Genomic DNA, 51653 nt, shown 5'->3' on the forward strand with positions numbered 1-51653 from the left:
ACGAGACCGCGCAGCAGATTGCGGGTCGCGAGGATGCTCATGAGCGCGTTCGTGCCGCTGCCGTCGAGATCCTCGAGCGCGCTCGCGAGCACGCTGTCGATCTTGCGCGCGTTGTTGAACACCGGTACGGCGAAGCCCGTCTCGAAGAACGCGTTGAAGTCGACCACCCAGTTCGAGCGCACCGGCAGGTGCGGTTCGTGGATGAACGCGAACACGTCCGACATCGGCTTGGTGCGCAGCTCGAAGTTCAGCCAGTAGTCGTCGCGGATCATGCTGTGGCCGAACCGGTACGCGGCGACGGAGAACTCCACCGGCATCTGGAACGCGCCGCCGATCGGAGCCGACACACCGGCGATCGCCGCGTCGACGGCCGCCTGGCCGCAGACGCGGGGCAGGAAGTCGTTGAGCACCGCCCACTGGTAGTGCAGCGTCGCCTGCCGCTTGGCCTCGACGAAGACGTCGCCGGGGAATCCGGACGCGACCAGGGAGTCGACGATCGCGTTGTGGAACCGCAGCATCGCGTGGTGCAGCTGCGACACGATGAGGTTCTCGTTGTTGCGCGGGTCGCCGATGATCGCTGTGAGGGCCGAGGTGCGGGGAACGTCGCAGTCGGTGTGCTCGACCATGCCGGCCGCGCCGGCAGCCCCGCCGGCACCGCCGACGCCGCTGGACAGGTTCGTGCCGATGAGCATGCGGAATGCGGAGGCCGGCTCGCCGGGCGCCGGTGCGGCGTACAGGAAGGCATCCACCGCCGGTCCTCGCCCGTACACGCTGTCGAGGTCGAGCATCGGCGAGCGCATGTTGTTGATGACGCCCGCGTCGACCAGCGTCGGCGAGTCGAGGGCCGACGACACGTCGAGGGTGATGTCGTGGTCGACGAACTGCCCGACGTAGGTGAAACCCGACGGGGTCGCGGAGTCGGACGCCGTCTCGCGTCCGCTGTTGGCCATCAGGTTGCCCAGCTGCGTCAGCAGATCCCGCGAGGTGTCGTCGAGGGGCAGCCGGCTGGCCTTGCGCACCCTGGTCTTGGTCAGGTAGCCGAACTTGTCGGCGGCGGAGGAGAACACCTCGTGCGCGGGGAAGTACCCGAGCGAGAACTTCGCGCCGTGGAACCTCCCGTGCTCGGGCCGCACCGCCTCCAGCGAGGAGCGGATGTCCACCGGCAGCCGCGGTGCCCGCCGCTCGCCGGGCGACCGCTCCCGGGTGCCGTTCACGCCGAGCTGTTCGCGGAGAAAGGGCTGGGCCGCGAAGGCGTCTTCGGGCGACTCGGCGCCCGGCTTGGTGTCAGTGCTCATGATTCCCTCCTTGGGACTTTGCCCATTGGGAGAGGAGCGCCTCGCGGACGGTGATACCGCGGCGACGTGAATCAGGACTCGAGCAGCCGGCGCAGGTGGGTCCCCACCGCGTGCGTCTCGATGAGGAACCCGTCGTGGCCGAAGTCGCTCGAGAGCACGACGGCGCGGTCTCCGTCGAGCGTGTTGCGGATGCCGCGGGCGATGCGGTGCTGCCCGTCGATCGGGAAGAGGCGGTCGCTGTCGATGCCGAGCACGAGCGCCGTCGCGGTGACGCGGGCGAGCGCGTCCTCGACACCGCCGCGGTCGCGCCCGACGTCGTGCGAGTTCATCGCCTCCACGAGCGTGATGTACGCGTTCGCGTCGAAGCGCCGCGTGAACTTGTTGCCGTGGAAGTCGAGGTACGACTCCACGGCGAACCGGCCGCCGCGCCCGAGCGGGCTGACGCCGGACTGCCACGACCGCTGGAACCGCTGGTTCAGCTCGGTGGGGGAGCGGTAGTTCAGCAGCGCCATCCGGCGGGCCAGCGCGAGGCCGCGCGTCGGCCCGTCCCCGTCGGCGGCGTCGTAGTACTCGCCGCTCTGGAACCGCGGGTCGATGCGGATGGCCTCCAGCTGCACCGAGTTCAGCGCGATCTGGTCGGCGGTGTTGACCGGCGGCGACGACAGGATCCCCACGCGCGCGACGCGCTCGGGCAGCGACACCGCCCACTCCAGGGCGTGCATGCCGCCCATCGATCCGCCGACGACGGCCGCCCAGACGTCGATCCCCAGCGCATCCGCGAGGCGCACCTGGGCCGCCACCTGGTCGCGGATCGTCAGGTACGGGAAGCGCGAGGCCCACTCGTAGCCGTCGGGACCGATGGATGCGGGACCCGTCGAGCCCTGGCATCCGCCCAGCATGTTCGGTGCGACGACGAACCAGCGATCGGTGTCTATCGGGCCGCCCGGGGCCACGATGTCGTCCCACCAGCCGGAGGTCGGGTGCCCCGCCCCGGCCGGCCCGCGGACGTGGCTGTCGCCGGTGAGCGCGTGGAGCACCAGTACGGCGTTGTCGCGGGTGGCGTTCAGCTCGCCCCACGTCTCGTACGCGAGCCGGTAGGCGGGCAGCTCGCGGCCGCCCTCGGTGCGGAACGCCCCGAAGGCGGCGAAGTGCCGGTCGCCCGGCGGGTCGCCGTCGCGCCAGGCGCCGGTGGCGGGCGGGCGCCCGCCCAGCAGGCGGGCGTCGGCCTCCGTCACGGGCGCGCTCGGCACCGTGTCCTCGGAGGTCTGCCAGTCCATCGGTCCATTCTCGCGTGCCGGGTCGCGGGCAGGCCGCGTGTTACGGGCGGGATGACGGATGCCCCGTCCCGGCGCCGCGCGCCGGGACGGGGCATCCGCGTCCCGAGGAGGGGGTCAGGCGCGAGCGGCCTCCGAGACGCGGCGTGCGGCCGCGAGAGCCTGCTCGAGGTCGGCCTTGAGGTCGTCGATGTTCTCGAGGCCCACCGAGAGGCGCACCAGGCCAGGGGTGACCCCGGCGGTGAGCTGCTGCTCGGGCGTGAGCTGCGAGTGCGTCGTCGAGGCCGGGTGGATGACGAGCGAGCGCACGTCGCCGATGTTGGCCAGGTGGCTGAACAGCGTCAGCGAGTTGACGAACTCGCGGCCGGCCTCGACGCCGCCCTTCAGCTCGAACGACAGCACCGCGCCGACGCCCTTCGGGGCGTACGTGTTCGCGGCGGCGTACCACGGCGAGGTGGGCAGGCCCGAGTAGTTCACCGACGCGACGTCGCCGTGGTTCTCGAGCCACTCCGCGATCTCCTGCGCGTTCTGCACGTGACGCTCGACGCGCAGCGACAGCGTCTCGATGCCCTGGATCAGCAGCCACGCGCTGTTCGGCGAGATGGCCGAGCCGAGGTCGCGGAGCAGCTGCACGCGCGCCTTGATGATGTAGGCCAGGCCGTCGCCGACCGCGGCGGTGTACGACGCGCCATGGTACGAGGGGTCCGGAACCGTGAGGCCGGGGAACTTCTCGACGTTCTTGGACCACGCGAAGGTGCCGCCGTCGACGATCACGCCGCCGATGGTCGTGCCGTGGCCGCCGAGGAACTTGGTGGCCGAGTGCACCACGATGTCGGCGCCGTGCTCGAACGGCTTGATGAGGTACGGCGTCGCGATCGTGTTGTCGACGATGAGCGGCACGCCGCTCTCGTGGGCGATGTCGGCGACGGTGCGGATGTCGAGCACGTTGATCTTCGGGTTGCCGATGGTCTCGGCGAAGAACAGCTTCGTGTTGGGGCGCACCGCGCGGCGCCACTCCTCGGCGTCGTCCTGGTTCTCGACGAACGTGGTCTCGATGCCGAGCTTGGCGAGGGTGTACTTGAAGAGGTTGTACGTGCCGCCGTAGATCGAGCTCGACGAGACGATGTGGTCGCCGGCCTCGGCGATGTTCAGCACCGCGAAGGTCGCCGCCGCCTGGCCGCTGGCGAGGAGCAGAGCGCCGGTGCCGCCCTCGAGCGCGGCGAGGCGCTCCTCGACGACCGCCTGCGTCGGGTTCTGGATGCGCGTGTAGATGTTGCCGAACTCGGCCAGCGCGAAGAGGTTCGCCGCGTGGTCGGCGTTGTCGAAGACGTACGACGTGGTCTGGTAGATCGGCGTCGCACGAGCCTTGGTCACCGGGTCGGGCTGGGCCCCCGAGTGGATCTGCTTGGTCTCGAAACGCCAGTTCTCGGGTGCGGACATGGCTTGCTCCTGCGGGTTCGGATGCCGGGAGCAGGCGCCCCCAGCCGGGTTCGACAGTACGGAGAACCGCGGTTGTCGACAACGCGGGGGAAATGTGACGTAACGCGCTCACCGCCCCCTCCTCCCCGGACCGCCCGCAAGTGAACGGGGCTGGGGACTGTGGGTAGCGTGGAGGTCATGGCGAACAGACGTGCTGTGGTGACCGGGGCGAGCTCGGGGATCGGGGAGGCGGCCGTCCGCGCGCTGCGCGCGACCGGCTGGGACGTGGTGGGGGTGGCGCGGCGGGCCGACCGCCTCGCGGCGCTCGAGGACGAGACGGGCGCCGTCGCGTTCGCCGCCGATCTGACGACGGATGCCGATGTCGAGGCGCTCGCGGCGTTCCTCGACGGCTCCGGCCCGGTGCACGCGCTGGTGCACGTCGCCGGGGGCGCCCGCGGCACGGACCGGGTCGAGGACGGGCGCGTCGAGGACTGGCAGTGGATGTTCGAGGCCAACGTGCTGTCCGCCCAGCGCCTCGTGGCGGCCCTGCTGCCGCAGCTGCGCCGGGCCGCGGCATCCGACGGTCACGCCGACACGCTCTTCGTGACCTCGACGGCCGCCCAGCACGCCTACGCAGGCGGCGCCGGCTACAACGCGGCGAAGGCGGCCGAGGCGATGCTCGCGCACGCGCTGCGCCTCGAGCTCAACGGAGAGCCGATCCGCGTGGTCGAGATCGCGCCGGGGATGGTGCACACGCCCGAGTTCACGCTCAACCGCCTGGGCGGTGACACCGTCGCCGCCGAGCGCGTGTACGAAGGCGTGCGCGAGCCCCTCACGGCAGACGACGTGGCCGACGTGATCGCGTACGCGCTCAACGCTCCCGGCCACGTGAATCTGGACTTGGTGACCATGCGCCCCGTCGCGCAGTCGGCACAGCACCTGCTCGCGCGCGGTCCGCTGCGTCCGCGCGGCGTGGACGCACCGTGACGCTCGACCGCGGCACGGTCGTCACCTACCCGGACGGGGCGACCGTCTTGCACGGAACGGTGGTGCACGTCGCCCCGGCCGGCGACGGGCGCACCGCCGTCATCCTCGACCGCACCGCGTTCCACCCGGTCGACACGGCATGGCCCGACCAGCCCGCAGACAGAGGCGTCCTCCGCATCGGCGGCGTCGAGCTCCCGGTCGTCGACGCGGTGGTGGGCGCCGCGCAGGGCGAGCAGCTCCTCCTCGGCGCCGACGTCCCCGTGCGCACCGGGACCGAGGGGTGGAGCTTCGTCGTCGCCCACGTCGTCGCCGGTGACGGGGTCGCCCCCGGCGCGAGCGTCGAGGTGGAGGCGGATGCCGCCTACCGCGCCGCCCTCTCGCGCGGCCACACCGCGTGCCACCTCGCCTCCCTGGCGCTGGACGCGGCGCTCGCGGACGCGTGGCGCAAGCCGGCACCGCTGGACGCGCTCGGTGCACCGGCCTTCGACGCACTGGCCATCCAGGAGTCGCGCATCCTCCCCGAGGGGTCCCGCGACGTCTACCGCATCGGCAAGTCGCTGCGTCGCAAGGGCTTCGACCCCGCGGCGCTGGAGGACCTCGGGTCGCTCGCCGCCCGGGTGGACGCCCTGCTGGCCGAGTGGGTCGCAGCCGACGGCGCCGTGCGCATCGTCCGCGACGGCGAGGCGCTCGCCGACCGGCGGACGTGGGTGTGTCAGCTCCCCGGCGCCGAGGTCCGCATCCCCTGCGGCGGGACGCACGTCGCCTCCCTCGCCGAGCTCGCCTCGGTGTCGGTCTCGTTCGCGACGACCGCGACAGACGGCGGACTCGAGCTCGTGATGACCACCGCGGCCGAGCGTGCCTGACATGGCGATGACCCTCCCCGAGCTCGCCGGCGCGGGGCTCATCGACGCCGGCTGGTCGGCGGCGCTCGAGCCGGTCGCCCCCGACATCGCGGCGCTCGGCGACCGCCTGCGGGCGGAGGTCGCCGCCGGACGCCCCTACCTGCCGTCCGGCGACCGCGTCCTGCGGGCCTTCCAGCGCCCGCTCGCCGACGTCAAGGTGCTCATCGTCGGGCAGGACCCGTACCCGACGCCGGGGCATCCGATCGGCCTCTCGTTCGCCGTGGACGCGCACGTGCGTCCGCTGCCCAGGAGCCTCGCCAACATCTACCAGGAGCTGGAGGCCGACCTCGGCATCCCCCGGGCGCCCCACGGCGACCTGTCGGCCTGGAGCGACCAGGGCGTCATGCTCCTCAACCGCGTCCTGACGGTCGCCCCGGGGGCACCGGCGTCGCACCGCGGCTGGGGGTGGGAGAAGGTGACCGAGCACGCCATCCGCACGCTCGTCGCCCGTGACAGGCCGCTCGTGGCGATCCTGTGGGGGAGGGATGCCGCGAACCTGCGGCCTCTGCTCGGGGACACACCCGTCATCGAATCGGCGCACCCGTCCCCGCTCTCTGCGAGCCGGGGCTTCTTCGGCTCCAGGCCGTTCTCGCGAGCGAACGAGCTGCTCGCGATCCAGGGTGCCGAGCCGGTGGACTGGCGGCTGCCCGCGTAGGCTCGTCCCGCTGCCCAGGGCCGGCCGCACACATCAGGAGGGCGCATGCTCGAGGAGGAATACGAGAAGGACCGCCGACGGCTGCCGCGCCATCTGCAGCGCCAGCCGGAGCCCGAGCTGCCCTTCACGTTCCGGATCCGTCCCGTGGAGGACCGGGACATCCCCGACATCCGCGAGATCTACAACTACTACGTCACCAACTCGGTGGTGACCTTCGATGAAGACACCTGGTCGGTCTCGAAGTGGCGCAAGAAACGCGACCACCTCCGCAGGCTCGGGCTGCCGTTCCTCGTCGCCGAGTCCCCGTCCGGTCAGATCCTGGGCTACGCGCTGGTCCAGCCGATGTCGAGCAAGTCCGCCTACCGCTTCTCGGTGGAGAACTCCATCTACCTCGGCCAGGCCGCGACCGGCAAGGGGCTCGGCCGCGCACTGCTTCACGCCCTCATCGAGGCCTGCGAAGAGGTCGGCATCCGCCAGATGGTCGCCGTGATCAGCGACAAGGGGGCCGAGGGCTCGGTCGCGCTGCACGAGAAGCTGGGGTTCGTCGAGGTCGGGCGCATGGGCCGGGTGGGCTTCAAGTTCGACCGCTGGCTGGGCACCATCTACCTGCAGAAGTCGCTCAATCCGAAGAAGGGGGCGGGCAAGAAGCCCGGCACCCCCAAGAAGGGATTGTTCGGGCGCTGATCCTCAGCGTCCGGGCAGCTCCGGTCCCGGCCGCTGCCTGCTCCAGTCGCGGACGGCGTCGATGAGCTCGCGCCACGCCCCGACGACCTGGTCGTCGAAGAGCTCTGCCTCGCGCGGGTCGGATCCCGCCCAGCTGGCGCGGATCAGCCACACGAAGCCGTCCGGCACGGGCGGTCGGCCGCGGTCCTCCGCCGACAGGACCGGGGGTTCCTCCGGGCCGCTCGTCGTCGCCGTCGGGGCCGTGTGCGCGCCCTCCTCCGGCGCCCAGGGCGGGGGGACGTCGTCCCACGGGCAGCGCTCGATGAGCGAGCGCCATTCCGGCGCCTCCGCGGCGGGAGGCTGCGCCGACCAGCGTCGCGTCATGCCGGCGATGCCGCCGGTGCGGGCCACGTCGACCTCGAGCGCGGGGTCGGGTGCGCCCCCGTCAGCATCGCGTGGTCGGGTCGTCTTGATCATCCGCGATCACCCCGACGCTCGTCCACCCGGCGCGGACGGCGTCGACCTCCTCCGAGTCCTCACCGTACTCCGTGCTCGCCGCCGTGACCGTGGCCCGTGCGAACGTCGTGAAGTCGGCGGTGGCGGGCACCGTGCCCGATGTGAGCGTGCGGTACCAGACGAGGCCGGCGCGGTCCCACGCCCGCCCGCCCAGGGCGGTGGCGGTGAGGTAGAAGGCGTGGTTGGGGATGCCGGAGTTGATGTGCACGCCGCCGTTGTCGTCTCGGGTCACGACGAAGTCGCGCATGTGGGCCGGCTGCGGGTCCTTGCCCAGCACGTCGTCGTCGTACGCCGTGCCGGGGGCGGCGAGCGATCGGAGCGCCGTTCCCTGCACGGCATCCGTGAAGATGCCTTCGCCGATCAGCCAGCTCGCGGTCTCGACGGTCTGGGCTTCGCGGTGCTGCTCGGCGAGCGCACCGAAGACGTCGGCGACGGATTCGTTGAGCGCGCCGGACTGGCCGCGGTAGAGCAGCCCGCCCTCGTCCTCGATGACGCCGTGGGCGAGCTCGTGGGCGATGACGCTCAGCGAGCCGGTGAACCCCGCGAAGATCTCGCCGTCGCCGTCGCCGAACACCATCCGCTCGCCGTTCCAGAAGGCGTTGTCGTAGTCGCGGCCGTAGTGCACGGTGGCCAGAAGCGAACCGCCCGCACCGTCGATGCCGTCGCGCCGGTACGCGTCCCACCAGAAGTCGAACGTCGCTCCGAGGCCGTCGAAGGCCTCGTCGACGGACGCGTCGCCGGTCGCCGGGTCGTCCTCGCCGCGCACCCGCACGCCCGGCAGCACCTCGCGCTCCTGCGCGTCGGAGATCTCGCGATCCGGCGCGGGCGTGGTCTCGGCGACCAGCGTTCCCGGCTCCTCGATCGACAGGCGCAGCCGGGAGCGGGCCGGCCGGTAGTCGCGCGGGGCGGCGAGGGTGGCGCGGGCGGCCTGCGCGGCCCTGGCCCAGCCCTCCTCCCGCACGGCGGCGATGCGGGCGAGGAGATAGGGCGGGACGATTCCGGGAGCCATGCTCCGAACCTAACGCCGCCCGCCGACGCCCAGCGTCAGGCCGGGCTCACATCCCGCCCGGGGGCGTCGATGACGGGGATCGAGGCCAGCAGCCGCCGGGTGTACGAGACCTGCGGCTGCAGCAGCACCTTCTCGGTCGGTCCCTCCTCGACGATGCGGCCGTCCTTCATCACGACCACCTCGTCGCACAGGTTCTGCACCACGCCGATGTCGTGCGACACCAGCAGCAGGGTGAGCCCGTCGCGGGCGCGCAGCTCGCCGAGCAGCTCGAGGATCTGCGCGCGCACCGTCACGTCCAGGGCCGACAGCGGCTCGTCGCCGACGAGCAGCCGCGGCCGGTGCACGATCGCCCGTGCCAGGGCGATGCGCTGCCGCTGGCCGCCCGAGAACTCGTGGGGGAAGCGGTCGGCCATCGCGGCATCCAGTCCCACGTCCTCCAGCACGTCGCGCACGCGCGCGCGCCGGTCCCCGTCGACGCCGAGCGCCCACAGCGGCTCGCCGACGATGCGGCCGACGCTCATCCGGGGGTCGAGAGAGGCGTAGGGGTCCTGGAAGACGATGCCGGTCTGCCGGCGCAGCCAGTGCAGCGATCGCGCCGAGGCGTTCGCGTCCACCGCCTGCCCGTCGAACTCGACGGTCCCCGCGGTGGGCGCGTCCAGCGCCAGCAGCAGGCGCACGAGGGTGGACTTGCCCGAGCCGGACTCGCCGATGACCCCCACGGCGGATCCCTCCCGCACGTCGATGTCGGCATCCTCCAGGCCCGTGGTGAAGGTGCGCGCGCCGAACAGCCGGCTCTTCGGCGCGGGGTAGCGGCGGGTCAGCCCGCGACCGCTGATCAGCACGTTCACGGCGCACCCCCCGGGCGCCACAGCGTGGCGGTCGCATCGCGCAGCAGCTCCTGGGTGACCACGGATGCCGGGGCGGAGAGCAGCTGAGCCACGGGCGCCGCCTCGACGACGCGCCCGCGCTCGAGCACGACGCCGTGCGTCGCGATCTGCGACAGCACGGCGAGGTCGTGCGTGATGAACACCAGCGACATGCCGTCGTCGCGCACGAGCCCCAGGAGCAGGTCGAGGATCTCGGCCTGGATCGTGACGTCCAGCGCGGTGGTCGGCTCGTCGGCGATCAGCAGCCGCGGCCGGCACGCGAGCGCCATCGCGATCGCGACACGCTGCCGCTGGCCCCCCGACAGCTGATGCGGGTACCGCGAGACGATGCGGCCGGGGTCGGGGAGCGCGACCCGGGAGGCCTCGGCGACGGCGCGGGCTGCGGCATCCCGCTTCGACAGGCCCTCGTGGATCCGCACCGACTCGGCGATCTGGCGTCCCACGGTGCGGATGGGGTTGAGCGCGGTACGGGGCTCCTGGAACACGATCCCGATCTCGTCGCCGCGGAGCTCGGCGAGCTCGGCGTCGTCGAGCCCGAGGATCTCGCGGCCGTTCCAGCGGATGCTGCCCGACGCGGTCGCGCCGTCGGGCAGGAGCCCGAGGATCGCGAGGGCCGTGAGCGACTTGCCCGATCCGGACTCGCCGATGAGTCCCACGCGCGCGCCGTCGGGGACGCCGAACGAGACGCCGTCCACCACGACGCGGCCGCCGATCTCGATGCTGAGGTCCTGCACGTCGAGGGTCACGACACGACCTCCGGGATGTGCAGGCGTGCGCGTCGGGTGGCGAAGGGGCTGCGGGACAGGGTCGGGTCGGTCGCCTCGCGCAGGCCGTCGCCGAGGAGGTTCAGCCCGAGCACGGTGAGGGTGATGGCAAGACCCGGCCACACCACCGACAGCGGATGCACCGTGATGAACTGCTGCAGCTCGGCCAGCAGCAGCCCCCACGAGGGCTCGGTGACCGGCGCACCGAAGCCCAGGTACGACAGCCCCGCCTCGGCGAGCACCGCCACCGCCATGCCCCACGACAGCTGCACGATGAACACCGGGGCGACGTTGGGCAGGAGGTGGCGCCACAGGTTCTGCGCGGGCGTCAGTCCGCTCGCGCGGCCGGCGAGCACGAAGTCGCTGTGCAGAACCCGCCGCAGCTCCGGCCGCGTCACGCGGGCGATGTTGACGCCGAAGCCGATGCCGACCGCCCAGATCACGACCCACAGCGACCCGCCCCAGACGGCGGAGATCATCATGGCGATGATGAGCACGGGGAACGCGATCAGGATGTCGACCAGGACGGCGACCGACTCGCGCACCCACCGGGCGGTGAGCGCACCGAGGGCCGCGAGCGCGATGCCGATGACGGTGGCCACCGCTCCCGCGCCCACGGCGACCAGCACGGTGGTGCGGGCGCCGGCCATGAGGAGGCTGAGGATGTCGCGCCCCGACCCGTCGGTCCCCAGGAGGTGCGGCCATCCGGGCGGCGCCCAGCGGCCGGAGATGTCGACCTGCTGGGGATCGAACGGCGTCCACACCTGCGCGACGACGGCGGTCGCCGCGACGACGCCGACCACGATGAGGCCGAACCGTCCGGTCGACAGCGCCCACAGCCGCCGCAGCCACGCCCAGCGCGACCGGCGGCGCCGGGGCGGGGCCTCGGGTGCGGCATCCGCGTCGGGAGCCCCTGCGCTCGTCGAGGGGATCATGCCGCCTCCCGCTGCCGCGGGTCGATGAAGCGGTGCACCAGGTCGACGGCGAAGCCGACGACGAGCACGAAGCCGGTGAGCGCCAGCAGCTCGCCCTGAACCATCGGAAGGTCGCGCGCGGCGACGTCGGAGACCAGCATGCGGCCGATGCCGGGGAGGGAGAACAGCTGCTCGATCACCACCGCGCCCACGATGATGCCCGCGACCTGCAGGCCGAGCACGGTGATCACCGACAGCCCCACGACGGGCAGTCCGTGGCGGATGAGCGCCTGGTCCCTGGTGAGGCCCTTCGCGGCGGCCGTGCGGACGAAGTCCTGACCGACGGCCTGGAGCGTCGCGCTGCGCACGAAGCGCAGCAGCATCGCGCCCTCGACGATGCCGATCGTCAGCGCGGGGAGGATCAGCGCGCGCAGCGCGGCGGCCGGGTCCTCCCACCCGGCCCGCGGGAAGCCCTGCGCCGGAAGCCAGCCGAGCCACACCGCGAAGACGACGACGAGCATCATCCCCGCCCACACCACGGGCACGGCGGCGAGCGCCTGGGCGCCGACGCTGAGCGCGGTGCCGTCGGCGCGGCCGCGGCGCATCGCCGAGAGCACGCCCAGCGGCACGCTGATCACGACGGCGATGAGGAGCGACAGCACCCCGAGCGGCACCGTCACCTCGGCCTTCTGCGCGAGCTGGTCCACGACGCTCGACCCGGTCAGGAGGGACGTGCCCAGGTCGCCCCGGAACAGGCCGCCGATCCAGTCCAGGTACTGCGCGGGCAGCGGCCTGTCCAGCCCGAGGCGCGCGCGGATGGCGCCCTGCTGCTCAGGCGTCGAGCCGACCCCGGCGATGACCGAGGCGACGTCGCCGGGGAGCACGCGGAGCGTCACGAAGATCAGCACGCTGGCGACGAGAAGCCCGAGCAGGAGCAGGGCGAATCGGGTCAGCGTGTAGCGGATCACCCGTTGCTCTTGCCGATCTCGGTGACGTTGAGGCGCTCGTTCACGTTGATCGAGGGCATACCGGTGATGTTAGTGCCGACCGCGATGACCGAGGCGCCGTTGTACAGCCAGTCCGCCGCGTGGTCCTCGGCCACGATCCGCGCGGCCTCCTGCAGCAGGTCGGCGGCCTCTGTCTCATCGGTCGCCGCGAGGGACCGGGCGTAGAGCTCCTGCACCTCGGGGTTGTCGTACGTGAAGTAGTAGTCCGGGTTCGCCCAGTTCTCGAAGTCGCGGGCCTCGGTGTGCAGCACGAAGCTCAGGTCGTAGTCCTGGTTCGTGTACACGTCGGTCAGCCACGTCGTGAAGTCCACCGACTCGACCTCGAGCGTGATGCCGACCTCGTCGAGATCCGACACGAGGATCTGCGGGATGGTCGTCGAGTAGAAGTTCGGGATGGTCAGCGTCAGCTCGAGGTCCTCGGCGCCGGCCTCCTCGAGGAGCGCCCGCGCCGCTTCGGGATCGAACGGCGCGACGTCCGACAGGTCCTCGTAGCCCGGGTCGAGCTCGGGGATCGGCCCGTACTGGGCCTGCCCCGACGCCAGCGCCTCGATGATCGCGTCGTGGTCGATGGCCTGACGGATCGCCTGCCGCACGCGCTCGTCCTCGAGGGGGCTGCCCGGCGCCTGGTTGAACGCGAGCGTCCCCTTGTCGGTCGACCGGCCGAGCACGAGGGCGAAGTCGCCGTTCGCCTCGATCTGCTCGCGGAGGTTCGCGTCGAAGCCCGTCAGGACGTCGACCTCGCCGGCGAGGGCCGCGTTGAGGGCCGCCTGGTTGTCGGGGATGTAGTCGAAGACGACCTCGGCGGCGCCGGACGGCTCGTCCCAGTAGGCCTCGTTGCGGACGAACGTGATGCTGTCGCCCTGCCGCCAGTCGTCGAGCACGAACGGCCCGGTGCCGTTCGCCTCGGTCTGGTAGTCGACGGTGTCGCCTTCCTTGAGGATGATCCCCGCGCGACCGGTGAGGTTCCACAGCAGGCTCGAGTCCGGGGCGTCGAGGGTGAGCGTGACCTCCTGGCCCTCCGCCTCGATCGCCGTGACGCCCGAGAGACGGCCGGAGTCCCGCCACTCCGCGGTGTCGCGACGGGTGGTCAGCGACCACACGACGTCCTGCGGGGTGAGCGGCTGGCCGTCGTGGAAGGTGACGCCCTCCCGCAGCGTGAAGGTGTAGGTGAGACCGTCGGGGGAGACGGTCCAGTCGCCGGCCAGAGCCGGGACGATGTCCTGCTCCGGGGTGCGCGCGACCAGGCCCTGGTAGATGTTGTCGACGAGGATCTGGTCCAGGGCCGAGCCCGCCGTCTGCCGGATGTCGAGGTTGCCGGGCTCCAGCACGAGGCGGATCGCCACCGAGGCGTCGGGATCGGGGTCGCCGATCACCGTCGGGGTCGGCTCGGCTCCGCTGCCGCTGCACGCGGTCAGGGCGAGGAGGCCGGCGGCGAGCAGGGAGGTCGCGGCAAGGGCGGTGCGACGGAGCATGGAGGTCCTTTCGGGGAGGGTCCCGCGTGCTGTGGGGCGGGCCGTTCTGTGGGGACGGCCCGGGGGCGGATATCAGCCTAGGGATATCGCGTCGGCGCGCGGCAACCGCTACTCGGAACGCAATACAAGTGATATCGCTTCCCGAACCGGCCGATTCCCGCGGGGTCCTGCCGCGCCTCGCGCCGATCACGCGTCCAGCGCGCGCCTGCGGAGGAGGGCGGCGAGGTCCGCCGGGATGTCCTCCTGCACGTTGTGCCCCGCGGGGACGGAGACGACGGATGCCGCCGGCAGCCGCCGCGCGAAGACCTCGGCGTCGGCGTCGGTGACGTAGCCGCGGTCGCCCCGGATGAGTGTCGTCGGGGCGAGCACCGCGGCGAGGTCCTCCCAGCCGGATTCGCCGAGCACCGACGCGACGGCATCCGTCCCGCCGGCAGGAGGCACCGCGGACGGCGCGTCGACGGGTCCGTCGCCCGCGTGCGCGGCGGACGCGGCGTTCGCCAGGTGCGCGAAATGGTGCTTCCACTCGACGCGTCCGTCCGGACGCACCCGCGAGTTGTGGAACACGCCGCGCTCCGCCTTGCGGCGGGTGCCGCCGCCCAGGCCGAAGGCGAGAGCCCGGTCGACCAGCTCGTCGCGCGAGGCCCAGTCGACCGGACCGGCGAAGAACTCCCGGATCTGCGTGGGGCCGGCGTTCGCGTCCACGCCGGGCGTGATGTCGATGACGACCAGCTCGCGCACCAGATCCGGACGGGATGCCGCGACCGCGGCGGCCGTCAGCCCGCCCAGCGACTGCCCGACGAGCACCTGCGGCTCGGCGGTCCACGCGTCCATCCCCGCCGCGACGTCGGCGGCCAGCACCCGCGCGAGGTACGCCGCATCGTCGCGCCAGGACGAGTCGCCGTGGCCGGGCAGATCGATCGCCAGCGCGGGCAGCCCGAGCGCGAGGATCGTGGTGTCCCAGGTGTGCGCGTTCAGGCCGGCGCCGTGGAGCAGGGTCACCACGGGCGGCGTGTCCGGCGCGTCGGCGGGGGCGTAGTGCAGCGCGCTCAGGCGGCGGCCGCTCTCGAGCGTCAGGGTGAGGCGCCGGCCGCTGGGGAGCGGGGAATCGATGCCGGCCTCCGCCGCCTGCTCGGGAAGGAACGAGAACTCGTCGATGGGGTCGCTCACCCGCTCATCATGCCGCACCGCACGGGCGCCGGTCCGCGTGGTGTGCACGGCTGGGTAGTCTGGCGTCATGACGGCTGAACACCGCGTGCACCTCTCGCGAGCGGCGCGACCCGCCTACCAGGCCCTCTCGGCCTTCTCGAAGAGCGTGGGCGGCATCGCGGCCGAGAACGGCGTCGACGACCGGCTCAAGGAGCTGGTGCAGATCCACGCCTCGCAGCTCAACGGCTGCGCCTACTGCGTCCGCGTGCACGTCGAGCGTGCGACGGCGGCCGGCGTGTCCGCCGACGAGATCGCACAGCTGCCCGTGTGGCGGGACTCGGGCGTGTTCTCCGAGCGCGAGCGCGCGGGGCTCGAGCTCGCCGAGGCCTTCGTGTTCATCCACGACGACGGGATCCCCGACGACGTCTACGACCGCGTCGGCGGCGTGCTCACCGAGAAGGAGTACGTGGCCCTCAGCTGGATCCTCGTCTCCATCAACGCGTTCAACCGCATCGCGATCGCCGGCCGGTACAGCGTGCCGCCGCGCGACGACCTCGCCGGCGAAGACAAGGACGCCGCCGCGGGCGCGGCGTGGTGACCGACGACCCGGACGCCGTGGAGCCGGTGACCCCGGCGGGCTCCGGTCGCCTGGAGTTCTCCGATCCGGTCGTCCCCGGCGCCGTGAACCTCCGCGATGTCGGCGGGCTGCGGGCGGGGGAGACGACGACGCGCTACGGCGTCCTGTTCCGCTCGGGCAATCTCGCGCGTCTGGGCGGCAAGGGCAGGCGCGCGCTGGCAGGGCTCGGGCTGCGCCGCATCATCGACCTGCGCGCCGACGACGAGATCGCACGCGATCCGAGTCGCGTCTCGGGTCTGGACATCGTCACGCAGCGCGTACCGCTGTTCCTCGGCTCGGTCGAGTCGTTCTTCCGCGACGACCTCAGCCTCGACGAGATGTACCGCCGCATCGTCGACGACTCGGCCGAGGGCGTGGTCACGGTCGTACGCGGCATCCTCGCCGATCAGCCGGTTCTCGTGCACTGCACCGCGGGCAAGGACCGCACCGGCGTGACCGTCGCGCTCACGCTCTCGGCCGCCGGCGTCGACGTCGACGCCGTCGTCGCCGACTACGCGCGCACGGAGGGGCTGCTGCCGGCCCGGCGCAATCGCTATGTCGTGACGCTGCTGCGCTCGATGCACCCGCGGGCCGTGAACGTCGAGGACCTCGTCATGCGCTCGCCGGCGCCCGTCATGGAGGCGCTGCTCGTGAGCATCGCGGAGCGCTTCGGGTCGTCGGCGGAGTACCTGCGCGCGCACGGCCTCGCCGACGACGAGATCGCGGAGCTGCGCCGCGTGCTGCTGCGTCCCGACGCGTAGCGCGGGGCCGGGCGGTGATGTCATCGTGCGTCACTGAGGTAAGGCAACCCTTCATAAGCGGGTATAGTGGAGGTGTCATGTCGCACACCACCGCACACCCGTCCGCCACGCACAGCGCGTCGGCGTGCCGTGCGTCTCGCCACACGCGCGTCCAGCACCTCATCACGGCCGACGAGACCTCGCTGACCGAACTCGAGGCGCTGCTCGCGACGCTTCCGATCTGCTCGACGGGCCGGGTCTTCATCGAGATCCCGGATGCCTCGTGGCTCGCCGAGATCGCGGCGCCCAGCCGGATGGTCGTGACGTGGCTCGACCGGTCGCAGCGCTCCGGCGCGCCCGGCACCGGTCGCGGCTGCGGCTCGGGGGAGGCGCTGACGCGTGCGGTCACGGCCTGGTCCGACGAGATGCTCTGCGCCGAGGACGACCAGACCCGCATCCACCTGCTGGGCGGCTACCTCGGCACCGCAGACATCCTCGACCACCTCGTGGGGCTCGGCGTGCGCGCCGATGCCGTCCACACGCCCGCGCATTACGGCCTGACGACCGCCCGCTGAGCGTTCAGGCCCCGCGCGGCACGTAGTTGCCGTCGGCCAGGTCCGCCTCGATCTCGAACCGGTTGCGCAGCGGGTCCCGCCCGGCGAGCAGATACAGCAGCGGCATCAGGAAGCCGTACCGCCGCCACTGGCGCTTGTGCACGGCTTCGTGGCGCAGCAGCGCGTCGGTGACGCGCCCGTCCCCGGTGAGGAAGCAGCCGCCGACGCACACGCCGCCCCGAGGGAAGGACCATCGCGGCATCCCGCGGAAGACCCACAGGCCCTCGCGTCTCTCGATCGCGCCCGTGCTCCACAGCGTGCCCCAGATCCACCCCACGGTGCTGCCGTACCAGTAGCCGACGCGGCTGACCGGCGAGTCCAGCAGGAAGGCCGGGATGAACGCGTCCAGGCGGCGGCCGCGGATGACGGCACGCTCGGCGCGGGCGCGCCATCCGGGCGGCGGCGTGGCGATGGGGCTCACGCGAGCGCCCCGATCACCCGCAGGATCGCCCCGAGATCGTCGGTCGCGGCCGCGGCCGACGTGGGGGAGTAGCCCGCGAGGGAGGCTCCGACCAGCGGCACGCGCGCGCGCAGGCGGGCGAGCGCGACGGTGAGCTCCGCGACCGTGATCCCGAACGGCTCCGGGTGGGCGTTGCCGGCGATCTCGGCGGGATCCAGCGCGTCGATGTCGACGTGCACGTACACCGCGTCCGCGCCCGTGGCCGCGACGGCGTCGGCGAGCGCGTCGGCCTCCGCGAACCGGTCGACCGCGAGCGAGGTGATGCCGAAGTCCGCCACCGCCGTCAGCTCGGGATCGTCGAACGACCGTGCGCCGCCGATGACCACGCGACCCGGGACCACCGTCCCACCGGGCAGGGCGAGCCCCGGCACGCCGTCGCCGACGACGGCGCGCAGCACCATGCCGGCGAACGCCCCGGACGGCGAGGTCTCGGGCGAGTTGAGGTCGGGGTGAGCGTCGATCCACACCACCGCGAGCGCGGGAGCCCGGCGCGCGGCGTGCGCGATGGGTGCCAGGGCGATGCCGCAGTCCCCGCCGATCGTCAGCACCGGCTCGTCGGGAGCCGCCGAGCCGTGTGCTGCGAGGGCCTCCGCGACCATGCCGTGCACGCGCTGCAGCGCGCTCAAGCGGTGGATGCCGGTGCCGAGCGACTCGCCCGCCTCCATCGGCACATCCAGCACGGTGGTCGAGGCCCGGGGCAGGTCGCCGGCGATCGCCTGCGCCCCGTCGATGAGCTGCATCGCGCGCGAGGAGGGGCTTCCCTGCCACTGCGGGACCACGAGGTATCGCGTCATCCCCTCATCTTCGCGCACAGCCGCGGTCGCGGCATCCGCCCTCCGCCTTCTTCGCCGAGAAACCGCGATGTCGGCGAAAGTCCACGTTGTGGGCGACGAGAGCGTGGTCGTTCGCCGAGAAACCGCGATGTCGGCAAGAAATGGGGAAGGGCAGGGTGCCGCGGAGACCGCGGGGAACACGGGAGGGCGCCGGGTCCGTGGGGACCCGGCGCCCTCCGGCGCGTGGTGCGATCAGTTCTCGATCGCGGCCTGCTGCGGCGTCGCGCCGGACTTCAGGGCGGCCAGGCGCGCCTCGACCTCGGTCAGCTCGCCGACGTCCTCGAGGGCGTTGAACTGCGCGTCCAGGCTGGACGCCGCGAGCTCCTGCTTGCCGGCCGCGAGCGCCTCCTGGCGCCGCACCTTGTCCTCGAAGCGCCCGAGCTCGCTGGTCGGGTCGAGCACGTCGATCGACTTGACGGCGTCGTGCACCTTGTTCTGCGCCTCGGCGGTCTTCGCGCGCGCGAGCAGCTCGGAGCGCTTGGACCGCAGCTGCTCCAGCTTCTGCTTCATGCCGTTGAGGCCCTCTTTGAGCTTGTCGACGACCTCGTTCTGCGAGGCGATGGTGGGCGCGATCGCCTTGGCCTCGTTCTCCTCGCTGATCTGACGCTGCAGCGCGATCTTGGCGAGGTTGTCGAACTTGTCGGCGTCGGCCGTGTTGCCGACCCGGCGCAGCTCGTCGGCCTTGCGGCTGGCGGCCAGGGCCTTGTTGCCCCACTCGGTGGCCGCCTGCACGTCCTCCTGGTGGTCGCGCTCGAGCAGGCGCAGGTTGCCGATCGTCTCGGCGATGGCCGACTCGGCGTCGGCGATGGAGTTCGTGTAGTCGCGCACGAGCTGATCGAGCATCTTCTGCGGGTCCTCGGCAGAGTCGAGGAGTGCGTTGATGTTCGCCTTCATGAGGGTCGAGATGCGACCGAAGATGGACTGCTTCGCCATCGGATTTCCTTCCTGTCGGACTTCAGTTCTGGTCTGGATCGATGTCGGATGACGGATGCCGCTCCCCGCGGTGAACGGACGGCTGGACGGTGCGGGTCAGAAGCGGCCACCCCCTCGGCGCATGCGGGTTCCACCGCCGCCGAAGCTGCCCGGCCGGAATCCGCCGCCGCCCGAGCGACCGCCGCCGAGCATGCCGCCCAGCCCGCCGCCGAAGCCGCCGCCGCCCCCCGAGCGACTGCCGCCGAGCATGGAGTTGAGCACGATGCCGCCCAGCACGGCGCCGAGCATCCCGTTGTTCCCGCCGCTCTGCTGGCCGCCGCCGCCGAACATGCCGCCCATTCCGCCGCCGAAGGCGCCGACGTCGTTCTGGGCCAGCTGGATGGCGAGACCCGCGAGCTGGTCCGCCCGCTGCGCCTGCTGCATCGCCTGCTGCGGATCGACGGCCTGCAGGGCGTGGGCCCGTGCGAGCGAGGCGCCCGCTTCGGCGAGTCGCGTGCGGGCCTCGGCGCCGACGGCGCCGCGCCGCGCCGTGATGTAGTCCTCCGCGGCGGAGACCTGGGCCTGCGCCTGCGTCATCACCTGGGCGAGCATCTGGTGGGCGCGCTGTGCCTGTGCCTGGGCGTCGCGGACGCCCTGCACGAGCGAGTCGATCTGGGCGTCGGCCGCCTCCAGCGCCTGCAGCGCCGCGAGGGGGCGCTTGGCCGCACCGGTCAGCTGGGCGCGGGCGGTGTCGAGCTGCTGGCGCGTCGCGGCGATGACGGCCGCGATCCGGCCGTCGGCATCGGGCAGCGCTGACGCCGCGGCGATGTCGCTCTGCAGCTCGGTGAGAAGGGCGGCTGCGCTGCGCTCGCCCTCGGCGAGGTCGTTCGCGAGCTTCTCGATGGCGTCCTCGAGGAGGGTCGCCTGACCGACCGCCTCCTCCGCCGCACGGATGCCGACCGCCGCCTCGCCGCCGTCTCCGGCCCCGATCGCGGTCTGCGCCGCGGCGAGCTGCTCGTCGGCGAAGCCGAGCCGCTGCCGAGCCTGCTCGGGGTTGTCGGCGACGGTCGCGAGGGCCTCCGGCGCGTACGCCGAGCGAAGGGTCTGCAGACGCGCCGCCGCCTGATCGAGGGATGCCGCGGCTCGCGCCCGCTCGGCCTGCACGCGGGCCAGCGCCTCGGGGGCGTTCTGCTCGAGCTTCCGCAGCTCGTCGAACGCCGCCGCCTTCTCGTCCAGGAGCGCGTTCGAGGCCTCGCACAGCGCGATGATGCGCTCGTTCCAGGCCCGGGTGTCCTGCTCGGAGTCGGGCGTCGCGTCGTCGAGCTGCTGGCGGAGGCCGAACGCCTCGTCGAGGTTCTGCTTCGCGGTGGCCAGCGCGGTCTCGAACTCGACGGTCGCGGCATCTCCGAACTGCGCCTTGGCGAAGCCGAGCTCCTGGGCGCTGGTCTTGAGCGCGTCGTCCGTCTCGACCAGGAGCGACGCGGCCCGCTTCTCGAGGTCCTCGATGCTGACCTGCGGCGGCGCACCGGGGACCTGCGGCCCCGCCGTGCCGGAGCGCCGGCGCCGCAGGAACATCACCAGCAGCACGATGCCCACGACGACCGCGGCCGCGAGCAGCACCCACGTGAGCCATCCGCCGCCCCCCGGCACGTCGGAGGCGCCCGCCCCGGAGCCGCCGTCGGCGGCGTCCGTCATGCCGTCCGCCGCCGCATCGACCGCGCCGAGCCAGTCGTCGCGCTGCAGAGCGGGCTGGATGCGCTGGGTCTCGATCGTGGAGAGCTGCTCCTCGCTCAGCGGTCCGTTGGAGTAGCCGGACAGGTAGTACTGGCGGCCGTCGACCGAGACGGCGAGCAGGTACTGGGTGGTGCCGAGCCCGTTGTCGTCGGCGGTCTGGTTGGCCCACTGGCCGGCGTCGTCCGGATCGGTGAACTGGTCCACGTACACGACCCACAGGTCGAGTCCGGTGTCGGTCTTGAGCTGCTCGAGGCGCTGCTGCGCCTCGGTCTCTTCGTCCGTCGAGAGCACGTCGGCGTCGTCGAGGACGTACCCGGAGCCGAGCGTCACCGGGGGTGTCGCCGAGGCCGCCGCCCCGCCGATCGCTGTGGCCGCGACCACCGCAGCGGACGCGAGTGCCGCAGCCCATCGCCGTCGCATCGATCCCCCCTCTGGGACTCGGGTGACCCCCCGGCCGAGTCTATTCAGGCCCGGGCATACGAGGGTAGCCCGCACGGCGGGCGCAGGTTGTGTGTTCGCCGAGAGCACGCGGCGCGCCGGCGCAGACGGGCTACCCGCCGGCGGAGCGGGGAGGAGATCGGCTGCCGGGCGGGTCGCTGCGATACGCGCCCGCGGCGAGCGGGTAGCGTTTCGGATCCGGAGGACGAGGATGGACGATCGCTACGGCGCGGATGTGCTGGCCACGGGGTGGAAGGGCCACGGGGTGCGCGAGCTTCCCCGGGTCGCGGCATCCCGCGATCTCGTGGTCGAGGTCGCCGCCGACGGCTACTGCGGCGCGGTGGTCGGCGTGTCGGGCGGCATGGTCGAGCTGGAGGACCGCCGCGGTCGGAGGCGCGTGTTCCCGCTCGGGGCGGGATTCCTGATCGACGGCAGGGACATCGTGCTGGGGCCGCCCGCGCCGGCGCCGGCGGCCACGGGTCCTCGCCGCACCGCCTCGGGGTCGTTCGCCGCGCCGGACGCGCGGGCGAGGACCGCGCGGGCCAGTCGCATCCTCGTCGAGGGGCGGCACGACGCCGAGCTGGTGGAGCGGGTGTGGGGCGACGACCTGCGCGCCGAGGGCGTCGTCGTGGAGTATCTGCAGGGCATCGACCTGCTCGATGCCACGCTGGACGAGGAGCCGCCGTCGGCGCAGCGCCGGTACGGCGTGCTCGTGGACCACCTCGTGCCCGGCTCGAAGGAGTCCCGCATCGCCGACGCCGTCGCACGCGGCCGTCACGGCGCGCACGTGCTGATCGTCGGCCACCCCTGGATCGACGTCTGGCAGTGCGTCACGCCCCGCGCGGTCGGCATCGAGCGCTGGCCGGACGTGCCGCGGGGCATCGAGTTCAAGGTCGGCGTGTGCCGCGCCCTCGGCTGGCCCGCTCGCGACCAGGCCGACCTGGCGCAGGCCTGGCAGCGGATCCTCGCGTCGGTCACGACCTACCGCGACCTCGAGCCCGCCTTCCTCGGCCGCGTGGAGGAGCTCATCGACTTCGTCACGGTCGGCCCGGCCGACGCCTCTCGGTAGCCTGGAGGCGTGACCGACCCCGCGCCGCCGACCTCCGACGCCCGAACCTTCCGCGAGAAGCCGGTGTCGTTCGTGCGTCGCAGCGGCCGGATGTCGGAGGCGCAGGAGCGGGCGTGGAGCGAGCTCGCGCCCCGCTACGTCGTGACCGTCCCGAGGGACGTGGCGGCCACGAGCATCCTGCCCGGCTCAGAGATCGACCCCGCTGCGGTGTGGGGCCGCGAGGCGCCGCTGGTCGTCGAGATCGGCTCCGGCCAGGGCCACGCCATCGTGCACGCGGCGTCGTCGCGTCCCGACGAGGACTTCCTGGCGATCGAGGTCTTCAGGGCGGGGCTCGCGCGCACGATGCTCGACGCGGAGCGCGTCGGCGCGCGCAACCTGCGCCTGGTGGAGGCCAACGCTCCCGAGGTGCTCGAGCACCTGCTGCCCGCGGCATCCGTCGACGAGCTCTGGGTCTTCTTCCCCGACCCGTGGCACAAGAAGAAGCACACCAAGCGGCGCCTCGTCGCCGACGGGTTCGCCGAGCTCGCAGCGCGCGCGCTGAAGGACGGCGGCATGCTGCGCCTGGCGACCGACTGGGAGGACTACGCGCTGCAGATGCGCGAGGTCATGGGTGCGGCACCCGACTTCGAGCCGGCTTACGAGGGGGAGTGGGCGCCCCGGTTCGAGGGCCGCGTGCTCACCGCGTTCGAGCGCAAGGGCGCGCGCGTCGGGCGCGACATCCGCGATCTGTCCTACCGTCGGGTCCGACGGTCCGCCCGCCCGCTCGACGACTGATCCGGAGCCGCCCTCATGCCCGCACATCCCGACGCCGCACCCGCGCCGGTCGTCCCGGCGTGGTCGTGGCGCCTCGCCCCCGCCCTCCTCGTGTGCCTGGCCGCCCCCGCGTTCTTCGTGCTGCGGGTCCCGTGGGTCGGCTGGGTGCTGCTGGCCGCCGGGATGGCCGTCGCGGTGGCCATGGAGCGCGTCCCGGCGTCGCAGCAGGTGCGCCAGGGTGCCGGCGCGAGCGCACCGGCGACCCCGGAGGACGGCATCCGTCGCCCGTCCCTGGTGCGGGACCTCTCGCTCATCGCGGTGGGCATGCTGATCGTCAGCGTGATCCCGTTGAAGGCCGAGCTCGACAACCTCGCCATCCTCCGGTTCGCCCTTGCTCTCGGCGGCGCGGTGGCGGTGCCCTACGTGATCTCGCGATGGGTGTACCGTGACCGCGCCATCCGGTTCCCCTGGCGCGGCGGAGGCCGGTGGACGGCATTCCAGTGGACATGGCTGGTGGCCGTGCTGCTGCTGGGCTGGCTGATCCTGCCGTTCTACTTCATCACCTCGGGGGTGTACCTCAACTGGCCCGTGGTGGACACCCCCGATCTGATCGCACGCCTCTTCGTCGGCGTGGGCGCGGTCGGCATCTGGGACGAGCTCTTCTTCATCTGCACCTGCTTCGCGCTGCTGCGCCGGCACTTCCCGTTCTGGCAGGCCAACGTGCTGCAGGCCGTCGTGTTCGTGTCGTTCCTGTGGGAGCTGGGCTACCAGGCGTGGGGGCCGCTTCTCACGATCCCGTTCGCGCTCCTGCAGGGCTTCATCTTCATGAAGACGCGCTCGCTGGCCTACGTCGTCACGGTGCACCTGCTGTTCGACGCGGTCGTCTTCCTGGTGCTCGTGCACGCGCACAACCCGGGCATGCTGGACGGGCTCTTCCTCGTCTGAGCGTGCGTGCGGGGCGGTGCGGCTGCTCAGGGCCTGCCCAGGCCGGACGGGTAAGGTCGCAGACGGGTCCCGACCGGACCCCCGGACGACGGATCAGTACCCGGTGAGCGACAAGACTGGCCAGGAGTCGCAGTCATGTCGTGGGTCATCCTCATCCTCTCGGGCATCCTCGAAGCCGTGTGGGCCACCGCGCTCGGCAAGACCGAGGGCTTCACCAAGCTCTGGCCCACCGTCGTCTTCGGCGTCGCGCTCGTGGCCAGCATGGGCGGCCTCGCGTGGGCGATGCGCGACATCTCCACCGGCACCGCCTACGCCGTCTGGGTCGGGATCGGCGCGGCGCTCACCGTCGCGTACGCGATGATCACCGGTGCCGAGGCGTTCTCGGTCGTCAAGATGCTGCTCATCCTCGGCCTGGTCGGCTGCGTCGTGGGACTGAAGGTCGTCGGACACGAGTGATCGAAGGAGCGGATGCTGCGGCATCCGCTCCCATCTCCCGCCCCCTGTCCTTCACCCTCACGTTGACGTCGAGGCGAGTTCTGCCCGCCCCCTTGACGGCGCGGTCGGACAGGAGGACATTCGAGAGTGCGAACAGACAACAGGAACGAGGTACCCGAAAGGGAACCGGACACGGAAACCAGAAATCGCACTGACGATCCCCCCGGCGCTTCGGCACCGAGGGGATCATCGTTTTCTGCGCCGAGCGCGGAGCGCCGGGGCTCGCGCGAAGCCGGGGCCCCGGCGACGCGCCCCGCGGGCGGCCTCGTGCGGGCGGAGCACCGTTCGTCAGCCCCCGGTGCGCGGGTTCTGCCCCGACCCCGCGACCTCGGGCGGCGGAGCGGCATCGTCGCCCGGAATCGGGATGACGGCGAGCGGCACGCCAGGGGTGATGAGCAGATGGGCGGGCCGCATCGTGCCCTCGCCGTCGTTGACCTCGAGCCAGAAGAAGCCCTTCGCCAGGCCCGCCTCCACCTCGCGCAGGAGATCGTCCAACCGGCGGCCGCCCACGCTGTAGTGCTCGCCGTCGTAGTAGATGTCGATCCGCTTCATCCCGCTCCTGTCGTCCCTGGCCGTCTCGGCCGTCCCTGTTCGCGAATCGGCGCGAGGGGCCGTCGCCCGCGCGGGTGCGCGATCAGGCGATCACATCGTGCTCCTGCGGCTCCACGGCGATCGGCATGGCGGGCTCGGGGACGAGGTAGAGACCGGACGGCGAGTTCGCGGTGTGGGCGAGCGCGTCGATCCACGCGGGGTTGAGCTGCGGTTTCCGGCTGCCGTAGAACTTGTACACCAGCGCGCATCGGGGGTGGACCCAGATCGTCGTGCGCCCGTCGCCGATGCTGGCGTCGTCGCGCCATGTGAAGTGGAAGGGCTCTCCTCGCCGCAGCTTGGTGCCGATCACCAGCTGAAGGTGCGCGAGCGTACGGTCATCGAAGTCGACCTTCACAGCCCCTTCGTAGATCAGCTTTCCCATCGACTGCCTCCGCCCGGAGACTGCCGGCGAACGCAGCGCCGTGGGGGTCGCCTGTGGTGGACGTCGGTCAGCTCCACCGCTCATGCTCCTCCGGTCGGGGTGGTTTGGACACCCCTTGACACCCCGCGCAGGTGGCCAACGGTGTGCCGGCCGAAGAACACGAAAGGACCGGTCCGTGTGGACCGGTCCCTCACCGTGCGTGCCCCCGACAGGAATCGAACCTGCGACCTTTGGTACCGGAAACCAACGGAATAGGGTAGAATGAGAGGGTGAACCCCGGAAAATCAAGGGTTTCGGCTCACGTAGAACCCTATAGACGGCTACGAAATGGCTCACACGATGGCTTACGTAGATGGTAGGCTTAGACATAGAGAAGCCCCGCGGCTGTTGGAGCAACCCGGGGCGGTGGCCGACTGGATTGGAGTCGACGTGAGCAAGAGTACCGCAGACGAACAGCAGTACATCCGGGACCGTGTGAGCATCGACGCTCGCGGGTGCTGGAACTGGAACCTGTCGCGAAAGCAGGACGGTTACGGGCTGTGCTGGCGGCGCATCCCCGGTTGGCCCGACCGGGTAGCCCCCATGGCTCACCGTTTCTCCTACATGGTGTTCGTGGGGCCGATCCCGGAGGGCATGCAGCTCGACCACCTCTGCCGCAACCGCGGCTGTGTGAACCCCGCTCACCTGGAACCTGTGACGGCGCTGGAGAACTCGCTACGAGGAAGGCTCGCGCGGACGGGCCGCCCATTCACGGTCTACGAGCGCGGCGAGAATCTTTGGGCGGCGGCTGTTACGGTATCGACCCACCCGCGCCACCGGAAGGTGTTCAGCTCCACCAGCCGGGAGATCGCCATTGCAAAAGCTGAGGCGTTCATCGAATCCCTTGCAGCCGATAGGAGTGAGTAAATGAGCGAGCCACTCGAACCGATTCATTTCGACCCGCCGCTGACGGCGGATGAGGTGGAGGCGTTCATCGAAGCGATGCAGTCGCAGGGACGCCTTGAGCCTCCCGCCGCCGATGGGAGTGAGTAATGAGCGAGAACATCGCGTCGGGGTTCTTCCTCCTACTGTTCGCGGGTTGCTGCGTCCTGGGATGCCTCCACGCAGCCGGAATCATCCCGTGAGTAAGCCGTATCGGAGGGGTGATGGCCTCTGGGCGCAAGCCATCGAACTCCCCCCCACCCTCGACCCCACCACCGGGAAACTGAAACGACGCCGCAAAGTCGTGTCCCACAAGGACAAGGGCACCGTCATCAAACGCGCCCGGCAGATGCTCCTCCAACTCGAGGAACACGGCGACCTCCCCACCGACAACATGACCGTGGCCCAGTGGTTCGACTACTGGGTGAGGGAGATCGCCGCCAAGACGAGACGGCCTAAGACGCTCGCGTCGTACCAGTCGATCGTGAAGCAGCAGATCCTCCCTGCTATCGGCCACGTCCGCCTCGACAAACTCACCCCCACCACGATCCGCAAAGTCACCACCGCAATGGACACCGCCGGCCGGTCCTCCACGTATCAGCGGAACGCTCACAGCATCATGGCCGCAGCGTTCCGCGACGCCGAACGCGAAGGCCGCATCCGCCGCAACCCCACCGACCTCGTCCAAGCCCCCCGCAAAGCCGCCACCAACCTCCAAGCCCTCACCCTCGAAGAAGCCGTAGCCCTCCTCGAAGTGTTCTCCCAATCCCCCGAAGGAGCACTCTGGGCCACCTTCATCCTCACCGGAGCCAGACGTGGGGAAGTGCTCGGACTCGAATGGGACCGGGTCGGTGACGTCCTCGACCTGTCCTGGCAACTCCAGAGGATCACCGCGGGCGCCACACTCCCGGCAGGGTTCGAGTACCGGCACCTCACCAACGGGCTCTACCTCACCCGCCCCAAAACCCGGGCAGGGTGGCGTGTCGTCCCACTCGTCGACCCGCTCAAGTCAATCCTCGAACGCTACCGGGACACATCACCCTCCAACCCCCACGGGTTGCTGTTCACCCGCCCAGACGGGCAACCGTTCGACCCGGACTACATCACGAAGACGTGGCCGCTCATCCTCGACGCCGCCGGCATCGACAAGAAGATCCGCGTCCACGACCTGAGACACACCACCGTCGACCTCCTGTACGCGGCTGGTGTCCCCGAACCCGACATCCTCGAAATCGTCGGGCACTCGTCGCGGGCCATGTCGCGGGCGTACAAGTCCAAGGGCGACCTTGACCGGTTGCGGGCCTCGATGGTGCAGTTCTCCCGCAGCCTCGAACGCTAGGACTGCGCGTCCCGGTACTCCGCCACATGACGCTCGAGGCAGTCACGGACCATCTCGCTAACACCAGAGAACCCCTGCGCCGCAGCAACCACCTTCGACTGTTCCCAGAGCTCGTCAGGGATGCGAATGCCGCGGATGGTGGTAGCGGGCTGGTTCGGCATGCGGGACAGTCTGCCACCGTTCTCAGCCGTGTTCATACAGATCACCCTCCGTGTCTGTTGAACTGCCCACCTTACCGGAGGTGTTCATACACCTCAACCGAAAGTCGCTAGCCAGGTTGTGCTATCTACCACACCTGTGCATACAGATGTGGAATCCTCACACCATCCATACGGCCCGAGACCAAATCGTTATCAAAGTTTGTCCGCCACATGGGGGACAAAACCGGCCCGACCTCGGAAATCGTTCCCCCAAGTGTCGGCAGGTTCGCGTAGCCTCCCGTCAAGACCTTCCAGCCGGCACAGCACTAGCCCAGTAAGTGCACTCGCCCCGGACGGAGGGACCAGCTCTTTCTCGGGGGGAAAACATGTTTGAGGACGACGACGTCAAAGTCTGCGGGGTCGGAGACAAGGGGTGCCCGTTCGCGCGGGCGTGCCCGTTCGTGCGGATCGGGAAGCCGTGCATCGGCTTCGACCACGCTGTAGCGCTTACGCCTTACGTTGTGCCTGAAGATCAGCGTCAGCTCGTCGCATGAGCTCGTCGTAGGGGAGGCTCAGCAACTCGAGGATCTCCATGACGACGTTGAACTTCGGCATCGATGTGCCGTTGAGGTTGTCGAGGAGAGCGTGTTTCTTGACTGTGGTGAGGTGCGGGGCGATCGCGGACACGGAACCGTACTGCGCTTCAATCTCGATGCGTAGGCGCTTCAGTGCTGCCGCTACGCGTTCATCAGTCGTAGGCACCCGCTCGATGTTAGTGGCTTCGGCGTCCATGACGTGTCTCCATTCGGTGCGTCTGGAGATGAGGAGTCTGGTCTCCTGGCTCTGATACATCCACCAGAAAAATAGTTTTCACTCTTGCGGGTGGAGAAATCTCCACCTACAGTGGAGGTATGACAACCACCTCGACTCCCGCAGAGTCCTTCGTTCAGAAGGTGAATGCGTTCCTCGATGAGGAGGATCGTACTCCTGCGTGGCTGGCGCGTCGGGCAGGCATCCCATACAACACGCTCCGCCGGCAGCTTGACCAGCCGAACGTTCTCCCGTTCAACCGGGCCGTGACGCTCTCCGAAGTCACCGGGATCATCCCGGAGCCGTTCGGGGGTGAGTCATGACCTCGATCGCTTACGACTACGAAGGTGCCGCCGCTCAGGCCGGCGTCGCAGTCTCCAAGATCAAGACCGCCGTCCGTGAAGGCACCCTGGCCGCGAAGTATTGGGGCAAGGACGTCCTGATCCAGCACACCGAACTTGAGGCGTTCATCGACTCACTGCCCTCGGAGCGTGGTTGACATGCGCGGGTTCATTGCTGGTGTCGGCACCCTCGCCACCGCTTTCGGATTCTTCACCACCGTGTTCTCGATGGAGTGGGGTTGGTGGTCGTGGGTGATGGTGGGCGGGGTTGTGTTGCTGGTGGTCGATTCGGAGTTGGAGGAGTCGGCGTGGCGGCGTGTGGAGGCTCGTCCTTTGGCGCGGATCGACTCTGACCCGGATGGGGGCCTGTGATGGCTGACCTGGGTGTGATGTTGCACGGGTTGCGGTTGCGGGGAGAGTCCCACGCCGCAGACCTCATCGAACGGCTCATCGCGGAAACCGAGTGGGAGTACGCCACCGCGCTCCACACTCCCGCAGGCGACCTCTGGGACCACGAGATCGAGGACGAGGCGTCCGCCCGATTCCACTTCGAGCAGTGCGCCACGGGGAAGCACGACGGCGATCACGACCCGGACGTGTGTGTCCTGGTCCGACGTCGCAAGGCCATCGAGGCCGGCCCGTGGGAGTTGGTGTCCGATGTCTGAGCGTGAGTTCGCTTTCGGTCAGTACCTCGCGACCCTCGAGCCGATGGGTGAACTGGCAACCGAACTAGCGCAATGCATCTTCAACGCCGGATGGGAAGCAAGGGAGCAGTCATGAACCGATATGAGTGGGTACTCCTCGAGCACTACCCGGACGGTGGCGTCTGGCGGCACTTCCACCACACCGAGCGCGACGCGGAGCAGGCCCGATGCTTGTTGGAAGAGGCGCACCGCGGCCGAACTTATGAAATCCGGCGTGTGTCATGAACGTTCGTGACCTCCTGGCTGGTGCCCGTGTGTATCTGGTTCACAACACCCCGGAACACGCACACGACCGGGTCGCACCCCAACACGTCACCTACCTCGGAACCAACACGGTCGGTGCGGTCGTCGAATCCAGGGGGACGGTGCACACGATCCGTTGGGACGACCCGGACTGGTACATCGCGGACGTTCACACACTGTCGGCGTTCACGGTGGGGGACGGGGAACCCGACTTGAGGGGAACACCCCCAGAGCTCGAATAGCCCTCGATTCTGCTGCCGTTTCGACGGTGGCCTGGCTACCGCATTGCCTCCACACAGGTGGACACCCGCGTCACGGCGGAGCAATGCACGCAAGACCTCACAAATCGTTCTCTACGCCCCGGCCCCCACGGCTCGGCTCCGATGAGACGACACATACAACCCACACAAGCAACCCGCCTAGGGGCGCTGGTGAACCGGAGGGTAAGTGGTGCCGGGGATCTGGGGGTCGAAAGGGATTGAGCAGGACGACTTGACGGGTCGCCTGTTCAGAGCAGCGTCTACGGGCGCTGATACATGAAGTTTCGGATTCGTTGGAGCTATGCGTTGCCCGTTCGTCATTCCGCTGCGGCGGGGCGGGTAGTCAGCACACGACCGGTAGTGGCGTAGACGCGTCACTGCGACCGGTTAGGAACGGCCACGAATCCCGCCCTGGGACGGTACACCGCTGTGCGAGTCAGCGGCAGGGCACGGGAGGGTCAACCCGAAGGAGAAACACCCATGAAACGAACCATCACCGCCGTCCTGCTCGCCGCCGGACTCATCCTCGCCCCCACCACGGCGAACGCAGCAACCGCAAACCCCCGCGCCATCGTCATCACAACCTGGCCCGCGTACTCCACCACCGTGTCACCGAAGACACTCACCGCCCCGTGGTATCACAACGGCCGCAAGGTTCAGGTGTCGACGGTGAAGTGTGCGTCTGGGGTTGCGGATCAGGGCACGTTCTACCGGTGGACGCGGGTTGCTGGGGGGTACATGCCTGTGTGGGGTTCCCCGGTGTACCTCATCAAGTGCCGCTGATGACACGTGCCTACCGTGTCGTTCGTGGAGTCCTAGCCGCCGCAGCGCTGCTAGGACTCCTCCTTTTCGCCGCCTGGCACGCCCTCCTATGGCGAATGGGAGAGGTCGACCGCAAGGAGGGCGCAATGGTCAAGCCAAGAAGATTCCTCTCCTGGAGGTGGTGACCCATGAACGTTGATGAGGCTGACGAAATGTTGGCTGACGCGATCCGTGCACGGGACGAAGCCGCACGCCTCGTCACCCGCACCGAATCCGACCTTTGGGTTGCTGAACGTAACCGTGACACTGCGCAAGCCCATTTCGACGCGATGGTGCGGTGGGTTGCGGACAGGGAACGGGTACTCCGGGAACTCACCATCGCCCAGGAAGGCGGACACAAACCATGAACGAGTTCATCTCAGGACGAATCGCGGTCGTCGTCGAATCGGGAAACTGCGTCAGACTTCTGGACGCGGAGAGCCGCGAGGACATGCTCACTGACGCGCCCTGGCTGGGCGGCGAGGAGCTCGCGGCGTTGCGCGAGTTCTTCCGGGCTGAGGAGGACGAACGCCTCGGACGGTGGAGGTGGCCGGAGAACCCGGACTACGTCGTCTACCCCGATGAGTCGGGCAAGACGGAAGTCGTCGAAGTGCTATGCGAGTCGACCGGGATGAGCCTGAGTTCCACTAGAACCGGGAACGCGCCACACCGCGACGCACACGCGGATGCCGCCCGCGCGTACTTCGATGCTCACCCTGAGCCGAAGCCGTGGCACGAAGCGCAGATTGACGAGGTCTGGCTTCTCACGATCGATGGAGTCGAAGAGGCGTACCGAACCGAGATGGTGTCACACGTCCGGTTCTTCGCCATTCGCGCCGAGAACGGGATGACTTACGGAACTCGTTCGTCGGAGATCACTGCCGGGCGCCGCATCTACCCGGTGTCGTCGTGAACTGGAACGCCATGGTTACGGACGCGTCCAACCAGCTCCGCGCCGATCACGGGCTCGCACAAGCCGCAGCAGAGACCCGCGCATACGACCGAACCCGCATGGGCGTCTCCTACAAACAGGGGCACCGCCGCGGATGGTGGGACGCCATCGAATGGGTACTCGCTCAACAGCTCGAGTGGGACAACCTCACCGAGACGGAAGCGATCGAAGAACTCCGCAAGGGTCAGGGCTCAGTGTTCTGGCCCTTGTTTCGTGATGACCCGACCGTGCGCATCGACTGCGAACGAGACGGGCCGGTAGTCGTAACCGCTGAGGGGTACTGCCCTCACTGTGGATGGGAAGTGAAATGAGCGAGCTCGCAAAGGCTCTCGCCGCGTTCCACGCGGATCTGCCGAAGGTCGGGAAGGGATCAACCAACCCGGCCTTCAAATCGAAATACGCGGACCTTGCTGACATCGTGTCCGTGGTCCTCCCGGCGCTCGCGAAGAACGGGCTTGCGTGGATCACCACACCCCGCGTGTCGGATGACGGGTTCGTGCTCGAGTACGAACTGCGGCACACGTCGGGGGATGCGGTGACGGGTTCGTGGCCGCTCCCGGACCCGGAGAAGGCAACACCGCAGCAGATGGGTTCCGCTGTGACGTATGCGAAGCGGTACACGTTGTCAGCGGTGACGGGGATCGCGCCGGATGAGGACGACGACGGGAACGCCGCATCTGCTGGTCCTGGCGCCGCACCACGCCAGCGGACCACGCGTGTACCGGACCCGCAGGAGAAGATCGCCGCCGCCGTCCGGGCAATCGGGGACGCAGCGACCGCGGAGAAGCTGGACACCATCGAGGCCCACGCGAAGCAGATCGGTATCGCGGGGGTTGCGGAGGTGAAGCGGGCATTGGACGCGAAGCGCGCCGAGCTCGGGGCTTCCCTCGTCGACCATTGGCAGGCCGCTACCCCTGGGGAGTCGTGATGAATCCGCTTGAACGTCTCGGGGACGCCCTCGCAGAACTCGAAGAAGACCACAAGCCCATCGTGTTCCGGGACGAGGGGGACACGGACTGGACGGTGTTGTCGTTCGCCCCGTTCGACCGCCGCCGATTCCCGTCGTGGGGTGAGGCGTATCACCATGCGTACACGATCGCGCGTATCCCGTTCGCGGTCATCGAAGCCACCCAGGAATGCTCATGAACGCTCTCGAAGACGCCCGCGCCGCACTGGCGATGCTGGACGAACATCCGTGGATAGACGACACGACCGCCTCGTGGCTGAAGATCATGCGTCGAGAGGCCAAGGCCACGCGCGACGCGCTCCGTGCCCTGATCTCCGAGCACGAGCGCATCCGTGCGATCGCGGGCGACGGCCTCAACGAGATGGCGCGCGAGCGTGACGAGGCGCGCGCTGAGGTAGCACGCCTGACCGCCCCGCCCACCGACGACGAACGCGAGGCGCTGGCGAAGGCGCTGCTGTCGCCGCGGTGGTCGAACGGGGATTTCCTCGCGGGCATCACGTCTCGCACGGTTTCAATGCTTGTCGACGCGGTTCTCGCCGCTGGTTTCCGCCGACAGCGACCGATCACCGATGCATTCGTGGATCGTGTCTACGACTCCCTGAGCGCTGACGTTCGGCACTGGCTGGGGCTCGATGACCTCCGTGACGCTATGGAAGCCGCGAGGGACGCATCATGACCACCCCTATCAGTGATGCGGTTCGTTCTATGGCGTTTTCCACGTTCACGTGCGCGTGGTGCGGAACCAACCCCATGCGCGGCACAGCACCAGACGTTGACGGGACCATGCTCCCCACCTGCGGAACCCACGGAGACGACGATGACGACGACGACGAGTGAAGACCTAGACCTCCTCATCCTCAACGGGGACGGGCCAGCGTGCGAGTTCCGACACGGCGCCACCCTCCCCTGCACCGAGGAAGTCACCCACCGGGTTGTTGCGTGCAGACAGGAGGGGAACGTGTGTGCTGCAGCGGCGGAGTTGACCCGGTATCGGATGGAGAACGGGTCGACGTGTTCCGGGTGCCACCAACCCGCCTGCGACTGCTGGTACCTGAGGCCCATCTGATGGGCCGTGCCACCCCGATCCCCACGAAAACCCGCCGCCTCGTTGAAGAACGAAGCGGTTTCTTATGTGAGGGGTGCGGTGAGCGGGAAGCGACCGAACTGCACCACCGCAAATACCGGTCCCGTGGTGGTGGGCATGAGGTGTCGAACCTCATCCACCTGTGCGGGTGGGGAAACCACACCGGCTGTCACGGGACCGCGCACTCAGCTGAAGGGCACGAGCTCGGATGGTCCGTGAACTCGTGGTCGGACCCCGCGTTGACGCCCGTGCTGTGGCGCGGGGGCATGGCATGGCTTACACCGGACGGGCGCGTAGAACCCGCCGGCTTCGAGCCCAGTTTCTAGGAGGACGTTATGTCTTCAGAGTCATATTCGCGGTCGGGGGAGATGGCGTTGCTCAGCGTCGTCGAATCCCAACTCCGCTCCGAACACGGCCCGATCTTTAAGAACGCTGTACGTGTCGCTTACACCCGTTTCGGGCTCGAGGTTGACCGGATAGCGGAGATAGCCGGGTTGCCGGTGTTCACCGTGCAGCGAGCGTTGCTGGGTGATGCCGCACAACGCACCAACGACGACTAGGAGTGGGCTAGATGCCGCAAAAGACGAGCGATCACGAGCGGAAAAGCACTTTCGTGTACCTGGTTCACTGGCCCGACCTCGGCATCCTCAAGGTCGGGCGTTCCTTCGATGGCGCCCGGATAAGGCGGCATGAGCGTTCCGGTGCGAAGTTGATCCGAGTCGTCCGAGCTTCCGAATCGGTCGAGCGTGAATGGCGCGCGGAGGTTGCGTCCCGGTTCCCGCCAGCGTTTCGGACTTGGCAGGAGTCGGTGCCGGTGTTGGGGGCCGGCGGGATCGGCTATTCCGAGTGTTTCCGGCTCCCGGAGCTCGGGCTTCACTCATTTCTCAAAGAGGTTGGCTGGTAATGGCATCAGGGCGCATGCTCTCACCCGACTTCTGGACGGACGCGGCGATGATCGAATTGCCGATCCCGGTCCGGCTGTTTTACATCGGGACATGGAACTTCGCCTGCTCTGCGGGCCATCTCAAGGACGACCCGCTTCAGCTTCGCTTGCAGGTTCTCCCCGCAGACAACATCGACGGCGCTGACTTTGTGCAGCAGCTCGTCGACTCCGGGCGCATGGAGCGGTTCGTCTTGTTGGACGGATCGCGATGGCTGCTAATCCGGCGGATGGCCCGGTGGCAGAAACAAGACAAGCGGTTCCAGTCCAGATGCCCAGCGTGCCGAGAAGCGGAACACGACGAAACTCCCGGGAGAGTACGAGAGAACCCGCAATCCCCCCGACTCTCCGCGCAAGGGGGAGGGGGAGAGGGAAGGGGAAATAAGGGGGAGAGGGCTGACGCCCCCACCCCCTATTGCTCTGCTCATCCGAATGGGACGGAGCGTCCGTGTGGGCCGTGCAGGACGGCGCGTCTCGCGTTCGAGTCCGCACAGGTTGAGGCGAAGAAGAAGGCGACCACGCTCCCGGAGGTGCGGCGCCCGAAGACGTGCACGGTACACGCGGAATACCCGCTGCCATGCGACAGGTGCGCGGCAGACGCCACAGATAGGAGTGAATGATGGGCGAGCGCTGGTTGTTCGGTAGAAGGCTACGGGAGGCCGCGAAAGCGTGGCGCACCTACCGCGAGGTGGCCCAGCTCAGCGACGAGCGACCCCCTGTGCTGTTTGAGGCGGGTTTCAGTATGGGCGTGGCGGCGGCTCAGGAGGCTTTGGTGCGTAAATCGCTTGAGATTGAGGCCGACTTCCTCGATGACATCGGGGAGCACGATGAAGCTAAGGCGGTGCGGGCACGCATTCCGCTATGTGCCGAAGAATTGGAGGCAGGCAAGTGAGCGCGCGCATCAAATACAGGATCACCGTCCACGACGAGACCGGTGCGGCGGTCGTGGGGTTCAACGCATCGTCGAAATGGAGGGCGCTGCGGTGGCTGATCTTCGGTTCCTGATCGAGCGAGCTCGGGAGCGCGCCGACGTCCTCATGGAAGTGTGGGGAGATGACGCGGAGGTTCGTGACGACGCGCGCCTCATCCGCGACCTTGCGAACGCCCTCGATGCGCAGGCGACCTAGCAACCTCAAGCAATCCCGAAACGGCTCTCACCTAATGGTGGGGGCCGTTTCTCATACCCCTAACGGAGACCCACAATGACGAGTCCCCACACCTGCCCCCCCAACCACAAACACGGGACCACAGGAACCTGCTACCAGAAACACCGCTGCCGCTGCGACCACTGCAAAGCACACCGCGCGAAGCAGGAACGGGAACGCGAAGCAAGAGCACGCGCCGGCCAAACCCAACAATTCGTCAACGCGATCATTGTCGTCCCCCGAATCATGCAACTCATGCGTGAGGACTGGACCTACACCGACATCGAAACCGTGTCCGGTGTGTCCGTCCCCACCCTCGGACGCATCATGCGAGGCGTCACCAAACGGATCGAACGAGAAACGGCTGACGCGATCCTCGGCACCAACCCGAACATGCGGCACCGTGCCCCCGAACCCCGCAAGGTCGACGCGACCGGAACCACCCGCCGCATCCGCGCACTCGTCGCAGTCGGCTGGTCATTCTGGGCGATCTCCGCCAAAGCCGGACGCGCCACCACATGGGCGCGGAACGTCACCCACTCAACCGTCGTCACCACCACCACCCGGAACACCATCAACCGCATCTACGACGAACTGTGGAACACCCAACCACCCCAGACCACACCTGGGGAACGGCAGTCGTACCACCGGGCACGGCTCCTCGCGAAGAAGCACGGGTGGGCGTCACCGTTGGCGTGGGATGACGACACGATCGACGACCCCGGCGCGGAACCCGAACTCCCCACGGAGGAGGAACTGTGGGCTTCCGTCGTGGACTCGGCTATCGCGGGGGAACAGCCCGTACTCACCTATGAGCAGCGCGTCGAGGTCGTGACCGAGCTGAACAAGCGGCGCTGGTCCGCGGCGAGGATCGCAGAACACATCGGGTGTTCAACGAAGACGGTGGAACGCATCAGGAAGCGGCACGAACTGCCGATCTACCTCGTCACCCGGGACGTCTACCGGGATGTTGCGTGAATGGTCCTTTTCCGTGTCCGTCATGCCCCCTCGTGTTCACGGGTTCGGGGACTGTACACGGACAGCATGGGTGCCCTCCCGGGCTATGGGAACTACTCGAACACCTACAGGAACACGAAGCCGATGGGAGTGAGCAATGAGCGATCTGCGAACTGAGTTATACGACCCGCCTGAAAACCACTTGCGCATCGAAATCTCCATCGCGGAGATCCGGGCCGAGGACTACTCCGCATTCGACGAGGAACTGTGGGCGGTCATCCGCCGCTACTCGCAGTGGGGCTCGAGCATCAGCGTTGGCAAACCCCGCCAGCGGGGTCGCGTCGTCAGCGACGGGGAGCGCAGCGATGACTCGTAGTAGACGTACCGCACGCCAGGCCGGAACCAGCTTCGAAACATGGCTAGTCGAGTACTGGCGGGAAGCGTTCGGCACCCGCACCATCGAACGCCGCGCACGTAAAGGCATCCGCGACGAAGGAGACATTGCGGGACTCCACTGCCACGCCGGCCCCGTCGTCATCGAAGTCAAGAACGTCGCCCGCCTGAACCTTTCCGGGTGGGTAGACGAAGCGGAAGTGGAACGCGGGAACGCTGACGCAGCAATCGCCGCAGTCGTTCACAAACGTCGGGGTTATGGGCGCGGGTCAATGGGCGACCAGTACGTCACCCTCCGCCTCGAGGACTTCACCATCCTCCTCGGCGGGCAACCACACCCCCACTGCCCCTGCCCCATCGACCACGACGAAGACAACACAGGAGACGAGAACTAATGGCAGGCGAAACGATCATCACGGTAGTTGGGAATCTGACCGCGGACCCCGAACTGCGGTACACGCAGAACGGCCTACCCGTCGCGAACTTCACCATCGCATCCACCCCCCGCAACTTCGACAAGACCCGCAACGAGTACGTGGACGGGGACGCACTGTTCCTCCGCGCGTCGGTGTGGCGAGAGTTCGCAGAGCACGTCGCCGGGTCGCTGACGAAGGGTTCCCGCGTGATCGCGACGGGGCGGCTGAAGCAGCGGACCTACCAGGATCGTGAGGGCCAGTCGAAGACGGCTATCGAGCTTGAGGTTGACGAGATCGGCCCGTCGCTGCGCTACGCAACCGCTCAGGTGACCCGTGCGGCTGGCGGCGGGTACGCAGCGGCTCAGGTCGCACAGAACACCGCGCAGGACGACTCATGGTCGACCCCCGGCGCGTACGGCGACGACACCCCGTTCTAGGAGGGCAGTGATGGACACGGATGTGATGGCTCGTGAGCGGTGGGACGCGATGCTTGCCGCTGGGGAAGAGATCGATGAGGGGCCTACTGCGTGGGCGGCTTACAAGACCGGGTTTCGGCACGCAATCGAACAGTTGGGGGGGCGCGATGTCGTCGAAGAAGTATGACTACACGAAGCCGTCCAAGTTGGAACGCGCATGGCTTGACTACGTCCTCAACCCGGCACCGGAACCCCGCCCCCACGTGTGCGGGAAATGCCGCAACCCATACACCGGAGGGCGCGAGGACTGCCCGAACAACGCACGATGACATGCCCACCAACCCACAAGCACGGGCAGACACACACCTGCTACAACACGCATGGTTGCAGGTGCGCGTCATGCCGACACGCGAAAGCCTCTAAACGGCGCGGCTATGACCGCCGCACGCGCGTGATGACCGGCCGGGACGTGTATGTCCCAGCCGTTGGGACGGTGCGCCGGCTCCGCGCCCTCGCCACCCTCGGGTGGTCCACCTACGAGATCGCGCGCATCACCGGACTCCACTACCGACCGGTCGGGAAGATCCGCGAGGGCCGAACAAAGTGGGTGCGGCAATCCACGTGGCGGACCATCCGGGACCTCTACGACGGCACCCCGCCCACTCCGCGGGATGACCGCGAGGGTCGCATCACGCGCACTCTCGCGACGAAAAAGGGTTGGCCCGGAGTCTTCGCGTGGGACGACGCGGACGACCCGAAGGAACGACCGAAGGGAGCTTTGCATGTCTGACACGGTCCAGGACTTGAGGAGCAAGCTACGCGAGGCTCACAACGGGCTCGCAAAAGCACAGCAGGCCCAGAAACGTGCCGAGCAACTATCTGAGGTGGCGCGTGATCTCGGAGGGGGCCTACTTAGCTTCGGGGGATCAGGAAACCAAGCGGCTAGGCGGCGAGTTCAGGGAGCACAGGGCAGGGCGTTCCAGGCGCACGCGGAAGCTGAAGAACGCATCCGGTACTGGACGGGGCGGATCAGTTCGCTTGAGCGCCGCATTCAGGAAGCCGCCCGCATCCGCCTCACTGCGGATGACCTGAAGGGTGCCACCCACGTGCGCAGCGCGACCACATGGCACAAGGTTGTCCGCGTCAACGCGCAATCCGTGACAGTCGCTACCCCGTTTTCGTGGACGAGCCGCATCCCTATCGACCAGATCCGCGAGTTCCGCATCATCACGGAGGTGCCTTCTAGTGAGTAACGAATTGCTGGACGCAGTGGATGAGCTGACGAAACCGGTGGTGTTGCATCACACTGTCGCGGATTCCCGGTTCACGTGCATCGTGTACGACACCCCCCTGTTGGACCGGTTGCAGGAGGAGATCCGGTTCTCCCTCAGCCGTGAGGGGTCGAAGTCGCTTCCGAATCAACGCATCCCCTTGAACTCGGGTGCGTTGATGTTGTTTATGCGGATCAGTAGCCAGGTGGCGGACTGGGCGCACGGAGCCCGGGGGGTTGTGTATAAGGGTGACCCGTCGCGGACGCTTAGGGCGTGGTATGTGGCGTGGTCGCAGACGCAACGGGAACCGGGGGAGATCAACGCGCGGGTGAAGTTGCTGCACGGGTGGGCTGCGTCTATCCGTAGGGAACTGGAACCACCCCGGCAACGCGAGCTTCCCGACGCATGCCCGGCGTGCGGCGCCGACGAGTACTGGCGCGACGGTGAACGGCTACCGAAGCCGCTAGTCCTCGAGATCCCACGGAACCCGGACCTGTCCCTGATTGACGAGTCCACCGCTGCTTGTCGCGCGTGCGACAAGAGGTGGGGAGCAAGAGAACTCGCCTACGAACTCGAAACCACCAACCAAACCGAACGGAATAAATGATGAGCCGATTGGATCACCGCGGCGCCCCAGTGAGAACCGGACCACTAGTTCGCCCTCTGCCCAACCCGACCAAGGAGACAGAAATGCCCAACCCCACCGAACTTACCGAGAAGACGCGTATCTACGACTTCGGAACTCATTCCGTCACGCTCACTGATGTACGAGAACTCATCGTGAGCGCCAGCGGAAACCATCGCATCAGGACCGGTGATGGCAACCTCCACATCATCGCGCCGGGCTGGTTCGCAGTCCACATCGACGACGGCGGTAAGGGGTGGACGGTATGAGCGCTGAGCGCGCGGTCACGGCTCAGGCGAACGCTTTGGCCGCAGATGTCATGGCCCCCGCGGCGTACTCCCTCGCCGACCTTAGCCCCGCATTTCGGGACGACATCCGCGAAATGATCATCGAGGCAATCGAGAAGACACGCCGGGAAGTCGTCGACTGGCTCGAAGCGCACGACGGCGTCAACTGCGACACTCAGCGCCTATACCGCATGGCCCGCGAGCACTACGGCCTGACGAATCACGTGGACAACACTTAGGTATTGCGTAGACCGTTCGTTCGTGCTACCATTCGGCTAGGTCGATTTCGCGCGCAAAAAATCGGCCCCCTTTCCTCCCCACCGTCCTCCGGGCCTGGTGGGGATTTTCTTTGAAGCCTCCCGGCGCAGCGACGATCTCGCACGGTCGGTTCGAGGATGGCCCGCCCAGGAGCGGGCCGGCATACACAAACGCAGGCTTGTAAGCCGCGATCAGGGGCGCACACCCGCGCTGGCCTGCTATCGACCCGGAGCCGCCATGTGGCGTGGTCGGGCACCCTTCTCTTTCCGTCGCTTCCCCTGCGTCGGGGGAGCCCAGCACACGGGGGTAACCGTGGGACTCGAAGAACGACTCGCAACACCACCCAAAACCCGCCCCACTGGGAAATCCGTCATGGACGTGTGGGTTGACACCCGCCCCGAATCCCAGCAAGCCGCGATCCGCGCCGCCGCGATCAACCCCGAATGGGGACACGTCGCCCTCCTCGGAGAGCTGGTCGCTGAGGGTGCCCCCGAACTGTCCGACACCGCGTTCAGACAGTGGCGGAAAAAGGTGGGTCTCCCGTGAACCTTGAGCAACGGTTGGCGATCAGCCCGCGCGTGCGTAACCGTATCCTGATTCTCGACGTTGAGCGGGTGTCGGGGTTGACGGAGCAGGCGTGGTGGGAACGCCGCGACTTGCAGAAACGGTACATCCACCACGAGTCCGTCACCCGGGAGCCGCGCACGACGATCGTGTGTGCGAAGTGGTACGACTCGCCCGACGTCATCCGGTTCGCTGAATGGGACAAGGGCGGACGGGCGCGGTTCCTGAAGAACGTTCACGCGCTCATGGCATCCGCGGACATCATCGTGGGCCACAACCTCGACAACGCGGACATCCCGTGGCTTGAAGGAGACCTGTACTTCCCCCGCATCGGACACCGGCACGTCCCAAACCTTCCCCCGCTGCCCCCGTTCAAAACCGTGGACACGTTGAAGGTTGCGCGCCGGTTCAAGTCCGGCGTGGCGTTCAAGTCCCTCAACGCGCTCTGCGAAATCCTCGGCATCCCCGCGAAAACGGACGTTTACGACCGTGCCGCAATGGACCGGGCCGTCGCAGGGTCGGTTGAGGACCGGGAACGACTCACCGAATACTGCGCCGGGGACGTGATCGCCACACAGGGGTTGTACGACTGGCTGCGACCCCACATCAAGAACCACCCCGCGCTGTTCGTTGACGGTGAGGACAAGCTCACTGTGTGCAACCGGTGTGGTGGGGAAACCGAGCTCACCGCGAAGCGCTACGTCGCTTCAGTGCTGTCCTACTCGATGCGTAAGTGCCTTACTTGTGGAGGTTACTCGCGTATCTCGATCGAGCCGGAACGGATGTCTATCGTCCGTGGCGTCTAGGAGTGCAGTTTGGACGAGGAGCGATCCGCCGAGGCGCGCGCCCGGAAAGCGGCCTACGACCGCGAGTACTACCTGAAGAACAAGGAACGCCGGGCCGCGCAGAAGCGGGCTCACTATCTCAACAACCTCGATAAGTACCGCGAATACTCGGTACGTAACCGAGAGTCGCAACTGCGCCGTAACGCCGAGCGCCGCAAGGCCAACCCCGAAGAGCACCGGGAGCAGCAGAGCCGTCGTCGAGCGGCCATGTACGGAGCCGGCAGCTACCGAGTGTCCAACGCAGCCCTTGAGCGAGAGCGCAGACGCTCGCGGAATGTTTGCCAGTACTGCCACGAGCAGCAGGGCGAGCATTGGGACCACCGCGTTCCACTAATCCGCGGTGGGGCGCATGGGATAGGCAACCTGACCCTGGCTTGCGGATTCTGCAATCACCAGAAGCACGCCAAGACCGTCATGGAGTGGCGGCTGTGGCGTCGGCGGGCGGGCCTTCCCGACCTCCACCTCTGATCTTCCATCCGCCAAACCCCCGGCACAGAACACTACGGGCCTCGAGCCTGACCCTTTGGAACGCGGGGACGAGGGCGGCGGATCGGACTTACTTTATCTGGGTATACACCTCCCGTATACCCAGATAAAGGAACCCACTTCACATCTACCGCGAATGGCGGTGCGTCATGGACAACTGCGACCACGGGTCATACGCGGTCCTGATGTTCGGGGAACGCGAATGCCTCACCTGTGGGCACATCGAACTACCGGGTTCGGGTGTCCCACTCCTTCACGACAGTGGACACGCGCACATTCGGACTCAACGCTCGCTCGAGTAGGGCACGTTCAGTGTCATCCCCGCACCACGACAGGAGACCCATCTTGGCGTCGTCGCCGTACCGTTGCACTTGTCGGCGTGCGGCACGGATGGCCCGGTCGACTTGTTCGGGTGTGGTGCCCCACGTGGCGCGACGTTCGGGTGTCGTGACGATGAAGGCGACCTTGTCGGCGTACATCTTGGACATGCGCTAACCCTACCAAACTGGTGGGTTTAGCGTCAATCACCGAATGGCGGTGCGTCATGGATGACGGATTCGTTGCCTGCGACCAATGCGGACCCAACGTCCGCGCCTACGTCTACGTCACCCTCATAAACGGCGCCGAACTCACATACTGCGGGTCGCACGGTAAACAACACCGTAACGCGCTCGAAGCCGCAGGTGCCACGGTCGACGACTTCACCGACTACGTCGGGTACGTGTGATGTGGCGCCTCATCGTCGGGGCGTTCCTCACCTGCATCCTCGCCGCGTTCGTCATCTGCTGGCTCGCTATCGCAGCACCCGGGTTCCTCCCGTTGCTGTTGTTGTTGCCGGTGTTCCACGCTACGGCGTTGCCGTCGTGGGAAGACGAACTCAAAGCCTGGCTGAAAGAAGGACTCTGATGTGCTGCTGCAACTGCAACAAGGCCCAGACGTTCACGATCACCGTGCACGCCCCGGAAGGTCTCGACGAAGAGACGATCGCTCGGATCGCGGCGGAGCGCGCCGGCTCACTGTGGCGGGACTGAGGCGGCATGGGTTCCAGGGCTGAGGATCTGACCGAGTCGCAGGCAAGCCCACAGGCTGAAACCCATGCGGGTTTAGCTTGTACCGCAACCCTCGTACTCGATTACGACTCCCTTGACTGTTACCTGCCCGATGGTCACGCCGGCCCCCACAAAGGACGCGGTGAGGGTGGCGGTTTCTGGTGGCAGTACGAAAGGCCCACTCGATGACGTCTGACACTCTCCGCGCCATCGACGAAGCCATCCAAGCGCACATCGCCACCCACTACGAAGGCGCACTCGTGGACAGCTGGATCGTAGTCACACACAGCCAGACGATCGCGGCACATGACGTGTCCAACTATCGGATCGTCACCCACGACACCCAGCCATATCACGTCGATGCGGGACTGCTCGCCACGGGCAAGAAGATCATCGACGACTCGTGGGACGACTCCTTCGACGACGAAGACTAACCCCCCTCTCTCTGATCCCTTTCGACCCCGTGAGGTGCACATGCGTGTGTGCTCCGTCCACGGCTGCGGAGAACTCTACCCAGCCAACGAAGGCAGCAAGTGCCCACAGCACAGGAAAGCAGCCATGAGGCAGAGGGACACCACGCGGGAGCGGTACACCAACACCCGACCTCACAAGAACTTCCGTGCACAGGTGCTGGCGCGCGACCCCATCTGCGTCCTATGCGACCTCGCCCCATCAGTCATAGCGGATCACTACCCGCTCGGACGCGACGAGCTCATCGCTCGCAGCCTCAACCCCAACGACCCAGCCGCAGGGCGCGGACTGTGCAAGCGATGCGACTCGCGTCAGACAGCACACCGTCAACCCGGAGGCTGGAACGCCGAACAGATGTACTAAGGCGCGCAAAGAAGGGTGGGGGAGGGGCCTCAAGGCGGCATCTCCAAAGGCCCGCCGGGGAGGGCGAAAAAGCCCGTGGCAGGTTCAAACCTCGCCTGAGCGCCCCTTTTCGTAGGGGTGTTCGATTGTTCCGTGGTCGCGTGATGCGGCCGAGCGTGATGCTTAGGACGTGATTCTGCATGACTTCTGGTGGTGCTCGTGCCCGTAGTGGCCCGCCTGCTGATCCGAACGCTTTGCGGCGGGATCGGAAGGATGACAAGGAGTGGGTGACTCTTCCTGCGGAGGGGTTCACTGGTGTGGTGCCGGCGTTTCCGCTGGTGGATGCGCTTGAGGCTGAGGTTGAGTTGTGGGCGTCGCTGTGGGAGAAGCCGCAGGCGTTCATGTGGTCTCAGTTGGGTCTTGAGATGCAGGTTGCGACGTATGTCCGCAACTTCTTGAAGGCGACTGCGCATGATGCCGCGGTGGGTTGGATGACTCCGGTGCTGCGGCAGGAGGCCGAGCTGGGGTTGTCGACCGTTGGCATGGGGCAGTTGCGGTGGAAGATCGCGTCGGATGAGCTCGCTGAGCGGCGTGAGGATGCGCCGCAGCGGTCGTCGTCGATGAAGAACCGGTTGAAGGCCGTCAATGGAGGCGACTGACACTTTGGGTGTCGTTGCGGCGTGGATTGAGGCTCACTGTGTCATCCCGGATGGTGATGATGTGGGGCGCCCGTTCATGTTGGGCGACGAGCAGTTCGCTTTCGTGGTGAACCATTACCGGATTCGTGCCGACGTTGATCGGCGCAAGATTGTGAAGCCGGTTGACGCGTTCGTGTATCGGCGGTCGCAGCTGGTCCGCGCTCAGAAGTGGGGTAAGTCTCCGCTGGTGGCGGGGTTCGTGTGCGCTGAGGGTGTTGGCCCTACGGTGTTCGACCGTCGCGCTGAGGGTGGCGAGGTTTACGACTGCCGGAACTTCGGTTGCGGGTGCGGGTGGGGTACGTCGCGGGGCGTGTTCGAGGAGTACGTGTACGAGCCGGGTGAGCCTATGGGGCGCCCGTGGGCTACACCGCTGATTCAGATCACGGCGACGACTGAGGATCAGACGGCGAACACGTATGACGCGTTGCGGCCGATGATTGACAAGGGTCCGCTGGCTGATCTGATTCCGAAGACGGGTGAGGAGTTCATCCGCCTGCCCGGTGGCGGCCGGATCGACGCTGTGACGTCGAAGGCGACCTCGAGGCTGGGTCAGCGCATCACTTTCACGGCTCAGGATGAGACCGGGTTGTGGTTGGAGTCGAACGGCGGGTGGAAGCTCGCGAAGACTCAGCGGCGTGGTCTGGCGGGTATGGGTGGTCGTTCGATTGAGACGACAAACTCGTGGAACCCGGCTGAGAATTCGACGGCGCAGCAGACGTTTGAGTCGAAGGCGAAGGACATCAATAAGGACTTCCAGCAGCCGCCGGCTGACCTGGACTTCCGCAAGAAGGCCGATCGTCGCCGGATCTTCGAGTTCAACTATCGTGCGGCGCCGTGGGTGTCGATCAATGCGATTGAGGCTGAGGCTGCGGAGCTGATTGAGACGGACCCGGCTGACGCGGAGCGGTTCTTCGGTAACCGTGTCGTGTCGGGTTCGGGTTCGTGGTTTGACATGCCGAAGTGGGATGCGAAGAAGGCTCCCGTGGAGGTGAAGCCGCGGACGCGGGTGTGTCTGGGATTCGACGGGTCGGACAATAACGACTTCACCGGTATCCGGTTGGAGACGTTGGATCAGTACCAGTTCACCCCGACGTATGGGGATTCTGGGCGGCTGACGTTGTGGGAGCCGGGGGACTTCAACGGGCGTATCCCGAAGTCTGAGGTGAACGCGGCGGTTGATGAGCTCGCTAACCGGTTCGAGATTGTGCGGGCGTACTGCGACGTCATGTTCTGGGAGTCGGAGATTGACCAGTGGGCGGCGTCTTACGGCGAGAAGGTGTTCATTGGGTGGCGCACTAACCGTGTGACGCAGATGCACGCCGCGCTCGAGCGGTTCCGCGGTGACGTGTACAACCCGGATTCCCCGTTCAGGCATGACGGTGACCCGGCGACGACCACGCATGTTCGTAATGCGATTGTGCGGTCTCGTGCGTTGAATCCGCTCACGAAGGAGCGGCAGTACATCCTCGGGAAGCCCGAGGAGCATCAGAAGTTCGACTATGCGATGTCGTCGGTTCTCGCGCATGAAGCGGTCATGGATGCGATCGCGGATGGTGCCCTGGCTGCGAAGCCGGACAACTTCATTTACTACTGAGCCTTTGGAGGGCGCATGGACGCGGATGCGGCCCGGAAACTGACTCAGCGGATCTACACCCGCCTGAACAACCGTCGCCCTGACATTGAGCGGGCGGAGAACTACTACGAGGGCGATCAGCCGTTGAACTTCGCCACTGAAGAGTGGAAGAAGGCCAACGCGTCCCGGTATGCGGACTTCTCCGACAACTGGTGTGGCACGGTCGTGAACGCTGAGGCGGAGCGCCTGAAGCCCATCGGTGTCACAAACATGGCGAAGTCGGCGGCGTCGAAGCTGTGGGACGCGTTGCAGATGAACGAGTTCGATGCTCAGTTCTCGCAGGGTGCGGTGACGGCGCTGACCGCTAAGCGGTGTTTCGTGATCGTGTGGGGCGACTCTGACGGGGAGCCGATCGTCACGTTTGAGCACCCCTCGAGCGTGGAGATTGAGTACGACTGGGAGAACCCGCGTCTGCGGACGGCTGCGTTGAAGACGTGGGTTGACGAGGACGACGAGTACGCGACCCTGTACACCGCTGATGAAGTGTACAAGTGGAAGCGTTCGCGCACGACGCCCGCTGTCGACCTGGATTCGATGTCGGAGCAGCAGCGGCAGGAGTACGCGGCGTCTGGTGGGTGGGAGCCGCGTGAGGGCACCAAGGATGAGGAGTGGCCCATCCGCAACCCGCTCGGCGTGGTGCCGGTGGTGGAGATCCAGAACCGTCCGACGCTGAAGGGCGACCCGCTGTCGGAGATTCAGGGTGTCATGCCGATGCAGGACGCCATCAATCTCCTGTGGGCGTACCTGTTCCTTGCCGCGGATTACGCGTCGATGGACGCGCGTGTGATTCTCGGGGCTGAGCCGCCGAAGATGCCGGTTCTCGACAAGGACGGGAACCTTCTCGGCACCCGTCCCGTTGAGATGAAGGATCTTCGCGAGAAGCGACTGCTCACAATCACGGGCGAGCACTCCCGGATCGACGCGTGGGAGGCGGCGAAGCTCGATATCTTCACGGACACGATCGAGATTGCGGTTGGGCACATTGCGGCGCAGACTCGCACACCCCCGCACTACCTTGTCGCGAACAAGGGGATCTCGAACCTGTCGGGTGATGCGCTGAAGTCGGCTGAGATCGGATTGAACAAGAAGGCCGGCGAGTTCATCACGTTCACTGACCCGCAGTTGCGGGAGGTGCTGCGTCTCGTGGCGCTGGTGAAGGGCGACACGAAGACGGCGCAGGCTACCCGCCTGGCGAAGATCGTTTGGGAGTCGCCTGAGATCCGGTCGGAGGCGCAGCTCGCGGATGCTCTGCTGAAGAAGTCGCAGATGGGCTACCCGTTCGAGTACCTGCTGGAACTGGACGGGCGGTCGCCTGCGGAGATTCGCCGGATTATGAAGTTGCGTCAGAAGGAACTTGACGAGGCTCTGGGCGCTGGTGCTCAGATGGCGGTTCAGGGGGCCATCGATGACGGCTCTGACGAGACTGGCGAGTGAACGGCAGGCGCGACTTGTAGCGACGTCTGAGGGGGCGTCGCGGTTGGTTCTGCGGTTGTTCAACCGGACCCGTGGCGGTGACCTTGACCAGGGTTGGGATGTGATCGCCCCGCAGGTTGAGCGGGTTGTGTCGTTGGCGCAGATTGCGGCGGCTCGTCAGGCTTCGGCGTATGTGCGGGAGGCTGGCGGGCTGCTGGGCGCCGACATGGAGCCGGCGGCTCTGGTGCCGGAAGCGTTCGGTGGTGCGACCCGTGAGGGGCGCAGTATCGGCCCGGAACTGTATGCGGCGGTGACGACCACGAAGACGCTTATCGGGCGTGGTGTGGGTGTTGGGCAGGCGTTCCGTACTGGTGCGGCGTTCATGTCCGTTATGGCGTCCACGTTGGTGCGGGATGCTGGGCGGGCCGCTGACGGCACGTTGAGTGTGGGCAGGGGTGCCCGGTATTCGGTGCGTGTGATCCAGCCGGGGGCGTGCTCGAGGTGCGCGATCCTCGCGGGGGTGAAGGGTTACCGGGCTGATTTTGACCGGCACCCTGGGTGTAAGTGCACGTCGATGTGGCTGTTCGATGACGAGGTGCCTGACGGGTTCCACCGGGACACGGGCGACTATTTCGAGTCGCTGACACTTGCGGAGCAGGAGCGGGTGTTCACGAAGGCTGGTGCTGAGGCGATCCGGCTGGGTGCTGACCCCGTGAAGGTCGTCAACGCGCGTCGCGGCATGTTCACCTACGCGAAGAAGCACCCGGACGGGACGTTCGCGCCGGCACGGTTGCGGCCCATCCAGATCGGCACCTCAAAGGACGGCAAACCGTTGATGGTGTACGCCACGCAGGAGGGCACAACGTCGCGTGGTGTGTGGGGACGCTCACAAGTGTTGAACGCGAACCGCGCCGGCAATGACCGGTACCGCCGCACCTCCACCCTCCGGTTGATGCCTGAGCAGATCATGTCGATGTCTTCGACCCCGGAGCGTGCCCGCGAACTGTTGCAGCGGTACGGCTACCTGTACTGAGTTTCCCGCGTGAAGCGGTGAATCACCCCGCATGGGGTGTCTAGGCGACCTGTGACGGGTCGCCTTTTTCTATCCCATCCGAGGAGTGATTCCAACATGACCGATGCCGAGACCGTTGAGACGACGGAAGCGGAAATCACTGAGACCGAAGAGGTTGCTGAGACCACTGATGAGGTGGTTGACGAGGACCCTACTGCCGGTCTGAAGAAGGCTCTGGCTGCGGAGCGTAAGGCACGCCGGGACGCGGAGAAGAAGGCCCGCGATCTTGAGGCTGCACGTGCGGACGCGAGCAAGGAGCCGGCTGAGCAGGCACTCGAGCAGGCGAAGCGTGAGGCACGTGAGGAAGCGCAGAACGCTTTCAACGATCGCATCAAGCGCGCCGAACTGAAGGCCGCACTTGCGGGCAAGGTCAATGACCCGGCGCTCGCACTCAAGGTGATCGACACGTCAGAGATTGACATCGACGCCAACGGAGAGGTTGACGCGCAATCCGTGACGGACGCGATCGAAGCCGCTATCGCCCAGTACCCCGTGCTGCGTTCCGCCGACGTGAAGAAGTTCACCGGCACCGCGGACCAGGGGACGAAGGGTAAGGCGGCGCAGCCTCCCCAGCTCACTCGCGAACAACTCAAGTCCCTGTCGCCTGAACAGATTCTCGAGGCCGAGGCCAAGGGCCAGCTTTCGAGTCTCCTGGGCGGCAAGGCGTAATCCAAGAGAGGGCCAGACATGGCTATCACGAATTTCGTGCCCGACCTTTGGTCGGCAAAGATCCTCGTTGCGCTTCGCAAGAAGGCGGTCGCCGCCGGTCTCGTGAACCGTGACTACGAGGGCGAGATCAAGCGGATGGGTGACTCCGTCAAGATCACGTCGATCAACGACGTCACCATCGGTTCGTACACCGCGCACTCGGACATCACCTGGGAAGACATCGACGACGCGACCCGTTCGCTGCTCATCGACCAGGCGAAGTACTTCGCGTTCGAGCTCGACGACATCGAGCGTGCACAGGCCGTCAACGGCGGTGCGGTGATGAACGGTGCGATCGACAACGCCACCTACCAGCTCCGCGACACGCTGGACACGTTCCTGCTGTCGACCCTCGCGGCCGGCGTGCAGGGCACGTCGAACGACCTCGGCACCGTCGCGATCCACACCACGGCCCGCAACCTGTACGACTCGTTCGTGGACCTCGCCGTCAAGCTTGACGAGTCGAACGTCCCCGAGGAGGGCCGCTGGGCTGTCCTGAAGCCGTCGCTTCACGGGCGTCTCCTGAAGCTCGACGAGTTCATCCAGGCGGGTGACTCCGCTTCCCCGATGGCTCGCCTCAACGGCTTCATCGGTGAGATCGCGGGTCTGTCGCTGTTCAAGTCGAACAACATGCCCACGGTGACGGACGCTGCGGCGACCGGTGGTGCGGTCATCGCTGGTCACGGCATCGCCGCGACTGTCGCTGAGCAGATCGTGTCGGTTGAGGCTGTGCGTCGCGAGAACCGCTTCGCGGACGGCGTCAAGGGCCTGCACGTGTACGGCGCCAAGGTGGTCCGCCCGACCGCTCTCGCGACCGTCGAGTTCGACGCCACGGCGTAACACACATAGGAGGATCACGTGGAAGCGTTCACCAACTCTGACGCTGTCGCCGCCCGACTCAACCGCACTTTCACGAGTGCGGAGGACGAGTGGGTGACGACGCTGCTGGTGGACGCTTCCGCGTACCTCCGGTCGGTGATCGGGCAGGACGTTTACCCGGTCACCACTTCGACGTTCACGGCGTGGCCGGATGCTGGGCGGGTTGATCTACCTCAGTATCCGGTCGTGTCCGTGGATGCTGTTGAGCGGGATGACGTGGCTGTGGAGTACACGTACCGTCCCGGATACGTCACCGTGTCGTGTGATGACCCGGTGGATGTGACGTTCACGTGGGGTGTGGACACGGCACCGGAGATCCTGGTGTCCCTGTCGGCGGTGCTCGTGTCGCAGGCGATCATGTCTGTGGAGACGGGGACGGGGCTCACGTTCGGTGGGTTGTCGTCGATCGCGTTGGATGATTTCCGGGCTGCGTTCGCTGATGGTGGGGCGTCGTCGGGGATGGTGCTCCCGGTCCCGCAGCAGAAGCTCATTCGCCGGCAGTTCGGTCGGGGTGACGTTGATGTGGTGGAGACCCGGTGAGCCTGCTGGGTGGAGCGCGGTCGTTCGGGCGTGCACGGACTGAGGCGCGGTTCACGGAGACGCTGTCCGCGTACACGGTGGCGTTGAGTACCGAACCTGACGAGAACGGTGAGTACCAGGAGACCGAGACTGTCGTGTATTCGGGGGTTTCGGGTGAGGTGCGGTTCCCGACGTTGACGGTGCGGGAGCGG

At 67.7% G+C, this 51653-nt stretch carries 73 protein-coding genes, 1 tRNA gene and 1 riboswitch (2 of these 75 running past the window's edge); of the genes, 53 read left to right on the forward strand and 21 right to left on the reverse strand.

Going from position 1 to position 51653, the window contains the following annotated elements:
• The 3 genes from ACWGUG_RS12160 to ACWGUG_RS12170 form a co-directional block, all read right to left on the reverse strand.
• A protein-coding gene (locus ACWGUG_RS12160) for a peroxidase family protein (protein WP_452324816.1) crosses the window boundary here: on the reverse strand, positions 1 to 1295 show its 5' portion. 361 nt of this gene lie to the left of the window's left edge; the window shows 1295 of its 1656 coding nt (coding positions 1-1295); its start codon is at positions 1293 to 1295; the stop codon falls past the left edge of the window.
• Positions 1296 to 1366: 71 nt separating this feature from the next.
• Positions 1367 to 2572: a homoserine O-acetyltransferase MetX gene (metX, locus tag ACWGUG_RS12165; RefSeq protein WP_336398530.1), complete on the reverse strand. Its 1206-nt coding sequence runs from the start codon at positions 2570 to 2572 to the stop codon at positions 1367 to 1369.
• A 114-nt stretch (positions 2573 to 2686) separates the two neighbouring features.
• Positions 2687 to 4009, reverse strand: a complete 1323-nt coding sequence (locus ACWGUG_RS12170; RefSeq protein WP_336398531.1) for a bifunctional o-acetylhomoserine/o-acetylserine sulfhydrylase — start codon at positions 4007 to 4009, stop codon at positions 2687 to 2689.
• Positions 4010 to 4186: 177 nt separating this feature from the next.
• Between ACWGUG_RS12170 and ACWGUG_RS12175 the strand changes: the two genes are divergently transcribed.
• The 4 genes from ACWGUG_RS12175 to ACWGUG_RS12190 are packed head-to-tail and all read left to right on the forward strand — an operon-like array spanning position 4187 to position 7216.
• Positions 4187 to 4975, forward strand: coding sequence for an SDR family oxidoreductase (locus ACWGUG_RS12175; RefSeq protein ID WP_336398532.1), 789 nt, complete (start codon positions 4187 to 4189; stop codon positions 4973 to 4975).
• Positions 4972 to 5838: a metal-dependent hydrolase gene (locus ACWGUG_RS12180; RefSeq protein WP_452324817.1), complete on the forward strand. Its 867-nt coding sequence runs from the start codon at positions 4972 to 4974 to the stop codon at positions 5836 to 5838. The genes ACWGUG_RS12175 and ACWGUG_RS12180 overlap by 4 nt, the downstream gene beginning before the upstream one ends.
• 1 nt (position 5839) lies before the next feature.
• Positions 5840 to 6532 carry a uracil-DNA glycosylase gene (locus ACWGUG_RS12185; protein WP_452324818.1) on the forward strand — a complete coding sequence of 231 codons (693 nt, stop codon included), beginning with the start codon at positions 5840 to 5842 and terminating at the stop codon, positions 6530 to 6532.
• 45 nt (positions 6533 to 6577) lie between these two features.
• The gene (locus ACWGUG_RS12190) at positions 6578 to 7216 is read left to right on the forward strand and encodes a GNAT family N-acetyltransferase (RefSeq protein WP_378882662.1); all 639 of its coding nucleotides are present in this window, start codon (positions 6578 to 6580) and stop codon (positions 7214 to 7216) included.
• 3 nt (positions 7217 to 7219) lie between these two features.
• Here ACWGUG_RS12190 and ACWGUG_RS12195 read toward each other — a convergent pair whose 3' ends face one another.
• The 8 genes from ACWGUG_RS12195 to ACWGUG_RS12230 form a co-directional block, all read right to left on the reverse strand.
• Entirely contained in the window at positions 7220 to 7672 is a 453-nt protein-coding gene (locus ACWGUG_RS12195; RefSeq protein WP_378882665.1) for a hypothetical protein, read from the reverse strand.
• Positions 7641 to 8720: a M4 family metallopeptidase gene (locus ACWGUG_RS12200; RefSeq protein WP_452324819.1), complete on the reverse strand. Its 1080-nt coding sequence runs from the start codon at positions 8718 to 8720 to the stop codon at positions 7641 to 7643. The genes ACWGUG_RS12195 and ACWGUG_RS12200 overlap by 32 nt, the downstream gene beginning before the upstream one ends.
• Before the next feature lie 35 nt (positions 8721 to 8755).
• Positions 8756 to 9568 carry an ATP-binding cassette domain-containing protein gene (locus ACWGUG_RS12205; RefSeq protein ID WP_452324820.1) on the reverse strand — a complete coding sequence of 271 codons (813 nt, stop codon included), beginning with the start codon at positions 9566 to 9568 and terminating at the stop codon, positions 8756 to 8758.
• The gene (locus ACWGUG_RS12210) at positions 9565 to 10353 is read right to left on the reverse strand and encodes an ATP-binding cassette domain-containing protein (protein ID WP_378882673.1); all 789 of its coding nucleotides are present in this window, start codon (positions 10351 to 10353) and stop codon (positions 9565 to 9567) included. The genes ACWGUG_RS12205 and ACWGUG_RS12210 overlap by 4 nt, the downstream gene beginning before the upstream one ends.
• The gene (locus tag ACWGUG_RS12215; RefSeq protein WP_452324821.1) at positions 10350 to 11306 is read right to left on the reverse strand and encodes an ABC transporter permease; all 957 of its coding nucleotides are present in this window, start codon (positions 11304 to 11306) and stop codon (positions 10350 to 10352) included. Before ACWGUG_RS12215 ends, ACWGUG_RS12210 begins: the two co-directional genes overlap by 4 nt.
• Positions 11303 to 12253, reverse strand: coding sequence for an ABC transporter permease (locus ACWGUG_RS12220; RefSeq protein WP_336398541.1), 951 nt, complete (start codon positions 12251 to 12253; stop codon positions 11303 to 11305). The genes ACWGUG_RS12215 and ACWGUG_RS12220 overlap by 4 nt, the downstream gene beginning before the upstream one ends.
• Positions 12250 to 13764: an ABC transporter substrate-binding protein gene (locus tag ACWGUG_RS12225; protein WP_378882680.1), complete on the reverse strand. Its 1515-nt coding sequence runs from the start codon at positions 13762 to 13764 to the stop codon at positions 12250 to 12252. Before ACWGUG_RS12225 ends, ACWGUG_RS12220 begins: the two co-directional genes overlap by 4 nt.
• A 186-nt stretch (positions 13765 to 13950) precedes the next feature.
• Complete coding sequence (locus ACWGUG_RS12230) at positions 13951 to 14931, reverse strand: alpha/beta fold hydrolase (protein ID WP_452324822.1); 981 nt, start codon at positions 14929 to 14931, stop codon at positions 13951 to 13953.
• A gap of 67 nt (positions 14932 to 14998) precedes the next feature.
• Here ACWGUG_RS12230 and ACWGUG_RS12235 point away from each other — a divergent pair, with 67 nt between their 5' ends.
• From ACWGUG_RS12235 to ACWGUG_RS12245, 3 genes are all read left to right on the forward strand, one after another.
• A complete protein-coding gene (locus tag ACWGUG_RS12235; RefSeq protein WP_336398544.1) occupies positions 14999 to 15508 on the forward strand; it encodes a carboxymuconolactone decarboxylase family protein in 510 nt (169 codons plus the stop codon).
• A complete protein-coding gene (locus ACWGUG_RS12240; RefSeq protein ID WP_336398545.1) occupies positions 15505 to 16287 on the forward strand; it encodes a tyrosine-protein phosphatase in 783 nt (260 codons plus the stop codon). The genes ACWGUG_RS12235 and ACWGUG_RS12240 overlap by 4 nt, the downstream gene beginning before the upstream one ends.
• A 77-nt stretch (positions 16288 to 16364) precedes the next feature.
• Complete coding sequence (locus ACWGUG_RS12245) at positions 16365 to 16841, forward strand: SIP domain-containing protein (protein ID WP_452324823.1); 477 nt, start codon at positions 16365 to 16367, stop codon at positions 16839 to 16841.
• 4 nt (positions 16842 to 16845) lie between these two features.
• Here ACWGUG_RS12245 and ACWGUG_RS12250 read toward each other — a convergent pair whose 3' ends face one another.
• From ACWGUG_RS12250 to ACWGUG_RS12265, 4 genes are all read right to left on the reverse strand, one after another.
• Positions 16846 to 17301: a Fe-S oxidoreductase gene (locus ACWGUG_RS12250; RefSeq protein ID WP_378882687.1), complete on the reverse strand. Its 456-nt coding sequence runs from the start codon at positions 17299 to 17301 to the stop codon at positions 16846 to 16848.
• A complete protein-coding gene (locus ACWGUG_RS12255; RefSeq protein ID WP_378882690.1) occupies positions 17298 to 18134 on the reverse strand; it encodes an arginase family protein in 837 nt (278 codons plus the stop codon). The genes ACWGUG_RS12250 and ACWGUG_RS12255 overlap by 4 nt, the downstream gene beginning before the upstream one ends.
• A gap of 231 nt (positions 18135 to 18365) precedes the next feature.
• Positions 18366 to 19106: a PspA/IM30 family protein gene (locus ACWGUG_RS12260; RefSeq protein WP_336398549.1), complete on the reverse strand. Its 741-nt coding sequence runs from the start codon at positions 19104 to 19106 to the stop codon at positions 18366 to 18368.
• 96 nt (positions 19107 to 19202) lie between these two features.
• Positions 19203 to 21239: a TPM domain-containing protein gene (locus ACWGUG_RS12265; protein WP_452324824.1), complete on the reverse strand. Its 2037-nt coding sequence runs from the start codon at positions 21237 to 21239 to the stop codon at positions 19203 to 19205.
• 229 nt (positions 21240 to 21468) lie between these two features.
• On the opposite strand from ACWGUG_RS12265, the gene ACWGUG_RS12270 reads away from it, so the two are divergent.
• The 4 genes from ACWGUG_RS12270 to ACWGUG_RS12285 all read left to right on the forward strand — a co-directional run bounded on the left by ACWGUG_RS12270 (position 21469) and on the right by ACWGUG_RS12285 (position 24480).
• Complete coding sequence (locus ACWGUG_RS12270; protein WP_336398551.1) at positions 21469 to 22326, forward strand: DUF3097 family protein; 858 nt, start codon at positions 21469 to 21471, stop codon at positions 22324 to 22326.
• Between the two features lie 9 nt (positions 22327 to 22335).
• Entirely contained in the window at positions 22336 to 23100 is a 765-nt protein-coding gene (trmB, locus tag ACWGUG_RS12275) for a tRNA (guanosine(46)-N7)-methyltransferase TrmB (protein ID WP_452324825.1), read from the forward strand.
• 15 nt (positions 23101 to 23115) lie between these two features.
• On the forward strand, positions 23116 to 24024 hold the full coding sequence (locus ACWGUG_RS12280) for a CPBP family glutamic-type intramembrane protease (protein WP_452324826.1): 909 nt from the start codon (positions 23116 to 23118) through the stop codon (positions 24022 to 24024).
• A gap of 61 nt (positions 24025 to 24085) precedes the next feature.
• Positions 24086 to 24149: riboswitch (guanidine-III (ykkC-III) riboswitch) on the forward strand.
• A 10-nt stretch (positions 24150 to 24159) separates the two neighbouring features.
• Positions 24160 to 24480 (forward strand): DMT family transporter, encoded by a 321-nt coding sequence (locus tag ACWGUG_RS12285; RefSeq protein WP_336398553.1) that lies wholly within the window; start codon positions 24160 to 24162, stop codon positions 24478 to 24480.
• A 327-nt stretch (positions 24481 to 24807) separates the two neighbouring features.
• Here ACWGUG_RS12285 and ACWGUG_RS12290 read toward each other — a convergent pair whose 3' ends face one another.
• From ACWGUG_RS12290 to ACWGUG_RS12300, 3 genes are all read right to left on the reverse strand, one after another.
• Positions 24808 to 25071 (reverse strand): hypothetical protein, encoded by a 264-nt coding sequence (locus ACWGUG_RS12290; protein WP_452324827.1) that lies wholly within the window; start codon positions 25069 to 25071, stop codon positions 24808 to 24810.
• An 82-nt stretch (positions 25072 to 25153) separates the two neighbouring features.
• A complete protein-coding gene (locus ACWGUG_RS12295; protein WP_194397877.1) occupies positions 25154 to 25492 on the reverse strand; it encodes a DUF7882 family protein in 339 nt (112 codons plus the stop codon).
• Positions 25493 to 25692: 200 nt separating this feature from the next.
• Positions 25693 to 25813 (reverse strand) — tRNA-Ser (locus ACWGUG_RS12300).
• Positions 25814 to 25921: 108 nt separating this feature from the next.
• Between ACWGUG_RS12300 and ACWGUG_RS12305 the strand changes: the two genes are divergently transcribed.
• From ACWGUG_RS12305 to ACWGUG_RS12315, 3 genes are all read left to right on the forward strand, one after another.
• On the forward strand, positions 25922 to 26398 hold the full coding sequence (locus ACWGUG_RS12305; protein ID WP_452324828.1) for an HNH endonuclease signature motif containing protein: 477 nt from the start codon (positions 25922 to 25924) through the stop codon (positions 26396 to 26398).
• Positions 26399 to 26524, forward strand: coding sequence for a hypothetical protein (locus tag ACWGUG_RS12310; protein WP_452324829.1), 126 nt, complete (start codon positions 26399 to 26401; stop codon positions 26522 to 26524).
• An 88-nt stretch (positions 26525 to 26612) separates the two neighbouring features.
• A complete protein-coding gene (locus tag ACWGUG_RS12315) occupies positions 26613 to 27752 on the forward strand; it encodes a tyrosine-type recombinase/integrase (RefSeq protein WP_452324830.1) in 1140 nt (379 codons plus the stop codon).
• Here ACWGUG_RS12315 and ACWGUG_RS12320 read toward each other — a convergent pair.
• A complete protein-coding gene (locus ACWGUG_RS12320) occupies positions 27749 to 27913 on the reverse strand; it encodes a hypothetical protein (protein ID WP_452324831.1) in 165 nt (54 codons plus the stop codon). The two genes, ACWGUG_RS12315 and ACWGUG_RS12320, sit on opposite strands and share 4 nt — an antisense overlap.
• A gap of 486 nt (positions 27914 to 28399) precedes the next feature.
• Entirely contained in the window at positions 28400 to 28684 is a 285-nt protein-coding gene (locus ACWGUG_RS12325) for a hypothetical protein (protein ID WP_452324832.1), read from the reverse strand.
• A 119-nt stretch (positions 28685 to 28803) separates the two neighbouring features.
• On the opposite strand from ACWGUG_RS12325, the gene ACWGUG_RS12330 reads away from it, so the two are divergent.
• The 27 genes from ACWGUG_RS12330 to ACWGUG_RS12460 all read left to right on the forward strand — a co-directional run bounded on the left by ACWGUG_RS12330 (position 28804) and on the right by ACWGUG_RS12460 (position 42639).
• Positions 28804 to 29025 carry a hypothetical protein gene (locus ACWGUG_RS12330; protein ID WP_452324833.1) on the forward strand — a complete coding sequence of 74 codons (222 nt, stop codon included), beginning with the start codon at positions 28804 to 28806 and terminating at the stop codon, positions 29023 to 29025.
• Complete coding sequence (locus tag ACWGUG_RS12335) at positions 29022 to 29201, forward strand: hypothetical protein (protein ID WP_452324834.1); 180 nt, start codon at positions 29022 to 29024, stop codon at positions 29199 to 29201. The genes ACWGUG_RS12330 and ACWGUG_RS12335 overlap by 4 nt, the downstream gene beginning before the upstream one ends.
• On the forward strand, positions 29194 to 29415 hold the full coding sequence (locus tag ACWGUG_RS12340; RefSeq protein ID WP_452324835.1) for a hypothetical protein: 222 nt from the start codon (positions 29194 to 29196) through the stop codon (positions 29413 to 29415). Before ACWGUG_RS12335 ends, ACWGUG_RS12340 begins: the two co-directional genes overlap by 8 nt.
• Positions 29415 to 29708: a hypothetical protein gene (locus tag ACWGUG_RS12345; protein ID WP_452324836.1), complete on the forward strand. Its 294-nt coding sequence runs from the start codon at positions 29415 to 29417 to the stop codon at positions 29706 to 29708. Before ACWGUG_RS12340 ends, ACWGUG_RS12345 begins: the two co-directional genes overlap by 1 nt.
• 260 nt (positions 29709 to 29968) lie before the next feature.
• On the forward strand, positions 29969 to 30232 hold the full coding sequence (locus tag ACWGUG_RS12350; RefSeq protein WP_452324837.1) for a hypothetical protein: 264 nt from the start codon (positions 29969 to 29971) through the stop codon (positions 30230 to 30232).
• Between the two features lie 498 nt (positions 30233 to 30730).
• The gene (locus ACWGUG_RS12355; RefSeq protein ID WP_452324838.1) at positions 30731 to 31033 is read left to right on the forward strand and encodes a hypothetical protein; all 303 of its coding nucleotides are present in this window, start codon (positions 30731 to 30733) and stop codon (positions 31031 to 31033) included.
• A 167-nt stretch (positions 31034 to 31200) separates the two neighbouring features.
• Complete coding sequence (locus tag ACWGUG_RS12360) at positions 31201 to 31419, forward strand: hypothetical protein (protein WP_452324839.1); 219 nt, start codon at positions 31201 to 31203, stop codon at positions 31417 to 31419.
• Positions 31416 to 31964, forward strand: coding sequence for a hypothetical protein (locus ACWGUG_RS12365; protein ID WP_452324840.1), 549 nt, complete (start codon positions 31416 to 31418; stop codon positions 31962 to 31964). Before ACWGUG_RS12360 ends, ACWGUG_RS12365 begins: the two co-directional genes overlap by 4 nt.
• Positions 31961 to 32314 (forward strand): hypothetical protein, encoded by a 354-nt coding sequence (locus ACWGUG_RS12370; protein WP_452324841.1) that lies wholly within the window; start codon positions 31961 to 31963, stop codon positions 32312 to 32314. Before ACWGUG_RS12365 ends, ACWGUG_RS12370 begins: the two co-directional genes overlap by 4 nt.
• Positions 32311 to 32931 carry an ERF family protein gene (locus tag ACWGUG_RS12375; RefSeq protein ID WP_452324842.1) on the forward strand — a complete coding sequence of 207 codons (621 nt, stop codon included), beginning with the start codon at positions 32311 to 32313 and terminating at the stop codon, positions 32929 to 32931. The genes ACWGUG_RS12370 and ACWGUG_RS12375 overlap by 4 nt, the downstream gene beginning before the upstream one ends.
• Positions 32931 to 33149, forward strand: coding sequence for a hypothetical protein (locus tag ACWGUG_RS12380; protein ID WP_452324843.1), 219 nt, complete (start codon positions 32931 to 32933; stop codon positions 33147 to 33149). The genes ACWGUG_RS12375 and ACWGUG_RS12380 overlap by 1 nt, the downstream gene beginning before the upstream one ends.
• Positions 33146 to 33646 (forward strand): hypothetical protein, encoded by a 501-nt coding sequence (locus ACWGUG_RS12385; RefSeq protein WP_452324844.1) that lies wholly within the window; start codon positions 33146 to 33148, stop codon positions 33644 to 33646. The genes ACWGUG_RS12380 and ACWGUG_RS12385 overlap by 4 nt, the downstream gene beginning before the upstream one ends.
• Positions 33647 to 34035: 389 nt before the next feature.
• Positions 34036 to 34380, forward strand: a complete 345-nt coding sequence (locus ACWGUG_RS12390; protein WP_452324845.1) for an HNH endonuclease — start codon at positions 34036 to 34038, stop codon at positions 34378 to 34380.
• 1233 nt (positions 34381 to 35613) lie between these two features.
• Positions 35614 to 35886 (forward strand): hypothetical protein, encoded by a 273-nt coding sequence (locus ACWGUG_RS12395; protein WP_452324846.1) that lies wholly within the window; start codon positions 35614 to 35616, stop codon positions 35884 to 35886.
• A gap of 91 nt (positions 35887 to 35977) precedes the next feature.
• Positions 35978 to 36121, forward strand: coding sequence for a hypothetical protein (locus ACWGUG_RS12400; protein WP_452324847.1), 144 nt, complete (start codon positions 35978 to 35980; stop codon positions 36119 to 36121).
• Positions 36122 to 36394: 273 nt separating this feature from the next.
• Positions 36395 to 37117: a hypothetical protein gene (locus ACWGUG_RS12405; RefSeq protein ID WP_452324848.1), complete on the forward strand. Its 723-nt coding sequence runs from the start codon at positions 36395 to 36397 to the stop codon at positions 37115 to 37117.
• A 136-nt stretch (positions 37118 to 37253) separates the two neighbouring features.
• Complete coding sequence (locus tag ACWGUG_RS12410; RefSeq protein ID WP_452324849.1) at positions 37254 to 37472, forward strand: hypothetical protein; 219 nt, start codon at positions 37254 to 37256, stop codon at positions 37470 to 37472.
• Entirely contained in the window at positions 37462 to 37884 is a 423-nt protein-coding gene (locus tag ACWGUG_RS12415; RefSeq protein WP_452324850.1) for a hypothetical protein, read from the forward strand. Before ACWGUG_RS12410 ends, ACWGUG_RS12415 begins: the two co-directional genes overlap by 11 nt.
• Entirely contained in the window at positions 37884 to 38342 is a 459-nt protein-coding gene (locus ACWGUG_RS12420) for a single-stranded DNA-binding protein (protein WP_452324851.1), read from the forward strand. The genes ACWGUG_RS12415 and ACWGUG_RS12420 overlap by 1 nt, the downstream gene beginning before the upstream one ends.
• A gap of 10 nt (positions 38343 to 38352) precedes the next feature.
• Positions 38353 to 38508 (forward strand): hypothetical protein, encoded by a 156-nt coding sequence (locus ACWGUG_RS12425; RefSeq protein ID WP_452324852.1) that lies wholly within the window; start codon positions 38353 to 38355, stop codon positions 38506 to 38508.
• Between the two features lie 595 nt (positions 38509 to 39103).
• The gene (locus tag ACWGUG_RS12430; RefSeq protein WP_452324853.1) at positions 39104 to 39574 is read left to right on the forward strand and encodes a hypothetical protein; all 471 of its coding nucleotides are present in this window, start codon (positions 39104 to 39106) and stop codon (positions 39572 to 39574) included.
• Positions 39567 to 40199, forward strand: coding sequence for a DUF7341 domain-containing protein (locus ACWGUG_RS12435; protein WP_452324854.1), 633 nt, complete (start codon positions 39567 to 39569; stop codon positions 40197 to 40199). The genes ACWGUG_RS12430 and ACWGUG_RS12435 overlap by 8 nt, the downstream gene beginning before the upstream one ends.
• A gap of 83 nt (positions 40200 to 40282) precedes the next feature.
• The gene (locus ACWGUG_RS12440; RefSeq protein WP_452324855.1) at positions 40283 to 40486 is read left to right on the forward strand and encodes a hypothetical protein; all 204 of its coding nucleotides are present in this window, start codon (positions 40283 to 40285) and stop codon (positions 40484 to 40486) included.
• Complete coding sequence (locus ACWGUG_RS12445; protein ID WP_452324856.1) at positions 40483 to 40743, forward strand: hypothetical protein; 261 nt, start codon at positions 40483 to 40485, stop codon at positions 40741 to 40743. Before ACWGUG_RS12440 ends, ACWGUG_RS12445 begins: the two co-directional genes overlap by 4 nt.
• 391 nt (positions 40744 to 41134) lie before the next feature.
• Positions 41135 to 41308 carry a hypothetical protein gene (locus tag ACWGUG_RS12450; RefSeq protein ID WP_452324857.1) on the forward strand — a complete coding sequence of 58 codons (174 nt, stop codon included), beginning with the start codon at positions 41135 to 41137 and terminating at the stop codon, positions 41306 to 41308.
• Positions 41305 to 42132 (forward strand): hypothetical protein, encoded by an 828-nt coding sequence (locus ACWGUG_RS12455; protein ID WP_452324858.1) that lies wholly within the window; start codon positions 41305 to 41307, stop codon positions 42130 to 42132. The genes ACWGUG_RS12450 and ACWGUG_RS12455 overlap by 4 nt, the downstream gene beginning before the upstream one ends.
• A 9-nt stretch (positions 42133 to 42141) precedes the next feature.
• Positions 42142 to 42639: an HNH endonuclease gene (locus ACWGUG_RS12460; RefSeq protein ID WP_452324859.1), complete on the forward strand. Its 498-nt coding sequence runs from the start codon at positions 42142 to 42144 to the stop codon at positions 42637 to 42639.
• Positions 42640 to 42884: 245 nt separating this feature from the next.
• On the opposite strand, the gene ACWGUG_RS12465 is transcribed toward ACWGUG_RS12460, so the two are convergent.
• Positions 42885 to 43145, reverse strand: a complete 261-nt coding sequence (locus ACWGUG_RS12465; protein WP_452324860.1) for a hypothetical protein — start codon at positions 43143 to 43145, stop codon at positions 42885 to 42887.
• A 56-nt stretch (positions 43146 to 43201) separates the two neighbouring features.
• Here ACWGUG_RS12465 and ACWGUG_RS12470 point away from each other — a divergent pair, with 56 nt between their 5' ends.
• The 12 genes from ACWGUG_RS12470 to ACWGUG_RS12525 all read left to right on the forward strand — a co-directional run.
• Positions 43202 to 43384, forward strand: coding sequence for a DUF7455 domain-containing protein (locus tag ACWGUG_RS12470; protein WP_452324861.1), 183 nt, complete (start codon positions 43202 to 43204; stop codon positions 43382 to 43384).
• A complete protein-coding gene (locus ACWGUG_RS12475; protein ID WP_452324862.1) occupies positions 43384 to 43563 on the forward strand; it encodes a hypothetical protein in 180 nt (59 codons plus the stop codon). The genes ACWGUG_RS12470 and ACWGUG_RS12475 overlap by 1 nt, the downstream gene beginning before the upstream one ends.
• Positions 43563 to 43688 (forward strand): hypothetical protein, encoded by a 126-nt coding sequence (locus ACWGUG_RS12480; RefSeq protein ID WP_452324863.1) that lies wholly within the window; start codon positions 43563 to 43565, stop codon positions 43686 to 43688. The genes ACWGUG_RS12475 and ACWGUG_RS12480 overlap by 1 nt, the downstream gene beginning before the upstream one ends.
• Positions 43689 to 43891: 203 nt before the next feature.
• On the forward strand, positions 43892 to 44140 hold the full coding sequence (locus tag ACWGUG_RS12485; RefSeq protein ID WP_452324864.1) for a hypothetical protein: 249 nt from the start codon (positions 43892 to 43894) through the stop codon (positions 44138 to 44140).
• Positions 44141 to 44806: 666 nt separating this feature from the next.
• Entirely contained in the window at positions 44807 to 45178 is a 372-nt protein-coding gene (locus ACWGUG_RS12490; RefSeq protein WP_452324865.1) for a hypothetical protein, read from the forward strand.
• Positions 45165 to 46811, forward strand: coding sequence for a hypothetical protein (locus tag ACWGUG_RS12495; RefSeq protein ID WP_452324866.1), 1647 nt, complete (start codon positions 45165 to 45167; stop codon positions 46809 to 46811). Before ACWGUG_RS12490 ends, ACWGUG_RS12495 begins: the two co-directional genes overlap by 14 nt.
• Positions 46812 to 46826: 15 nt before the next feature.
• Positions 46827 to 48284, forward strand: a complete 1458-nt coding sequence (locus tag ACWGUG_RS12500; RefSeq protein WP_452324867.1) for a phage portal protein — start codon at positions 46827 to 46829, stop codon at positions 48282 to 48284.
• 100 nt (positions 48285 to 48384) lie between these two features.
• The gene (locus ACWGUG_RS12505) at positions 48385 to 49296 is read left to right on the forward strand and encodes a hypothetical protein (RefSeq protein WP_452324868.1); all 912 of its coding nucleotides are present in this window, start codon (positions 48385 to 48387) and stop codon (positions 49294 to 49296) included.
• 96 nt (positions 49297 to 49392) lie between these two features.
• Entirely contained in the window at positions 49393 to 50004 is a 612-nt protein-coding gene (locus ACWGUG_RS12510) for a hypothetical protein (protein WP_452324869.1), read from the forward strand.
• A gap of 18 nt (positions 50005 to 50022) precedes the next feature.
• Complete coding sequence (locus tag ACWGUG_RS12515; protein WP_452324870.1) at positions 50023 to 50883, forward strand: phage major capsid protein; 861 nt, start codon at positions 50023 to 50025, stop codon at positions 50881 to 50883.
• Between the two features lie 18 nt (positions 50884 to 50901).
• Positions 50902 to 51462 (forward strand): hypothetical protein, encoded by a 561-nt coding sequence (locus ACWGUG_RS12520; RefSeq protein ID WP_452324871.1) that lies wholly within the window; start codon positions 50902 to 50904, stop codon positions 51460 to 51462.
• On the forward strand, positions 51459 to 51653 hold the start of the coding sequence (locus ACWGUG_RS12525) for a DUF6093 family protein (protein ID WP_452324872.1). It continues 204 nt past the right edge of the window; only the first 195 of its 399 coding nucleotides appear in the window; its start codon is at positions 51459 to 51461; the stop codon falls past the right edge of the window. Before ACWGUG_RS12520 ends, ACWGUG_RS12525 begins: the two co-directional genes overlap by 4 nt.

The sequence above is a fragment of the Microbacterium sp. NPDC055455 genome, assembly GCF_053619935.1.

Bases quoted from the DNA above. Each gene is read 5' to 3' on its own strand.
- ACWGUG_RS12280 (WP_452324826.1), top strand. From the start codon at position 23,116: ATGCCCGCACATCCCGACGCCGCACCCGCGCCGGTCGTCCCGGCGTGG.
- ACWGUG_RS12470 (WP_452324861.1), top strand. From the start codon at position 43,202: ATGGATGACGGATTCGTTGCCTGCGACCAATGCGGACCCAACGTCCGC.
- ACWGUG_RS12245 (WP_452324823.1), top strand. From the start codon at position 16,365: ATGTCGCACACCACCGCACACCCGTCCGCCACGCACAGCGCGTCGGCG.
- ACWGUG_RS12480 (WP_452324863.1), top strand. From the start codon at position 43,563: ATGTGCTGCTGCAACTGCAACAAGGCCCAGACGTTCACGATCACCGTG.
- ACWGUG_RS12510 (WP_452324869.1), top strand. From the start codon at position 49,393: ATGACCGATGCCGAGACCGTTGAGACGACGGAAGCGGAAATCACTGAG.
- ACWGUG_RS12430 (WP_452324853.1), top strand. From the start codon at position 39,104: ATGTCTGACACGGTCCAGGACTTGAGGAGCAAGCTACGCGAGGCTCAC.
- ACWGUG_RS12405 (WP_452324848.1), top strand. From the start codon at position 36,395: ATGCGTGAGGACTGGACCTACACCGACATCGAAACCGTGTCCGGTGTG.
- ACWGUG_RS12290 (WP_452324827.1), bottom strand. From the start codon at position 25,071: ATGAAGCGGATCGACATCTACTACGACGGCGAGCACTACAGCGTGGGC.
- ACWGUG_RS12295 (WP_194397877.1), bottom strand. From the start codon at position 25,492: ATGGGAAAGCTGATCTACGAAGGGGCTGTGAAGGTCGACTTCGATGAC.
- ACWGUG_RS12395 (WP_452324846.1), top strand. From the start codon at position 35,614: ATGGGCGAGCGCTGGTTGTTCGGTAGAAGGCTACGGGAGGCCGCGAAA.
- ACWGUG_RS12425 (WP_452324852.1), top strand. From the start codon at position 38,353: ATGGACACGGATGTGATGGCTCGTGAGCGGTGGGACGCGATGCTTGCC.
- ACWGUG_RS12495 (WP_452324866.1), top strand. From the start codon at position 45,165: ATGGAGGCGACTGACACTTTGGGTGTCGTTGCGGCGTGGATTGAGGCT.
- ACWGUG_RS12410 (WP_452324849.1), top strand. From the start codon at position 37,254: ATGAGCGATCTGCGAACTGAGTTATACGACCCGCCTGAAAACCACTTG.
- ACWGUG_RS12170 (WP_336398531.1), bottom strand. From the start codon at position 4,009: ATGTCCGCACCCGAGAACTGGCGTTTCGAGACCAAGCAGATCCACTCG.
- ACWGUG_RS12385 (WP_452324844.1), top strand. From the start codon at position 33,146: ATGAACGCTCTCGAAGACGCCCGCGCCGCACTGGCGATGCTGGACGAA.
- ACWGUG_RS12190 (WP_378882662.1), top strand. From the start codon at position 6,578: ATGCTCGAGGAGGAATACGAGAAGGACCGCCGACGGCTGCCGCGCCAT.
- ACWGUG_RS12445 (WP_452324856.1), top strand. From the start codon at position 40,483: ATGAGCGCTGAGCGCGCGGTCACGGCTCAGGCGAACGCTTTGGCCGCA.
- ACWGUG_RS12175 (WP_336398532.1), top strand. From the start codon at position 4,187: ATGGCGAACAGACGTGCTGTGGTGACCGGGGCGAGCTCGGGGATCGGG.
- ACWGUG_RS12225 (WP_378882680.1), bottom strand. From the start codon at position 13,764: ATGCTCCGTCGCACCGCCCTTGCCGCGACCTCCCTGCTCGCCGCCGGC.
- ACWGUG_RS12195 (WP_378882665.1), bottom strand. From the start codon at position 7,672: ATGATCAAGACGACCCGACCACGCGATGCTGACGGGGGCGCACCCGAC.
- ACWGUG_RS12360 (WP_452324839.1), top strand. From the start codon at position 31,201: ATGAACGTTGATGAGGCTGACGAAATGTTGGCTGACGCGATCCGTGCA.
- metX (WP_336398530.1), bottom strand. From the start codon at position 2,572: ATGGACTGGCAGACCTCCGAGGACACGGTGCCGAGCGCGCCCGTGACG.
- ACWGUG_RS12440 (WP_452324855.1), top strand. From the start codon at position 40,283: ATGCCCAACCCCACCGAACTTACCGAGAAGACGCGTATCTACGACTTC.
- ACWGUG_RS12375 (WP_452324842.1), top strand. From the start codon at position 32,311: ATGAGCGAGCTCGCAAAGGCTCTCGCCGCGTTCCACGCGGATCTGCCG.
- ACWGUG_RS12390 (WP_452324845.1), top strand. From the start codon at position 34,036: ATGGGCCGTGCCACCCCGATCCCCACGAAAACCCGCCGCCTCGTTGAA.
- ACWGUG_RS12200 (WP_452324819.1), bottom strand. From the start codon at position 8,720: ATGGCTCCCGGAATCGTCCCGCCCTATCTCCTCGCCCGCATCGCCGCC.
- ACWGUG_RS12310 (WP_452324829.1), top strand. From the start codon at position 26,399: ATGAGCGAGCCACTCGAACCGATTCATTTCGACCCGCCGCTGACGGCG.
- ACWGUG_RS12465 (WP_452324860.1), bottom strand. From the start codon at position 43,145: ATGTCCAAGATGTACGCCGACAAGGTCGCCTTCATCGTCACGACACCC.
- ACWGUG_RS12515 (WP_452324870.1), top strand. From the start codon at position 50,023: ATGGCTATCACGAATTTCGTGCCCGACCTTTGGTCGGCAAAGATCCTC.
- ACWGUG_RS12235 (WP_336398544.1), top strand. From the start codon at position 14,999: ATGACGGCTGAACACCGCGTGCACCTCTCGCGAGCGGCGCGACCCGCC.
- ACWGUG_RS12345 (WP_452324836.1), top strand. From the start codon at position 29,415: ATGGCTGACCTGGGTGTGATGTTGCACGGGTTGCGGTTGCGGGGAGAG.
- ACWGUG_RS12185 (WP_452324818.1), top strand. From the start codon at position 5,840: ATGGCGATGACCCTCCCCGAGCTCGCCGGCGCGGGGCTCATCGACGCC.
- ACWGUG_RS12215 (WP_452324821.1), bottom strand. From the start codon at position 11,306: ATGATCCCCTCGACGAGCGCAGGGGCTCCCGACGCGGATGCCGCACCC.
- ACWGUG_RS12335 (WP_452324834.1), top strand. From the start codon at position 29,022: ATGACCTCGATCGCTTACGACTACGAAGGTGCCGCCGCTCAGGCCGGC.
- ACWGUG_RS12355 (WP_452324838.1), top strand. From the start codon at position 30,731: ATGAAACGAACCATCACCGCCGTCCTGCTCGCCGCCGGACTCATCCTC.
- ACWGUG_RS12415 (WP_452324850.1), top strand. From the start codon at position 37,462: ATGACTCGTAGTAGACGTACCGCACGCCAGGCCGGAACCAGCTTCGAA.
- ACWGUG_RS12255 (WP_378882690.1), bottom strand. From the start codon at position 18,134: ATGACGCGATACCTCGTGGTCCCGCAGTGGCAGGGAAGCCCCTCCTCG.
- ACWGUG_RS12330 (WP_452324833.1), top strand. From the start codon at position 28,804: ATGACAACCACCTCGACTCCCGCAGAGTCCTTCGTTCAGAAGGTGAAT.
- ACWGUG_RS12365 (WP_452324840.1), top strand. From the start codon at position 31,416: ATGAACGAGTTCATCTCAGGACGAATCGCGGTCGTCGTCGAATCGGGA.
- ACWGUG_RS12500 (WP_452324867.1), top strand. From the start codon at position 46,827: ATGGACGCGGATGCGGCCCGGAAACTGACTCAGCGGATCTACACCCGC.
- ACWGUG_RS12320 (WP_452324831.1), bottom strand. From the start codon at position 27,913: ATGCCGAACCAGCCCGCTACCACCATCCGCGGCATTCGCATCCCTGAC.
- ACWGUG_RS12285 (WP_336398553.1), top strand. From the start codon at position 24,160: ATGTCGTGGGTCATCCTCATCCTCTCGGGCATCCTCGAAGCCGTGTGG.
- ACWGUG_RS12260 (WP_336398549.1), bottom strand. From the start codon at position 19,106: ATGGCGAAGCAGTCCATCTTCGGTCGCATCTCGACCCTCATGAAGGCG.
- ACWGUG_RS12350 (WP_452324837.1), top strand. From the start codon at position 29,969: ATGAACGTTCGTGACCTCCTGGCTGGTGCCCGTGTGTATCTGGTTCAC.
- ACWGUG_RS12485 (WP_452324864.1), top strand. From the start codon at position 43,892: ATGACGTCTGACACTCTCCGCGCCATCGACGAAGCCATCCAAGCGCAC.
- ACWGUG_RS12325 (WP_452324832.1), bottom strand. From the start codon at position 28,684: ATGGACGCCGAAGCCACTAACATCGAGCGGGTGCCTACGACTGATGAA.
- ACWGUG_RS12380 (WP_452324843.1), top strand. From the start codon at position 32,931: ATGAATCCGCTTGAACGTCTCGGGGACGCCCTCGCAGAACTCGAAGAA.
- ACWGUG_RS12265 (WP_452324824.1), bottom strand. From the start codon at position 21,239: ATGCGACGGCGATGGGCTGCGGCACTCGCGTCCGCTGCGGTGGTCGCG.
- ACWGUG_RS12270 (WP_336398551.1), top strand. From the start codon at position 21,469: ATGGACGATCGCTACGGCGCGGATGTGCTGGCCACGGGGTGGAAGGGC.
- ACWGUG_RS12450 (WP_452324857.1), top strand. From the start codon at position 41,135: ATGGACGTGTGGGTTGACACCCGCCCCGAATCCCAGCAAGCCGCGATC.
- ACWGUG_RS12475 (WP_452324862.1), top strand. From the start codon at position 43,384: ATGTGGCGCCTCATCGTCGGGGCGTTCCTCACCTGCATCCTCGCCGCG.
- ACWGUG_RS12420 (WP_452324851.1), top strand. From the start codon at position 37,884: ATGGCAGGCGAAACGATCATCACGGTAGTTGGGAATCTGACCGCGGAC.